This is a genomic window from Aeromonas sp. ASNIH1 (assembly GCF_002934285.1).
Classification (GTDB): Bacteria; Pseudomonadota; Gammaproteobacteria; order Enterobacterales; family Aeromonadaceae; genus Aeromonas; species Aeromonas caviae.
Genome location: NZ_CP026228.1, coordinates 228649 through 284255 on the forward strand (window position 1 = coordinate 228649; position 55607 = coordinate 284255).

Consider the following 55607-nt stretch of genomic DNA (forward strand, 5'->3'; position numbering starts at 1 on the left):
CAAGCACGAAGCAGAGCATTTCGCGGATCGGTGCCTCGTCCTCGACCACCAGAATTCGCTTAGCCATATCCCTTCTCTCTCCTCTGTGAAGATGGGTGCGCCAATTATTAGAACTTTCTGTGACACTTTTATGACTTTATGACGGGCGGGATGATAAACGTTTTCAGATTCAGTTGGCAGCAGCGAGTTGCAGCAGGTCCCAGCGATTGCCACTGATGTCCTCGAACACCACCACGGTGCCGTAAGGTTCGAGGCGCGGCTGTTCACAAAAATGAACGCCATAGGCCTGCATCCGCTCGTAATCGCCCCAGAAGTCGTCGGTCTCAAGGAACAGGAAGACTCGACCGCCCCCCTGGCGACCGATGGCGGCGCGCTGCTCCTCGTTGGCCGCGCGGGCCAGCAGCAGGGCGGAACCGGGAGCCCCCTTGGGAGCGACCCGCACCCAGCGTTTGCCCGGTTTGCCCGGCTCGTCGAGGGGGGTATCCTCCAATAGCTCGAAGCCCATTCCCCGGGTGAAGAAGGCGATGGCCTCGTCGTAATCCGCCACCAGCAGCGTCAGGGCGCCAATGTGTTGTGCCATGGCATCTCTCCTCGGATGGATGATGGGGCGCATGATAGCCCCGCCCGGCCATGGGCTCCAGCGCCGGTTCAGTCGGGCGCCACCTCCACCCGGTTGCGACCATTCTGCTTGGCCTGATAGAGCGCCTCGTCGGCCCGCTTGAGCGCCTGCTCCAGGCTATCCTTGCGCCGCTCGGCCACCCCGAAGGAGGCGGTGATCCTGAGCCCGAGGGGCCAGCCTCTGTACGCCTCGAGCGCCGCTCTCAGCCGCTCCGCCAGGGCGGCGGCCCGTCCCTCGTCGTAATGGAGACAGACCAGCACGAACTCCTCCCCGCCCCAGCGCACCAGGCGGCACAGGCTGTCACAATGGCGCAGCAGCTCGCTCACCATGTGCTTGAGCACCTCGTCCCCCATGGGGTGGCCGTGGGTGTCGTTGACCCCCTTGAAGTGATCGATGTCGATATAGATGAAGGAGAGCGGCATCTCGCCGAGCTCGCTCAAGAGCTTCTCCCCCCCGAGCCGGTTGAGGGCCCCGGTCAGGGGATCGTAGCGGGCCTCCTCCTCGGTGCGGCGGTTCTGCTCGCTCAGGCTCTGGCTGAGGGCCTCCGCCGCCAGCCGCGCCTCACGGGCCTTGCGCAGCCGATCCCCCATCCACAGGTACTGGATCAGGAACAGCAATATCCCGTAAATCAGCCAGCCCAGCAGCAGCTGGCGGTAGAAGTCTCCCGGCTTGCCCCAGCGGCCATAAAACTCCATCGTCTCCAGGATCAGCCGGTAGTCCCCGGGTTGCATCTTGTCGTCGGTGGCAAGCTCGATGGCATAGACATGGTGCAGATCCGGGCCCTGCTGCGCCAGCGGGATCCGGTACTGCTGCACCCACCAGGAGCTGGGGGCGAACACCTTGAGGGGAACGTCCTGGATGCGGCCGTAATCGTCGGGGCGAAAGAGCACCTCGTTGAACTTGTGGGAGATCTCGTCCCCGGCGATGGAGTAGGCGGGATCATAGTTGCGCAGATAGAGGCGCCAGCTCTGCGACCCCTCCCCTTCCACCCGCAACTTGACCCGCACGCCATCGAAATGGGAGAGATCCATGCCCCGCTCCGGCGCAGAGAGGGTCAGGATCAGCTCGCAGAAGGGGGAGGCGTAGCCCGCACGCAGCCGGCAGTCGATGGCCGGCTTGTCGCCATCGGCCATCAGCGTGGTGACCGAGTGGCCCCCCTGGCTGCGATCATCCTGGGCCCTGGCGGCGATGCCGGCCTGGCTCAGGATGTCCAGCCGCCGCTCGGGGCCGAACTCGAACGCCAGTATGGCCAGCAGGCTGCTGAGCAGCAGGCTCCAGAACAACAGATTGGTCATGCGGGAATAGGATGGGGTCATGGCAATCACACCTGAAAAAGAGCTTTTACTCTACACCTTGTGATTCCGCACCGTGCTGATCCAGATCCAAGGTTATTACACGCGCCCTCATGGGCGCAGGGGCATGGGTCGGCTCAGTCGCCTACCATCTGCCGGGTTGATTCCTGTCGGCATTGCACCGCAAGAGGCGGACGCCAGCTCCGGGGGAAGCGGCTTCCCGATGTCATCATTCCTTTCACCACTGAGCACCACATGCCATTGAAAAATAAAGAAAAATCATCGCAGTGCCCCAGTCTACACAAGCGCTGGACGGCGCGACACCCTTCACCCCTCCTCCCGCAGTGCCCGATAGAGGGTAGTGCGACTGATGCCAAGACGGCGCGCCGCCTCGCTCACGTTGCCGCCGCACTCTGCCAGGGTCTGCTGCACCCGCTGCCGACTCTGCTCGCGCAGGGTACTCCCTCCCAAAGGTGAGCTCTGCCCCCCCTCCACGGCGGGCAGATGCAGATGGGCAGGTTCAATCCAGCCCTGCCCCTCTGCCAGTACACAGGCCACCTCCAGCGCCTGTTTGAGCTGGCGCACGTTGCCGGGCAGAGGGTGAGCCAGCAACCGCTGCTCCGCCTCCCGGCTCAGTTGTAGCGCCGGGTCCATCTGGGCGAGCAGGTTCAGGATCAACCCCTGACGCTCGGGCACCGACCAGGCCCGCAGGGGTGCCAGTTGCTGGCGCCAGCCGCAGATGCGGTAGTAGAGATCTTCGCGAAAGGTGCCGGCCGCCACCATGGCCGCCAGATCCCGATGGCTGGCGCTGACCAGCCAGAAATCCACCGCCTCGGGTCTGTGGCTGCCTACCGGGGTGACGACGCGCTCCTGCAACACCCGCAGCAGCCGGGTCTGGGCCTGGAGCGGCAGCTCGCCAATTTCATCCAGCATCAGGATGCCGCCGTGGGCGGCGCGCAGATAGCCCTGGCTGCCCTGGCTGCGGGCACCGCTGAAGGCCCCCCCCACGTAGCCGAACAGCTCGGCCTCCACCAGCTCCGCCGGCAGGGCGCCGCAGTTGACGCACACCAGAGGGCGCTCCCGACGGCTCGATCTGGCGTGCAGGGTGCGCACCAGGTGCTCCTTGCCGCTGCCGGTCTCCCCCTCGATGAGCAATGAGATGCCCCGCTCCAGCATCTTGAGCGGCACCTGCTGCGCCTGCGATCCCCCCTCCTCAACCGCGCTCGGCAGGGGGAGCCTGGCGGCGCGCTCCCCCGCCTCCGGCACCAGCCGCAGGCCGCGGCGCTCGCGCAGCAACTGCTGACCGTCGAAGGGGTGCTGGCCGAGCCAGAGCCGACCTGCCCGGTTGGCCCCGAGCAGCTCGCCCCCTTCCCCCAGCAGCAGGCGGGCAGACCAGAGACTCTGGGGATCGAGATCCACCAGCCAGCCCGGCTGGCGGGCCAGCAGGGCGTTTTCCAGGGTCATGGCCAGGAGGCGCACGGTGCCCAGCATGTCGCCGCCGTGGTGGGCCGCATCGGTGGAGATGTCGAGCACGCCGAGCAGTTGCCCGTCCGGCCCGAGCAGGGGGCAGGCGCTGCAACTGAGAAAGCTGTGCTGGGCGAAGAAGTGCTGCGCCCCCAGCACCTGCACCTCGCTCTGCTCGGCCAGCGCGGTGCCGATGGCGTTGGTGCCCTTGCTCGCCTCCCCCCAGCGGGCGCCGCTGCGCAAAAAAATGCGCTCGGCATGGCGGGCAAACCGGTCGTCTCCGCTCACCGCGAGGATGGCCCCCTCGCCGTCACACAACAGCAGACGACAGGGTCTCCCCGCCAGCAACTGGCCAAAGAGCGGCAGCACGAAGCGCTGGAAGCAGGCGATGAGCGTCCTGTGCTGCTCCTGGCGAGCCGACAGCTCCCCCTGGGGCAGCAAGTCCAGCTCGGCGCTCTGCTGGCGGCTCAGCCCCTGATGCAGGCAGCGCTCCCAGGAGCGCTGGATTGGGCTGGCACCGGATTGAGGCAACTCGCTCATCACACCTCCTTCTACACACTCGCGAATAGGGCCGCCTTGGGGGAGCGCCTTCATCACGTCTCCTGTTCACAAACGGCACAGTGTCACACCCGATGTTCAGAAACGGCACAGTTCGGGGGCCGCCCTGGGGGGCACTGGTTAACCAAGATACCCCTTGGCACCCCGTTTGATAACGTTTTTGCAACCTTTTTGTGTAGAGCGCCGCCCGCTGGCACGCCCCTTGCGATGACAGGAAGCAACCGGACTGCCCGCCAGGCCGGTCAGGACCACACACACATAAGGATGATGAGATGATTTATACCGCTCCCGGTCAGGCAGGTGCCCTGGTCAGCTTCAAATCCCGTTATGACAACTTCATCGGTGGCGACTGGGTGGCGCCGCGCGCCGGCCGCTATTTCGAGAACATCTCGCCGGTGGATGGCCGGGTGTTCTGCGAGGTGGCCCGCTCCGACGCCGCCGACATCGAGCTCGCCCTGGACGCGGCCCACAAGGCGTTCGCCAGCTGGAGCAAGACCAGCGTCACCGAGCGCAGCAACCTGCTGCTGCGCATCGCCGATCGCCTCGAACAGAACATTGAGCGGCTTGCCGTCGCCGAGACCTGGGAGAACGGCAAGGCGGTGCGCGAGACCCTGGCCGCCGACCTGCCCCTGGTGGTGGATCACTTCCGCTACTTCGCCGGCTGCATCCGCGCCCAGGAGGGCTCCGCCGCCGAGCTGGACCAGAACACCGTCAGCTACCACTTCAAGGAGCCCATCGGCGTGGTCGGCCAGATCATCCCGTGGAACTTCCCCCTGCTGATGGCCGCCTGGAAGCTGGCCCCGGTACTGGCGGCCGGCTGCTGCAGCGTGCTCAAGCCCGCCGAGCAGACCCCGGTCACCATCATGCTGATGATGGATCTCATCAAGGACATCCTGCCCCCCGGCGTGGTCAACGTGGTCAACGGCTTCGGCGCCGAGGCGGGCCAGGCGCTCGCCACCAGCAACCGGATCCAGAAGCTGGCGTTTACCGGCTCCACCGAGGTGGGCGCCCATATCCTGCGCTGCGCCGCCGACAAGCTGATCCCCTCCACCGTGGAACTCGGTGGCAAGTCCCCCAACATCTACTTCGCCGACGTGATGCAGCACGAGAGCAGCTACATCGACAAGGCGGTGGAAGGGATGCTGATGACCTTCTTCAACCAGGGGGAGGTGTGTACCTGCCCCTCCCGCGCCCTGGTGCAGGCCAGCATCTATGACGACTTCATGGACCGGGTGCTGGCCCGCGCCCGCACCATAGTGCAGGGCAACCCTCTCGACACTGCCACCCAGGTGGGGGCCCAGGCGTCCCGCGAGCAGTTCGACAAGATCCTGAGCTACATGGAGATCGGCCGCGGCGAAGGGGCAAAAATGCTGCTGGGCGGCGGCCCGGCCAAGGTGAGCGGGCTGGAGGGGGGCTTCTACATCCAGCCCACCATCTTCTCGGGCCAGAACAAGATGCGGGTGTTCCAGGAGGAGATCTTCGGGCCGGCGCTCGGGGTCACTACCTTCAAGGACGAGGCGGATGCGCTGGCCATTGCCAACGACACCCAGTACGGGCTGGGGGCCGGCCTGTGGACCCGGGACAGCAATCTGGCCTGGCGCATGGGGCGCGGCATCCAGGCCGGCCGGGTCTGGGTCAACTGCTACCACGCCTACCCGGCCCATGCGGCCTTTGGCGGCTACAAGAAGTCGGGGATCGGTCGCGAGACCCACAAGATGATGCTGGACCACTACCAGAACACCAAGAACCTGCTGGTGAGCCACGACATCAACCCCCTCGGCTTCTTCTAAGCCCATCCCGTGATCCACAAGGGCGCCTGCGGGCGCCCTTTTTCATGCGGTTCAGGCCACGGGTTGGCCCAGTTGCTGGCGATAGCGCTGGGGGGCGCAACCCTGTTCCCGCTGAAACATGGCGATGAAAGCCGAGGTGGAGGCGTAACCGAGACGCCAGGCGATCTCCTGCACCGGCATCTCGCCCCGCAGCCAGTCCAGCGCCTTCACCAGCCGCAGCCGGGTGCGCCACTGGCCGAGGCTCATGCCAAGCTCCTTCTGGCAGCGCCGCGCCAGGGTGCGCTCCGTGGTGTGCAGCGCCCTGGCCCACTCCACCAGCGTGCGGTTGTCCTCCGGCGCCGCCTGCAGCGCCGCCAGCAGGGGGGCGAGCAGGCGATCCCGGCTCTGGGGCAGGTAGCTCGGCTGGCAACGGGTGCGGGCCAGCTTCTCGATGAAGAGCTCACCCTGACGGGCATCCCACTCATCCTCCATGTGCCCGACCCGGCGCTGGGTGAAGTCCTCCAGCAGGGCCCGCAGCAAGGGGGTGAGGGCCAGCAGCTGGGGGGCTCGTGGCAGGCGCGGTGCCAGGGCGTGGCTCACGTAGATGGAGGTGTAATCCAGGGTCTGCTCGTTGAAGGCGGTGTGGGGAAGGTCCGCCGGCACCCAGATGAGGTAGTCCGGAGGCGCCACCAGCCGCTCTCCCCCCACCTCCACCACCATGACCCCCAGGCTGATGAGGCTGAGCTGACCCCAGGGGTGGGCGTGCTCGGCGCAGGCGTTGCCCCCCTGGATCTGGCTGTAGCGAAAGTAGAGGGGGTTGGGGTCGGCCAGCAGGCGATCCTGCTCGGCCAGGGTGAGGGTGCCCATGCAGATTGTCCCAAAGCGGTTATGACATGTCTTATTTACGCTACTTACCTCGTTCAAGACAAGGCTAGACTCTCCCCATCGTACCAAGGAGTGCCTATGCCTTTTCTCTTCCCCCTGCTCGCCATCCTGATCTGGGCCGCCAATACCGTGGTCTCCAAGGCCGCCGCCGGCGTGCTGGATCCCGCTGCCATCTCCTTCTATCGCTGGGTGATCGCCGCCCTCGCGCTCTCCCCCTTCTGCCTGCCGCAGCTCTGGCGCAGCCGGGCCGACATCCGCCCCTGGCTCGGCAAGCTGCTGGTGCTCTCCCTGCTCGGCATGGTGCTCTACCAGTGCCTCGCCTACTACGCCGCCCACAGCACCTCGGCCACCAACATGGGGGTCATCGGCTCCCTGCTGCCCCTGCTCACCCTGCTCATCGGGGCCTGCTGCTTTGGCCAGAAGCCGGGCAAGCAGGCGCTGCTCGGCATGAGCCTCTCCCTGTTCGGGGTGCTCTGGCTGCTGGGTCAGGGCAACCCCCTGGCACTGCTGCACAGCGGCATCAACCCGGGCGATGGCATGATGCTGCTGGGGGCGGCCAGCTATGCCCTCTATGGCCTCTTGATCCGCCGCTGGCAACTGCCGTTCGGCCCCTGGCTCAACCTCTACCTGCAGATCCTGCTGGCGGTGCTGCTGCTCATCCCGGTGGCCCTCTCTGCCGACTCCCTGGCCATTCCCGCCCAGGGCTGGAGCATGGTACTGTTCGCCGGCCTCGCCTCCTCCATCTTCGCCGCCTACTGCTGGATGCGCGGCCTCGCCACCCTGGGGGCGGAGCGCACCTCGGTCTTCATGAACCTGATGCCCCTGTGCACGGCCCTCATCGCCGTCATCACCCTGGGGGAGCCCATCCACGGCTATCACCTGCTGGGGGGCGGCCTCATCCTGACCGGGGTCATGCTCTCCCAGCTCAAGCCGAGGGTACGCCGTCCTCTGCCGGAAGGTGCTTGAGCCGGCCAGCACCATGAAAGAAGGGAGCCTCGGCTCCCTTCTTGCTGCCCTCGTCAGGGCACACCTGACCTTTTCGTCAGGGTGGCGTCTCCTCCTTAATCCCTGCCCCCCCGCCCCTTGTCATGGGCGGCGAAGGCGCTGCGGGCCGCACTGATGCCATTCATGCAGGCGGGCACTCCGGCATAGACGGCGACCTGGAGCAGGATCTCGATGATGGTCTCCCGGCTGACCCCCACATTGAGGGCGGCCCGGATATGGAACTCGAGCTGTCCGGGCGACGTGCCCATTCCCATCAGGGTCGCCACCGTGAGCATCTCGCGGGTGCAGAGATCGATGCCGGGACGGGCGAGCACATCGGCAAAGGCAAACCCCAGCACCAGCTCGGCAAGCTCGGGTGACAGGGCATCTAGGCTGGCGGCGACCCGCGTGGGCGCCAGGGGATCGAGCCGGGCCAGCAGCGCGAACGCCCGTTCACGGCGATCCGTGTGCGAGCCGCTCATGCGTTCACCCCCTTCATCCCCTCGGCGGTATAGCGCTCCCCCGCCACCGGCAGGGTCCGGATGGCCTGTCCCAGGGCCCCGAGCTCCGCTGGGGAGAGGCGCACCGAGAGGGCGCCGAGGTTATCCTCAAGGTGGGTCAGGCGCCGGGTGCCGGGGATGGGCACTATCCCCTCCCACTGCGCCAGCAGCCAGGCCAGGGCTATCTGCGCCGCCGAGCATCCCTTCTGCTGCGCCAGGGCCATGACCGCCTGCACCAGGGTGCGGTTGGTGGCGAGGTTGTCCTCCTGAAACCGCGGCAGACCGGCCCGAAAATCCCCCTCCTCGAACACCGCCTCCTGCTGGTAGCGCCCGGTCAGAAACCCGCGCCCCAGGGGGGAGTAGGCCACCAGACCAATCCCCAACTCCCGGCAGGCGGGCAGCACCGCCGCCTCCACCTCCCGCGTCCAGAGGGAGTATTCGGTCTGCACCGCCGCCACCGGGTGCACGGCATGGGCGCGCCTCAGGGTGGCCTCGCTCACCTCGCACAGACCGATGCGGGCTATCTTGCCCTCCTGCACCAGCTGCGCCAGCCCGGCCATGGTCTCCTCGACGGGATGGGCCGGATCGAGGCGGTGTACATAGTAGAGATCGATCTGCTCGATGCCGAGGCGGCGCAGGGAGCCCTCGCAGCTCTGGCGCGCATAGCGGGCACTGTTGTCGAGGGTACGCCTGTACTCCCCGTGCTGGCGCACGATGCCAAACTTGGTGGCGACCTTCACCTGCCCCCGCCGGGTCGCGAGAAAACGCCCGATCAGCGCCTCGTTGTGGTGGGGGCCGTACATGTCGGCGGTGTCGAGCAGGTCGATGCCCCGCTCCACCGCCTCCGCCAGCACCCGCAAGGACGTCTCATCGTCCCGCGGCCCGTAGAATTCGCTCATCCCCATGCAGCCCAGCCCCAGGGCAGAGACCTGCAGATTGGCTCCCAGTGTTCGTCGTTGCATCGCATTTTCTCCCTGACAAGTTGCAGGGGAGTATGGTCTTCCGAAAATGAATGAGATATAGAGATAACTGGCAATCTATCTTCCGATTATGGAAACACTATGCACGATCCCCTGCTCTGGGACGACGCCCGCGTCTTCCTGGCCATCGCCCGCAGCGGCACCCTGAGCGGTGCCGCCCACGCCCTTCGCATGGGGGTGGCCACCGTCTCCCGGCGCCTGGACCGGCTGGAGGCGGCCCTCGGCCTGCCCCTGTTCAGCCGCCACCAGCAGGGCTATCGCCTGACCGACGACGGGGAGGCCCTGCTTGAGCGAGCCGAAGCGCTGGAACATGCGGGGCTGGCCTTTGGCGAGGCGGGGCAGTTGCAGGGACAGGTGGCCGGCACCGTGCGCCTCGCCACCGCCGAGAACCTGGCCAATCCCCTCATCATCCCCTCCCTGCCGACGCTCTTTGCCCAGCACCCCGAGCTGAGGGTGGAGCTGGTCACCGGGGTGCAGACGGTGAACCTGCACCGGCGCGATGCCGATCTCGCGGTGCGCATGGTCAAGCCCGATGCCGGCCACCTCACCCTGCGGCGCCTGGGCACCCTGGGCTTTGGCCTCTACGGGACCGGCGCCTACCTGGATGCCCGCAGCCCCGGGGTGGATGCCGCCAGCTTCGATCAGGATGACTTCATCGGCTGGAACGAAACCCAGAGCCACCTGCCCGCCGCCAGATGGATGACCCGCATGCTGCGCGGCCGCCCCTGCCGAGTGGAGACCAGCACCCTGGCGGCCCAGCTCGCCGCCGCCCAGGCCGGTCTGGGGCTCGCGGTGCTGCCCCACTACCTGGCCCGCCAGACGGATCTGGTCTGCCTGCTGCCGGAGCTCGGGGTGGATCAGCCCATCTGGCTGGTGCTCCACAGCGATCTCGCCCACTCCCGGCGGGTGCGGGCCGTGGCGGATCACCTCATCGCCCTGTTCGAGCGCGCCCGCACCGCCCTGCACCCCTTCTCGGGCGACCCCAGATAAAGCGGACCGGGTCGCATCGGGGCAAAACAAAAGGGAGTTCAACGGCTCCCTTTTATCTGCGCAGCATGGTGTGCGCGGCCTCTTCGGCGTTGTGCCCGCGGCGGGGTCACGACTCCCGGCGCCAGTGGTAGCGCCGCTCCGGGCGACCACGCTGGCCGTAGTTGAGCTCCACGTCCAGCCGATCTTCTGACTCCAGAAACTCCAGGTAGCGGCGGGCCGTGGTGCGACTCAGGGAGAGGCGCAGGGCCACGGTGTCGGTGGAGAAGGTGTTGTCCGGCTCCCCCGCCAGCAGGTCCAGCACCTGGCGCAGGGTGATGGCGTCGATCCCCTTGGGGGTTTCCCGCGCCTCCCGCCCCTGGTTGCGCGCCTTGCCCATCAGGCGGTCCAGGTCGCTCTGGGCCAGCTCCCCCGGCTCGCACAGGCGGCGATGGAGGACCAGGATCTCCTCCAGGCTCTGCTGGATGCGAAACAGCCGCAGCGGCTTGATGACGTAGTCCTGCACGCCCAGGTTGAGGGCCTGCTGTATGGTCTCCACGTCGCAGGAGGCGGTCACCATCATCACCATCACCTCCCGGTTGTAGCTGCGCAGCCGGCTCACCCACTCCAGGCCCGAGCCATCGGGCAGGGAGATGTCGACCATCAGCAAGCGGGGCTCGCTCCCCGCCATCAGGCGATCCGCCTCGGCCAGGGTGCCGGCCCGCCCCATCAGGGAGAACCCGGCCGTGGAGGAGACCAGCTCCCCCAACATGGCGCCTATCCGCTCGTCATCCTCGATAATCAGCGTGAAGATTGGCTTCATGACTTACACCAATTGGTTTTTATTCAAATAGATACCGAACAGGGTCGTCTGCTCGGCGGTGCGGCGCCATTCTATCACGCCCCCCCGCCTGGCCACCGTCTTCTTGACCAGGAAGAGGCCGACCCCGTGATCCCCGGTCTGGCGGCTGACACCGTAGTCGAACAGGTGATCCGCCAGCGCCTCGTCCACCCCCTCGCCACTGTCCTCCACCTCGATCACCAGCCGCCGCCCCAGATCATCGAGGGAGAGCAGCACCCTGGGCGCGGCGTGCTCGCGGTTCCCCCAGGCGGCGCGAATGCCGTTGTCCAGCAGGTTGCCGATGCAGGTGATGAGATCCGCCGACACCTCGGCCGGATACTCCCCGAGGGCCGACCCCGCATCCAACACCAGCTCCACCCCCAGCTCCCGCGCCCGGCTGAACTTGCCGAGGATGAGCCCGGCCACCGGCTTGTTCTCGATGACCCGCAGCAGATCCTGCAACATGTTCTGGCAAGCTTCGTTCTCCTGCTGGATGAGGTCTACCGCCTGATCCACGTGGCCGAGCTGGAGCAGACCGGAGAGGCTGCTGAGCTTGTTGGCGAATTCATGGGTCTGGATGCGCAGCATCTCGCCGTACTGGCGCAGGTGGGTCACCTGCATGCCCAGGCTGCCGGTGCCGTCTGGCCGGCTGAAGATGAGCATGCGCCCCGGCTCGCGACCGCTGAGCTCCTGCCAGTGGCCGACGAAGTCATCCCCCTGCACGGTGAACCTGACCGCCCCCCCTTGCTGCAACGTGGGCACGAGGCCAGGGGCCAGCTCCGCCAGGGAGCGGCCCAGCAGGGCGTGGCGCCCGGTGCCGGGCAGTCGCAACTGATAGAAGGCGGCGCTGTTGAGCATGGTGATCCTGTGCTGGTTGTCCAGGGACACTATCCCCTCCGAGATCCCCTCCAGCACCAGATCCTGCTGGGCGAAGCGATTGGCAATGGTCTCCGGCTCCAGATCCAGCAGGGTGCGGCGCAGCAGGTGCTGCACCCAGAGCGCCAGCAGCAGGCCGCACCCCAGCACCGCTGCGATGGCGCCGACCAGCAGGGCGATCCGCTCCTGATAGGTGCCCTCCACGGTGCGCATCAGATAACCCACCGCCACCGCACCAATGGCCTGGCCATCGGGCCCCACCACGGGAGCGAAGCAGCGGATGGCGGGGCCCAAGGTGCCCACGTCCCGGGAGCAGTAGCTCTCGCGCGATTGGAGTGCAGGCCAGATGTCCTCCCCCCGGAAGGTCTGGCCCACCAGCTCGGGTGAGGGGTGGCTCAGGCGCCTGGCATGTTCGTCGGTCACCACCATGTAGGCGGCGTCGGTGCGGCTGCAGATCCCCTGCACATAATCCCGCAGCCCGGGATCGCTCCCCTTCTCCAGGGCCTGGACCACCCGGCTGTCCGCAGCCAGCACCCGGGCCAGATCGCTCCCCTTCTCCTTCAGGTTGTTCTCCAGCAGGTGGCGCATGAAGAGGGCGAGCAGACAGCCCAGGATCAGGATCAGCAGCAGTGACAAGCCAAGCGAGAGGGTGACTAGCTGGTGGCGCAGTTTCATCGTTCAACCTTGCAGCGGACAGGAAAGCCCAGGGTGAGGGTGTCCCCCGGCCGGGTCAATGGCCAGCCTGGCGCACCTCAAAGGTGGCCACTCTAGCGCCTCCCCCGGCCGTTGTCGGTTAGCTGGCCCGCAAAGCCATATAAAAACTTAAACACCACGGCCCGGGCAAAAAACCTGAACGTGAGCTGTATCACACTATTTACTTAGCCTGCGAAATAAATATAATGCTTCGCAAGCTAAGTAATTGAGGTGCCCGTCATGAAAAAGGATCTGGAGATGTTGCGAGAACTCTCCCTCGCCGAGCAGCTGGGGCGATTGCACCGGCTCTGGCGCACCGTGGCCGATCTCGAGCTGGCACCTCTGGGGCTCACCCATCCCCGCTGGACCGCCCTGTGGAAACTCAGCCGCCTCGGCGGCCACCTCAGCCAGAAGACCCTGGCCGAGGCCCTGGAGATAGAGCTCCCCTCCCTGATGCGGACCCTGGGTCAGCTCGAGGAGCAGGGGCTGATCGAGCGCCATTGTTGCAGCCAGGACAAGCGGGCCCGCATCGTCACCCTGACCCCGGCGGGCAAGGCGCTGCTCGATCAGATCGAGGGCCGCATCATCGCCGTGCGCCGGGAGCTGCTCACCGGCATCAGCCAGCAGGAGCTGGCCCAGTTTGAAGACATTGTGCACCGCATCTCCGCCAACGCCCTCGGCAAGATAGCCGCACAGCATGAAGAGAGAGAATAAGATGACACCGGATCAACAATTCAAGCGCTGGATAAAGTGGGCCATCGTCTGCTTCGTCCTGGTGTTTGGCTACTTTCTGCTGGCCGACATCAAGATGCCCCTGACCCCCCAGGCCATGGCCACCCGGGTCGTCACCCGGATGGCCCCCCAGGTCAGCGGCAAGGTGGTCGAAGTCGCCATCGCCAACAACCAGCACGTCAAGCAGGGGGATCTGCTCTTCGCCCTCGACCCGGAACCCTTCCAGCTCGCCGTGGATCAGGCCAGGCTCGCCCTGGATCAGGCCAGGCAGCAGAACCGCCAGCTGGACGCGACCCTGACCGCCTACGAGGCGGAGTACAGCTCGCTGCGCACCCAGGCCGACCAGAAACAGCGGGAAGCGGCGCGCATCGACGCCCTTTACCGCCGTCACATGGTCTCTGAACAGCAGAAAGATGACGCCGACAGCGCCGCCCGCACCGCCCGTGCCAACCTGCTCGGCAGCCAGGCCCGGGTAGGGGAGCCCGCAGAATTCGGAAAAAATCGTACGCTAAGGTTTTCCGGGCAACCGTAGCGGCCTGAACTTCCCGTCCTCCAGCCTGCGGCTCTGCCGCCAGACGTAATCGCCGGTCAGGTTGATGTGTTCCCAGCCCAGCGGCGACAGGTATTGCAGCAACTCACCGTTCACCGGCTTGCCGACCTCGACCAACCCCTGAGTGGCGCGCTCCAGGTACACCGTGTTCCACAACACAATGGCGGCCGTCACCAGGTTCAGGCCGCTGGCCCGGTAGCGCTGCTGCTCGAAGCTCCGATCCCTGATCTCGCCGAGGCGGTTAAAGAACACCGCCCTGGCCAGGGAGTTGCGCGCTTCACCCTTGTTCAGTCCAGCATGCACGCGGCGGCGCAGTTCGACGCTTTGCAGCCAGTCGAGGATGAACAGGGTGCGTTCGATCCGGCCCAGCTCGCGCAGGGCCACGGCAAGGCCATTCTGGCGTGGATAGCTGCCGAGCTTTCGCAGCATCAGCGAGGCAGTGACGGTGCCCTGCTTGATCGAGCTGGCGAGGCGCAGGATGTCGTCCCAATGGGCGCGGACGTGCTTGATGTTCAGGGTGCCACCAACCATTGGGCGCAATGTCGGGTAGTCCTGGACGCTATTCGGCACATACAGCTTGGTTTCGCCGAGGTCGCGGATGCGCGGTGCGAAGCGGAAGCCCAGCAGGTGCATCAGGGCGAAGACGTGATCGGTGAAACCGGCCGTGTCGGTGTAGTGCTCCTCGATCCGCAAGTCGGACTCGTGGTACAGCAGGCCGTCGAGCACATAGGTGGAGTCACGCACGCCGACATTCACCACGCGGGTGCTGAACGGTGCGTACTGGTCGGAGATATGGGTGTAGAACAGTCGCCCCGGCTCGCTGCCGTACTTCGGGTTGACGTGCCCGGTGCTTTCGCCCCGGCCGCCCGCCCGGAAGCGCTGGCCATCGGAGGATGAGGTGGTGCCGTCGCCCCAGTGGGCGGCGAAGGCATGGCGGTACTGGTGGTTGACCAGCTCGGCCAGGGCCGCCGAATAGGTTTCGTCGCGGATGTGCCAGGCTTGCAGCCAGGACAGCTTGGCGTAGGTCAGGCCGGGGCTCGACTCGGCCATCTTGGTCAGCCCGAGGTTAATCGCATCGCCCAGGATTGCTGACAGCAGCAATGTCCTGTCTTTGGCCTCGGCACCGTCCTTCAGGTGGGTGAAGTGGCGGCTGAAACCCGTCCAGTCGTCCACATCCATCAGCAGTTCGGTGATCTTGATGCGCGGCAACAGCTGACTGGTCTGGTCGATCAGCGCCTGCGCGGTATTGGGCACCGCAGAATCCAGCGGGGTGATCTTCAGCCCGGACTCGGTGAGGATGGCATCGGGCAGCTCGTTGTCCTTGGCCAGCCGGGTTACGGTGGCCAACTGCTCGTCCAGCAGCTGTAAGCGCTCTTCCAGGTACTGGTCGCTGTTCGGGTTGATCGCCAGGGGCAGGGCCTGTTCCCGCTTGAGCGCGGCGAACTTCTCTGCCGGCAGCAGGTAGTCGTCGAAGTCGCGGAACTGCCGTGAACCCTTGACCCAGATGTCACCGGAGCGCAGGGCGTTCTTCAGCTCGGACAGCGCGCAGATTTCGTAGAAGCGTCGGTCGTGGCCTTCCGGGGTGATCACCAGCGGCTTCCAGCGCGGCTTGATGAAGGCGGTAGGGGCATCCGCCGGCACCTTGCGCAGGTTGTCGGCGTTCATCTCGCGCAGGGTCTGCACGGCCGCCAGCACGCCTTGCGCGGCCGGTGCAGCGCGCAGTTCCAGCACCTCCAGCAGGGCCGGCGTGTAACGGCGCAGGGTGGCGAAGTTCTCGCCGACCAGGTGTAGGTGGTCGAAGCCCTCCGGCCGGGCCAGCAGCTCGGCCTCGCTGACGCTCTCGGTGAATTCGTCCCAGGGAATCACCGCCTCGATGGCGGCGTACGGATCGCTGCCGTTTTCCTTTGCCTCCAGCAGAGCCTGGCCGATCTTCGAGTACAGGCGCACCTTGTCATTGATCGCCTTGCCCTGCTTCTGGAACTGCTGCTGATGCTTGTGCTTCGCGCCGCTGAACAGCTTGACCAGGATGCGGTCGTGCAGATCGACCAACTCATCAATCACAGTCGCGGTGCTCTCCAGCACTACGGCGGCCAGGGTCGCGTAGCGCCGCTGCGGCTCGAACTTGCCAAGGTCTTTGGGCGTCATCTGCCCCCCTTCGCGGGCCAGCTTGAGCAGGCGGTTCTGGTGGATGTGCCGGCCCAGCCCTTCGGGCAAGTCCACCAGCTGAAATGTCTTCAGCCGCTCGATGTGCTTAAGCATGTGCCGAGAGTTGGGTTTCAGCGGTGCCTGGCGCAGCCAGGTCAACCAGGTGATGCTGCTGCCGGCCTTGAGCTTCAGCAGTTCGTCCAGCTTGGCACGGTGCGAGTCCGTGAGTGGTTCGACCAGGGCGCGGTAGACCCGCCGATTAGCCCGCGCAATGGCCTCCGAGCAGGCCCGATCAATTACGCTCAGCGCCGGCAGGATGCGCCGCTTCTGCCGCAGGCTCTCCAGAGCCTGGCTGGCCAGCAGCAAGCCCTTGTCGGTCTGCTGGGCCAACTCGGTCAGCTCGCGCACGAGGTTGCGGAAGTCGGACAGGCCAAACGGGGCCAGTTGCAGGTAGGTGCGCAGTTCATGGGCGTGCTCGCGGCGGGTCACGTCGCGTTCGCCGTACTTCGCCCAACTCGCCGGGTCGGCCTGAACCTGCTTGGCCACCCACAGGATGACCGGCTCGGGCGGCTCGCTGTCGGTGCCCAACGCATAGCCGGGGTAGCGCAGCAGGCTGAGCTGCACCGCGAAGCCTAGGCGGTTGGCGTCGCCGCGCCGCTGGCGGATCAGCGACAGGTCGGAGTCGTTGAAGGTGTAGTAGCGGATCATGTCATCCTGGCTTTCTGGCAACGCAAGCAGGGTGTCCCGCTCCGTGGCCGAGAGGATCAAGCGACGCGGCATGTATCAGTCGTCCGTGCGGAGGTACTGGTAGAGGGTTTCCCGGCTGATGTTGAACTCGCGGGCAAGCTGCGCCTTGGGCTCGCCGGCCGTCGCTCGCTGCCGCAGGGTAGCAGCCTGCTCATCGGACAGGGCTTTCTTGCGGCCTCGGTACGCGCCACGCTGCTTGGCCAAGGCGATACCCTCACGCTGCCGCTCGCGGATCAGGGCGCGCTCGAACTCGGCGAAGGCACCCATCACCGACAGCATGAGGTTGGCCATCGGCGAGTCCTCGCCGGTGAAGACTAGGCCCTCTTTCAGGAATTCGATACGCACGCCGCGCTGGGTCAGCTTCTGCACAAGGCGGCGCAGGTCATCGAGGTTGCGCGCCAGGCGATCCATGCTGTGCACTACCACGGTGTCACCTTCGCGGACGAAGCTCAGCAGCGCTTCGAGCTGGGGGCGCTGAGTGTCCTTGCCCGAGGCCTTGTCGGTGAACACCTTGCTCACCTCGGTCTCCTCCAGCTGGCGTTCCGGGTTCTGGTCGAAGCTGCTGACCCGGACGTAGCCAATGCGATGTCCCTGCACGCCTACTGCTCCGCCGAGAAATGGCGCTCGGGCCAACGCCAACGGCGGATGCGCTCCCACAACACTTTGCCGCCAATCCCAACATCGTTCTTGTCGGGATCGAGATTGAGTAACAATGCCAGTCGAGCGATCGCGCTCTGCATCGGGTACATGTTCCCGTAGCCAGCGATCTTTCGCAGGATTTCATTCTCGCTCTTCTCTAACTCTTCGGGAGTATTGAAGGTGGTGGCATAGTCAGTGATCACTGCTGAAGCGGCATCCAAGGCGCTGTAGGTTTCTCGAAGCACTTCGAGCACTTCATGAGTGAGTGCCCCCAGCTCGACTTGGGTTCCATCCGGCAAGGTGGCGATCCCCTTCTCGAAAAAGATCACCCCGTCACGTAGATAAAGTGCCTGGAGGGCATCTACCCCAACGAACGACGGCGCGTCCTGGTCTACCGCAGGCCTGCCGAGAATGTGGCAATGCAAATGCAGGCTCGCGGCTCGAAGCAAACGCCGCGCCTCGGGAGTTGGTGGATTTATCCAAGGGTCTGCCTGCTCCCGCCGCCAGACAACCGTTCCCCACCACAGCCCGGCGACTACCAACCCTAATCCAACCCATAGAAAGGTCATCAGAACAACTCCGCGTTGAAGGTGAGCAAGGGGGCTAAGTGCACTTTCTGTTCCGTTGCGCCTCAAGCCCTGCTTTTGTCAGGCTGAAATCTATGACCTTTGCGGGCATGTGTCAAAGAATGCGAAAGAAGACTCTATTCTGACGGAGCTGCGCGGTTCTGCCTGACATCCAGTTAGGGTATAGCCTAGATTGACATGCGCGATGCAACCCTTAACTTGCTTGCACCTATCGTTTCCATGCTAGCTTTATCGTAACGCTCAAGAAATTGGGCTTAATGCCGAAAACAATAAAATAAAACAGCCAACCCTTGAGGTTCTTATGCGCCAGAATTTACCAGTGACGGGTCGAAACTTAGAACTCCCAAAAGATGCCAATATTCTTTCGACTACCTCCCCTCAAAGCCATATCACGTACGTTAATCCTGACTTCATTAAAATCAGTGGTTTCACTGAGGAAGAACTATTAGGCCAGCCTCACAACATCGTAAGACACCCAGATATGCCGCCTGCTGCATTTGAGCATATGTGGAGTACATTAAAATCTGGCCGCTCATGGATGGGGCTAGTAAAAAATCGCTGTAAAAATGGCGACCACTATTGGGTAAGTGCTTATGTAACGCCAATAGCTAAGAATGGTTCGATTGTTGAATACCAGTCTGTAAGGACCAAGCCTGAACCTGAGCAGGTTTTGGCTGCGGAAAAATTATATGCTCAATTGAGAAGCGGGAAGGCCGCGAGGCCGAAATTGGCTGCTAGCTTTTCCGTGAAAATACTCTTGCTCATATGGGGTAGTATTATATCAAGCGCAATGGCTGCCGGCATGCTTACTGATACATCAATAAGCAGCTTATTGTTAGCCACTTTAATGTCAGGAAGCTTAAGCTCTGTTAGTGTTTTGGCTATTCTCTCTCCTCTTGGAAGACTGGTTGAAAGAGCCAGGAATATTTCCAATAACCCATTAAGTCAATCCCTCTACACTGGGCGCACCGATGAGTTTGGCCAAATAGAGTTTGCTTTACGAATGATGCAAGCTGAAACAGGCGCCATAGTAGGTCGCATAGGTGATGCATCAAATCGGCTTAGCGAACACACCCGAGGCCTACTAAAGGATATTGAGTCAAGCAATGTACTTACAGTTGAGCAGCAGGCAGAGACAGATCAAATAGCAACGGCAGTAAACCAAATGGTGGCAAGCATTCAAGAGGTTGCGAGCAATGCACAGCATGCTGCAGATGCGGCCGGAAGAGCAGACACTGAGACGGCATCTGGCCAGCGTCTGGTAGCCTACACAAGCCAGTCAATCACTGCCCTTGAAGGTGAAATTAGGCAAGCCGCTCAGGTTATTCATGAGCTTGAAGGTCAAAGTAACGAGATATCAAAAGTTCTTGACGTTATACGAGGGATCGCCGAGCAAACGAATTTGTTGGCACTCAACGCAGCAATTGAGGCCGCACGTGCTGGTGAGCAGGGGCGTGGTTTTGCTGTTGTCGCCGATGAGGTTCGCAGTCTTGCTGCTCGCACACAGCAATCGACAACGGATATTCAAAGCATGATCAGCGCTCTACAAGAGCGAGCGCAATCCGCTGTTACAGTCATGGAGCAAAGTAGTCGGCAAGCGCACACGAGTGTAGCTCACGCAGAGGAAGCAGCTACAGCTCTTGATGGAATTGGCCAACGCGTTAACGAAATTACCGACATGAACGCGCAAATAGCGACTGCGGTCGAGCAGCAGGGAGCAGTAAGTGAAGACATAAACCGCAGTATTATCAATATACGCGATGCTGCTGATACCAATGTACAGACCGGGCAGAATAATTTGCAAAGTGCGAAATCTGTCGCTCAGTTAACTAGCGCTCTGAGCGAACTGGCAAAACAGTTTTGGGAAAAACGAGGATAACGCTTTTCAGTATCTCGACAGGGATAACTTACTTTACCATCGGTTATCCCTTTTAGCCGCACAAATTTTAGCCATGGCTTTTCAGGAAGTCAGGGCTATCAGAATGGCCTTAGAAAGCCTAAATAGCTGTTCCGAATAGTAGATCACCGGAGGAAGGGAACTCAGTCCAGTTTGTGCGATCTGATTAGTCGCTAAACAAAACAAGCCACACCCAAAGGACTGAGTTGATGCCTATCCTACCACCTCTGCCACGACCACAACGGCGCCGCATTCACAAAATCATCCATGCCACCCGTGATAAAGGACATGCTCGTCGCTTGATGGCCATCTTGCTGTTACATGAAGGACGCACGATCACCGATGTTCATCACCTTACCGGCGCTGCGCGCTCGACCATCGGTCGTTGGCTTCGGTGGTATCGAGATGAAGGCATAGATGCGCTAGAAGCCTTACCGGCTGGCCGTGCCCCAGTCTTACCTATCGCCAAGATTGTCACCCTACTGGTGCTGCTCATGCAGTTTTCTCCGCAAGATTTTGGTTATCAGCGCAGCCGTTGGTGTACTGAACTATTGGCTATAAAAATCAATCGGTTAACAGGGCTCAATGTGGCAGCCTCCACGCTCCGCCGATGGTTACCTCGTATGGGCATTGTCTGGCGCAGGCCCGTGCCGACCTTGCGGATAAAAGACCCAGCCTATCAGGAAAAAATGGCGAATATCGACGCCGCGCTGGCCCGCTGTGATGCCGATAATCCGGTGTTTTATGAGGATGAAGTCGATATAGACCTCAATCCCAAATTAGGAGCCGACTGGATGTTCAGAGCGCAGCAAAAGCGGGTTGTCACACCGGGGCAGAATGCCAAGCATTATCTGGCAGGCGTTCTCCACGCAGGCAACGGAAGGGTACTTTACGTCAGCGGGATCAAGAAAAACTCATCGCTGTTTATTGCCATGCTGGAAAAGCTGCGCCACCACTACCGACGAGCCAAAACCATCACGTTGATCCTCGATAACTACATCATTCACAAAAGCAAACAGACCGAGCGATGGTTGAAGAAGAATCCCAAGTTCTGCCTGGTGTTCCAGCCAGTTTACAGCCCTTGGGTTAATCACATAGAACGGCTATGGCACAAGTTACATGAAACCATCACGCGCAATCATCAATGCAGAGGGATGGCAAACCTGCTGGCCCGAGTGAAACACTTCATGGATACCGTGTCTCCTTTCCCGGGGAATGGCTATGGCACAGCGAAGGTGTAGCACTATTGGGATCAGTTATTTAGTCAAAGAGCTGTCACGAGAACACCGTTAGCTTAGCGTACGATTTTTTCCGAATTCTGCGGTTCCCCCGGGTAGAGCAGGCCCGCGTCAACCGCGGCTTGCCAGGGGAAGACAACCTGCTGCTGCGCCAGGCCCGCAACCGCCTCGCCCAGGCCGAGCTCAACCTCGCCTACAGCCGGGTTCATGCGAGCCAGGACGGCATCATCACCAACCTGCAGCTCAAGCCTGGCAGCGTGGCCAATGCGGGCTCCCCCCTGCTGGCCCTGGTCTCCGAGCAGGTGGACGTGATCGCCGATTTTCGCGAGAAGAGCCTGCGCCACGTCAGCGCCGGCAGTCAGGCCCTCGTCGCCTTCGACGGCGAGCCCGGTCGTCTCTATCCTGCCCGCGTCGCCAGCCTGGATGCCGGGGTCAGCGCCGGCCAGTTTGACGCCAACGGCCAGCTTGCAAACCCCGTCGAGTCCGATCGCTGGGTGCGCGATGCCCAGCGCCTGCGCCTGCACCTGACCCTGGAGCAACTGCCCGCCCACCTGCCGGCCGGGGCTCGCGCCACGGTGCAGCTGCTGCCGGACAACACCCTGACCGGGCTGCTGGCCCGCGGCCAGATCCGTCTGCTCAGCCTGCTGCACTACATCTATTGAGATGATGACCATGAACCTGTGGCACAGACCCCTCACCCCCAACGAACTGCGCCAGTGTCTGCGCATCGCCTTTGGCTGCACCCTGGGGTTTGTGCTGTGCAAAATCTTCGGCTGGAGCAACGGGGTCTTCTTCACCGTCACCCCGGTGCTGCTGCTCGGCCTGGTGCCGGTGATGAACGGTCACGCCGCCCGCCAGCTCATCGCCTCCGCCGCCATGTGCGGTCTGGAAGTGGGGCTGCTCGGCGGCCTGTTTGGCGGCCACCCGGGGCTCATGACCCCCCTGGTCTTTTTGCTCTTCCTCTACCGTTTCGCCGCCATGTCCCGGGGCAGCCTGTTCCTGTTCGGTGCCAACGGGGTGCTCAGCCTCAGCATCATGCTGCACTTTGCCAGCTACCCCGGGATTGATCTGAACGACCTCATCTTCAGCAACCTCTGGGCCAGCGTCCTGTCGGTGCTCATCGCCTATCTGATGACGGCCCTCATTCCGGACGTGGAGGAGTGCCCCAGGCCGGCCCCCTCCCCCAAGGCGCCGCACCGGATGCGCCACGAGGCCCTGCTGGGGGCAAGCATCGCCACCCTGTCGTTTCTGGTGTTCCAGATCTTCGATCTGCGCGACTCCATGTCGGCCCAGGCCACCACCTTGCTGCTGCTCTTCCCCATGCACTGGAACGGCGCCCTGGGCTATGCCCGCAAGCGGGCCATGGGCACCCTGCTCGGGGTCAGCTTCGGCCTGGTCGGCCAGCTGGTGCTCTACGACTGGTCAGGGCAACTGCTGCTCGTCACCCCGCTGCTCTGGCTCGGGGCAATGCTGTTCAGCCATGCCCACGTGAAGGAGGCGAGCGGCTCCGGCGTCGGCTTCGGCGCCCTCACCACCCTCGGCATCCTGTTCGGCCAGTACCTGACGCCGGGCAATGATCTGGTGTTCAGCGCCCTCTACCGGGTGAGCAGCATCCTCTTTGCCATCGTCGTCACCCTGCTGGCCTGCTACCTCCTCCATCGCCTGCTCAACCACTTCGAGGCGACCCGCTTCGGCCATTGACCCTTTTCTGCAGCCAAAGGACGGCTCCCTTTCGCCCCGCTTGCCTGCCGGGGCGTTTTTTTGTTTGACGATGACTCCAGCCCGGTACTTCGCTGGACTGCGCCGTAGCTCGATGAAGCAGGTTTATCAAGGACTTACGCGCGTCCATCATATGCCGGTGCTTTCTGAAACTTGACCCGGTTTTCCCTCGCGCCGCTCCTATCTGGCTCTTGGAATTCGGGTCGTTCCAAGGAGTCATCATGGCGAAGATCAAGCTCACCAAGACCGCCGTAGAGTCGGCGCAACCCCAGGCCAAGGACATCGAACTACGGGATACCGTGGTGCCGGGTTTCCTCTGCAAGATTACCCCGAAGGGCCGTCGGGTGTTCATGCTCCAGTACCGCACGAACTCCGGGCAGCCCCGCAAGCCCTCGCTGGGCCTGTTCGGGGAACTGACCGTGGAGCAGGCCCGCGTCATGGCGCAGGACTGGCTGGCCGAGGTTCGCCGAGGCGGCGACCCCGGCGGCGCCAAGGCCGAGGCGCGCAAGGCGCCCACGGTCGAAGCGCTGTGCAAGAAGTTCATGGAGGACTACTCCAAGAAGCGCAACAAGCCGAGCACGCAGCGCGGCTATCAGGCCGTCATCGACCGCTGCATCGTCCCGCTGATCGGCCGCAAGAAGGTGCAGGACGTGAAGCGGCCCGACATTGCCGGGCTGATGGAGAAACTGGCCTACAAGCCCGCCGAGGCGAACAACGCCTTCGGCGTGCTGCGCAAGATGTTCAACCTGGCCGAAGTGTGGGGCTACCGCCCGGACGGCACGAACCCGTGCCGCCACGTCCCGATGTACCCGCCCGGCGAGGAAACCCGGCTCATCGTGGACGACGAACTGGCGCTGATCTTCCGCCAGTTGGAGAAGCTGGAGGCGGAAGGACTGGAGAACTACGTCATCCCGCTGGCGATTCGCCTGCAATTCGAGTTCGCCGGCCGCCGCTCCGAAATCTGCATGCTTGAATGGGATTGGGTCGATCTGGAGAACCGGCGCGTGGTCTGGCCCGACAGCAAGACCGGCGGCCTCTCCAAGCCCATGAGCGCGGAAGCCTATCGACTGTTCTCGACGGCACCGCGCCGAGAAGGTTGCCCCTACGTCCTGCCTTCGCCCAACGACCCGACCAAGCACCTGACCTTTGGCGAGCACTATGGCGGATGGTGCCGGGTGCTCAAGGCAGCCGGCGTCCCACACGTCGGCACGCACGGCATCCGCCACCGCTCCACGACCGACATTGCCAATTCGGGAGTGCCGACCAAGGTAGGCATGAAGCTGACGGGCCACAAGACCGTGGCGATGTTCATGCACTACGTCCACACCGAGGACAAGCCGGTGCGGGATGCTGCCGAACTGGTGGCGAGTCGGCGGCAGGCCATCACGGGCGCGCGGCGCCCTGCGGAGGCCACGGCATGAGCAAGAGGACGCTTTCGGTGGCGCCCCCCGCTGCCTTGGCGGCCGACTATCCCCGTTCCGCAATTTCCGAGACAGTGTCTGGGAAATTCGGCCTCGCCGAGCTGGCCAAGGTCTTCACGCTGCCGTGGTCGGCCTATGCGCTGCTGATTTCGGTCAAGGATGCCCGCGGATCGGTGGCCGGCATCCCGTCCAGTCGGCTCCGATTGTCGTGCCGGCGTCACGACAATCGGGCGGGCCATCCCTTCTATCTAGGTGCTACACCGGAGACTGGAAAAGTATGCCCGTTTCGGGTATAGTTTGGAGGTCGAAATGACGGTCATCCTCAAGCGCAAGGACTTTGCACGCTGGCAGTCGGGCGAGAAGCTGTCCGATGCCGCGTTGTGCAAGGCGGTTCAGGAGATGGAAAGCGGTCTGATCGACGCGGACTTGGGCGGCTCCCTCTACAAGAAGCGGGTGGCCCGCCCCGGTGGTGGTAAAAGCGGCGGCTACCGCACACTGGTATCGGCCAGGATCGGCAGCCGCTACGTGTTCCTGCATGGGTTCCCGAAGAACGACAAGGCGAACATCACGCAGGACGAGAAGAAGGCGCTGCAATTCGCCGGCAAAGCGTTCTTGCAACTGTCCGGGGAAACGTTATCGAAGGCGTTGCAGTCGGGCGTGTTATTGGAGGTGCATTGTGAGCAAGATCATTGAATCCCTGCGTGACGACCTGGCCACGCTTCATGAAGTGGGTGCGATCAGCAAGGTGACGATGCGCGAGTTCGACGCGATCTGCCCGCCGCCAGTGCGGGAGTTTGGCGCCGAGGACATTAGGCGCCTACGGGAGACGCTGAAATTCAGCCAGCCGGTGTTCGCGCATCACCTGCACACCTCGGCCTCGACCGTGCGCAAGTGGGAGCAAGGTGAAACCCGACCCGCTGGCCCGGCGCTGAAGCTGCTCAACATCATCGCCGACAAGGGGCTCCGGGCGATCCTTTGATTGATCTGCGTTTTCTGCCATAACCACCTAATTTCAGTTACGATCTTTTACGCTATCAAAACGTCGATGGAGGTGACAGATGGCAGAGAAAAGGAACGTGTTTATCAGCCATGTCCATAAGGACGATCATGGGCTCCAAAAGCTCAAAGATCTGCTGGCTCCGAAAGGGATGGATGTAAGGGACTCCTCCATCCATACAGGAAAGTTCAACAACGCCACGGATGAGCATTACATCAAGACGCAGATTCTGGCCCCAGCGATAAACTGGGCGGGCGTATTTATTTGCTACGTCTCACCCCAGACGAAAGATAGCGACTGGGTGACCTGGGAAATCGAATATGCAGCCAAGCAAGGCAAACGTATTGTTGGCATCTGGGAGCATGGTGAGAAGGAATGCGACATTCCTGAGGCACTGAAAGAATACGCCGATGCCTTGGTCGGCTGGAATGGTGACTCAATCATTGATGCGATCAACGGAAAAGATACATGGGAAAAACCCGACGGTGGCGCCTGTGATCCGGTTCCTCTGAAAAGGCATCCCTGCTGATGGCACGTGTCCACTCCTACGTGGTGCGGTACGACAGTGGTTTCGCACCCAATCCCTTTTACGAATACTGCACGCTTGCAACCTGCAAGCCAAATATCCGCAAGGGCGCTGACATCGGTGATTGGGTGGTAGGCAGTGGCAGCAATGATCGAAGTGTTCGGCGAGGCGGGTATCTGGTTTATGCGATGCAAGTCACCGAAACGATGACATTTGATGAATATGGGGCAGATCCACGGTTTGAATCTAAAAAGCCCTATCGCAACGGTAGTCGGAAGCAAAGTTGCGGGGACAATATCTACTTCAGAGCCGCACCAGCGGCCGTCTGGCAGCAACGAGATTCCTTTCACTCTCGCCCCGATGGTTCACTTAATCCTGATCACGTCACTCGCGACACGGGTGTAAACAGGGTTCTCATCAGCAATGACTTCGTGTACTTCGGAGGAGAGGGGCCGGAGTTCCCGGAAGAGCTAAAAGACCAGCAAGGCCGGTCTCTATGCAAAACAGGAATAGGTCTAACTACTTTTGACGATCCAAAACTGATTGCGAACCTAGAGCAATGGGTTCGTAGCTTTGGGCTGAATGGATATCAGGGCGCTCCATTCGAATGGCTGACGCTTCGGAGGTAACCGATGCACAAGGAAGGTTCTCTGCTGCTTTCGGACTACGCTTCGGAAATTGCAGCTACGGATGTACTCAGTCCAACCGATTTCAATCCTGTCCTTCAAGGGCTTTATGGGGAAGTCGGTGGAATAATGTCTACTGTCAAAAAACATGTCCGGGAAAAATCTGCGTACCCTGGTTTCAGAAGGGCGGCGGAAGAAGAATTCGGTGATACGCTTTGGTATTTGGCTGCGATCTGCCGGCGCATGCAAGCTCCACTTGAAGATATCTTTGCCGAGGCGGCGAATCACGGGAACTTCAAGAACATAGGGGCAGCAAGCGACATAGCCGAAGGTGCATTCGCTTACATCGCCATGCCTGTGGCGGCCCCTGCGTCGTTGGACATTACCTTGGTACGCTTGGGGCAGGCGGCCGCAGCTCTGCTGGGAAGTGGGCCTGCGCGCAATGACGTGGTCACCTTCGCGCGAGCCTATCTCGATGCAATCCATGCCGCAGAGTTGGCGTTCTCGGACGTAGCGCGGGGGAACCTCCGGAAAGCTAGGGGTGCATTCTTGGAGCCACAGGCGGTTGACCTGATTGGCCTTGATTTCGATAGCGAGTTTGGAATAGAAGAGCAGCTCCCTAGAGAGTTCAAGATCCGAGTCAATCAACGCGGTAGCGGCAAAAGCTATCTCCAATGGAATGGCGTATTCATAGGTGATCCCCTGACCGACAACATCGCTGACCGAGATGGCTACCGATTTCATGATGTTTTCCATTTTGCATATGCAGCCATCTTGCATTGGTCACCTGTAATACGGGCATTGATCAAGCACAAGCGAAAGAGCCAGTCCAAATATGATGAAGAGCAAGACAGCGGCCGGGCAATCGTCGTTGAGGAAGGGCTTACGGCATGGATTTTCTCTAGAGCCAAGGAATTAAACTATTTTGAGAATCAAGAAAAGGTTTCCCTTGGGATTCTCAAAACCATTGAAGAGTTTGTGAGTGGCTATGAGGTTGAGAAGTGCCCGCTAAAGCTTTGGGAAAAAGCCATCATGGACGGATATTCCGTATTCCGTCAAATCAAGAAAAATCAAGGCGGCTGGATCATCGGCAACCGAAAAGAACGCACCCTACAATATATGCCGCTTGAGTCTTAAGAATGAAAATCCACCCCTTTGTTGAATCAGTTTCCTCGCTGCAATTTGAGGACTGCTTCAATCCTTATTCTGATCGCTGTGAAGTTCATGATCGTCGAGACGCGCCCCGCCGCCGCGCCGCCGCACTTTCCGCATTATTGCGTCGCGCTTCAGAGGAGCCTGTAGATGCGATTTGGATCGGTCGAGATTTGGGGTATCGCGGAGGCCGCCGAACTGGGTTGGCCCTGACTGACGATGTTCACATGAGCCAACATGCCAAACGTTGGAATGTCGATCTGGCTCCAGAACGGCCCACAGTCGGCAATGCCGTAGCCGAGCGAACCGCTGCGGTTATATGGGGAATGCTAGAGCACATTGATGCTCGCATCTTTCTCTGGAATGTTTTCCCACTTCACCCTCATGAATCAGGGGATCCGTTCACCAACCGGCAACACAACGCCCGTGAAAGGCGAGCCGGCGAAGAGCTACTACAACAGCTCATCGTTCTGCTTCGTCCCTCGCGCATCGTCGCCATCGGCAACGATGCTGCCGCAGCCGCTCATCGAATCACGGATAGCGTGCCTGTTATCTGCGTGAGGCATCCGAGCTATGGCGGACAGACGCAGTTTCAAGGGCAAATCTCTGAACTGTATGGACATCCAATGAAGACTGGATCGCTGTTCTGACGAATTGCTCCAGCATTTTAGCGAGCGGATACCGCCCCTTCTATCCAACTCGCCAGGTTTTCACTGATGCAGCGACTGAAAGAGGCTCTGACGCTGGTGGAGGTGCGCACACTGGATCACGTCGTTGTGGCCGGGCAGGAAACAACTTCATTTGCAGAGCGAGGGCTATTGTGAACCGAGGGGGCTGCACAGGCGGCCCCATTTTTTTATTCGCTCCATCAAGCTTACTGAACGCAGTTACTGCAAAATTTCCCGGCTAATCCACAGGCAGAAGCTTTCGACGAAATAAGCTGGAATAGGTTCGGTCGCGTGAAAAAATTGGATCATATTCTCCCTGTTGATAAATTATTTTGGCGGCGGCCCCTGTTGTTGAAAGCGGGAGCACTGTAGCTTTGGGATGGTGTTCGACGAACAATTTATGCTCCTCATAGATCCCCTCCATGCCGCCGACGAACACCGCTGCGCTGAAACGGCGGCTTTCGATCATTGCTTGCCTCATGGCCGTCAAACTGGCTTCTCTGTTGCCATCAACCGCTGGCACCATATGCACGTCGACGAACTCCGCTAGCTCAGGAGGCAATCGACCCTCAAAAAGCTTACTTTGGTAAATCGCCACCCTGTTGCGGTCAAGGTTTGCCTCGCGGGAAAAGAGAGCCAATAGCGGCGTTATCGCCGGATGGCCGCCGCACGTGATTCGTCCAATCGGCAACACTACTTCAACCAAAGCCTTGATTGCTTCCCGTATAGCAAGAACATCGGCGGTGTCGAAAAATACCCGATTGCGATCAGGCAAAGGCACGCTGGCAGATAGAAATATATCTATCATGCGGTGAGCTCCTTCAGAAGTTGTGGCGCCTTCGACATTTGCACGGCCCGGATCGGCAAATACGAGTCAAGCCAATCTAGGTGAGAGAGCCACGTTCTCAGTACACCTCTATTGTCGTAAATCACCCATATTTCTCTCGTCTCAACAGTGGGGTTGGTAATGGCTTCGAACACTTCGTTGATGCGATCAGCGGTTGGTATTCCCACTGCCGGTACGATCGCCAGCGTTCGATTGGACTCGGTTTTGAGAGAAATCCAGCCTTCAATCTGAACACTTGGATCAAGTCCCTCGTCGCGGGCGGCGTCGCAAAAGTTATCGACCAAATATCGGTGGCGGGCGGCAATTGCTGGTGCGCGTAGCCGTTCGACCTCGTCGCAAATTCTCGTCACCAATCCCTTCGTGGCCCAACGCCCCCGCATTGGAATAAATCCAAAGAAGTCCCGACGCCTAAGCTTCATGAAGTGGCTGAAGGACGATGCAGGGTCTTCCTTTTGCCCCGGCCATAGTAGGTGCAAGATTTGCACATTGGTCGCGTTTGCGCGCGCCAATTCTTCAGCCGTCCAACGACCTTCTCTGAAGCCAGGTGTGTCGATCAGCACCACGACATCGGAATCCGACATCCTGTGCCAGAGTTGTGATTGGAAATCTGCGGCTGGAGGCACTGACCTCACGTCGATGAAAACGTCAAAGCCACGAGCATCGAGCGCATCGTACAACCGATCGGCCAGCGGCTGAGACCCTGTTCGTTTGTAACTGATGAAAAGTCGTCGCTCACGTCGCAACAGCCTAAATGTCTCAAGGACTAGCGTAACGAGGCGGGTGATGCCTTCATCGTTGGTGCCCAATACAATAGCATTGACATGTCTGAGCTGCGGCGGAATTTCTGCATGAACCTGGGACAAATCCGAAACGACCGGAGCGATAACGATCGAGTCATCAATCAACTCCGTCACAAGTGCGGTATCGGCAGTGCTTTCCGACGAGCCGAAAAATACTGCCATTACCGGCGATTTTAAGCTGCGGTTAGAGGCGTTGGCATCGCTGAGAAACGTAATTGCGTTGCTCGGAATCCCGAGCCCCTGAAGCGCCAGATCAACGCTACGGCGGAGGCGAGTGTCATGCCCATGGACCGCACCCAGCAGGATAAGCTGGTAGGGTGATCTCATGCTTGAGTTCTCGCTCATCGGCCAGCCATTCCCGCAGCAGTTTCAATCCATCCGCCAATATTTTTCCTGCCATCCTGGCCTATGAAATCGTAACTCAGGCAGTGATTTGACAGTTGGACTACGCTATTCGTTTTTGGTGCTGTGAACCACAGATCACCCTCAGGAATCGCAAGCGTGTAATCTGCGTAGGCCACCCACTTTCCGTCCTTCCACTCGGCGAGATATATGCCGCGATCGGTTCTATAAAGTCCCATCTGCGCCAATGGATCAGCACCCTTTGTAGATGTCGCTTTGTCTTTATTCTGGACACCGTGAATGAAAACGGTTAGCAAGCCGTTTCCCTTGATAACACTGCGAGCAATTTCGTAGCGCACCCATCGCCGTGACCATGTATGGGTTCCAGCAAGGACACAAGTTACCGAAGTATTCTCCAACCCCTTGCGGAGAAAAGTCTTTAGTGCATCGTCACTCTCTTTTTTCGATGCCTCAAACACGCTGCTGTCAAAGAAGCCCCGGCTTTCCTCATCGGATTCCTTCACAACCCAACTGTTGCGGACATTCCAGGCGCGCCATACATCAGGCTCATAGTGAAAAGAAAAGAATGTTCTGCGTGGCATTTTGACTCCATCTATTACACTAAACCCAGGCAAATTTGGATGTAGGTGACCCGCATCCTCCACAGCAAACGACACCTCGCAGGATGCAATTCAGATATTGCCGGTTCATCGTGCCTTTATAGCGTCGCTGACCCAAGTTTCAATATTCGACTTGATGTAGTCATACACATTGGTGCTGGTGGTGTATGGCGGATCGTAGACTTTACCCGTGACAGCTTCTCCATCAACGGTGAGGCCTGTAAACGGATTAGATCCTTTCGACGACTGATTTCCGTCTGAGTCTTTCAGATTGTGGACATGGATGGCGAGTACACCCAGCCCGTCCTTCCAGGCTTTCTTTATCTCGTGTTTGACCCAGCGGCGGCTGGCAGTCTTCTCGCCCACAAGTACGACAAGGCATTCTTTGCCTTTCATGTTGTCGGCGATCCATTTTTTGATGGCATCATCGCCTGCTTTCTTGATTTCTTCCCATTTGTTCGAATCCAGTAGAGGCTGTTTTTCGATAGCTCCGATTTGCCGAACTTGCGACACGCGCCAACTATCCTGTTTATAGTGAAAGCTCAGAAAGCATTTATTCGCCATGACTTATCTCCATTTGTCGTTGGTGCTTCGATGAAGCAAATCTCGAATTGAGGATTGCGATAGTTATTTAACTGAAGTCGTAATTAATCGCTGGCTTGAAATACTTTCTTGTAAATTTCCTTACAAATGATAGCTGAAAGTGTGCGCCTGCGTCTCCGCTTCGCGGACCGCGCTGCTCCAGGTTCGCTATTCGCTCATCCCTGACGGGACTGGCATTCGCCAGCCTTCCACATCCCTGACGCCTCCGGCCCGGCTTCCAGCTTCGGGCCTGCGCGCTTCGCTTGCGTGCGGTCAGCACAAAGGGATGGCCGTTGCCTTGTCCAGCCGTCTCCCCTGACTTCATCACCTTACCCGCGACCGTAGCCCGCTCCCGTGTGCCGTCAAGGCGCGCAGGGCCGTGTCCTCGGCTGCGCCTGCGGGCCGCACCAACCCTGCGCTTGTCTCCTTGACGGCCCCCGTCCGCGCGCTCCTTTGGCCGCGGGCGATGAACTCAGGAAAGACGGTGGCAACAGGGCCAACCGGGTTCCTCGTGCCGACCGCACCGAACAGCCGAAAGGCTGGGCTCCGAATCTAGGAATCCGGTGTGCGGTTTGAACAGCAAACCCTTTTCGTCAGGAGAAATGCAATGCAACTCGCATCCCGATTCGCTTCCCGTTCCCCGTCGCTGCGCAGCGATTACCCGCTGTCCGATGACCAAATCCGCCGTGTGGCCCCGTCCATCTTCGCGGACGCGCCGCACGAAAGCCGTTCCGAACGGTACGCCTATATCCCCACCGCCGCCGTGCTGGCGGAACTACGCAAGGAAGGGTTTGAACCCTTCATGGCAGCGCAAACCCGCGTGCGCCACGACGACCGCCGCGACTACACCAAACACATGCTGCGCCTGCGCCACGCCAGCCAGATCAACGGCGCGGAGGCTAACGAAATCGTGCTGCTGAACTCGCATGACGGCACGAGCAGCTATCAGATGCTGGCCGGAATGTTCCGGTTCGTGTGCAGCAATGGCCTTGTCTGCGGCGACACGGTGGCGGACGTGCGCGTGCCCCACAAAGGCGACGTGGCCGGTTCCGTCATCGAAGGCGCTTACGAAGTCTTGCGCGGCTTCGACCGCGTGCAGGAATCCCGCGATTCCATGCGCGCCATCACCTTGAACGATGGCGAATCCGAAGTGTTCGCCCGCGCCGCGCTGGCCCTCAAGTACGACGACCCCGACAAGCCCGCGCCCATCACGGAATCGCAAATCCTGATGCCGCGCCGCTTTGATGACCGCCGCCCGGACTTGTGGAGCGTGTTCAACCGCACGCAAGAGAACCTGACCCAAGGCGGCCTGCGCGGGCGCAGCGCCAACGGACGCCGCCAGCAAACCCGCCCGGTACAGGGCATCGACCAGAACATCCGCCTCAACCGTGCGCTTTGGCTGCTGGCCGATGGCATGCGCCAGTTGAAAGCCTGAACCCCCACGCGGCAGGGGCAGGCAGCAGCCCTTGCCGCTTCTCTCGCTGCTGCATCCCTAACCGCAAGGAGTTATCACCATGAACGCCGTTACCCAAACCGAAACCCGCGCCATCGAAACTGCCGCGCCGCTGGAAGTGGCCGACCCGAGCAAGAACCTGATTTTGGTTCCACTCTCGCAGTTGCTGCCGCGCCGCTCCAAGCGCAACGCACGCAAGACCCCGCGCCTGTCCATTCCCGAACTGGCCGCGAGCATCGCCCGCATCGGCCTGCTGCAAAATCTCGTCGTCATCCTCGCCGCCGATGGCGAGCAGTACGAAGTGGTGGCCGGCGACCGCCGACTGACCGCGTTGAAGCTGCTGGCGAAGAAGAAGCGCATCCCTGCCGACTACGAAGTGGCGTGCCTGCTGGTGCCCGATGCTTCGGCCCGTACCGTCAGCCTCGCGGAAAACCTGCTGCGCGAGCAGATGCACCCGGCCGACCAGTTCGAGGCGTTCGCCGCACTGGTCAAGGAAGGCCGCCCCATCGAAGACATTGCCGCCGACTTCGGCGTGACCCCGCTGGTGGTGCAGCGCCGTCTCAAACTCGCCAACGTCTCGCCGCGCCTGCTGGCCGACTACCGCGCCGGAGCCGTCACCCTGGAACAGTTGATGGCCCTGACCATCACCGACGACCACGCCGCGCAGGAAAGCGCGTTCTACGGTGCGCCAGAATGGCAGCGTGGCGCGTCCGCGCTGCGCGAACGCCTGACCGAACGCGAAATCGACGCCACGCATCCGCTGGTGCGCTTCGCCGGGCTGGACGCCTACACGGCGGCGGGCGGCGGCATCCGCCGCGACCTGTTCGCGGAAGGCGATGCCGGAACCTACCTGACCGACGCCACGCTGCTGGAAACGCTGGTGCGCGGCAAGCTGGATGCGCTGGCTGGGGACGTGCGCGCCGAGGGTTGGGCGTGGGTCGAAGCCGTGCCGCACATGAGCTACGCCGAGCGGCAGGCGTTCCAGAACGCACCGCGCCAGCGCCGCGAACCGAGCGCCCGCGAAGCCCGCCGCATCGCCTCGCTGCAAACCCGCCTCGACAAGATCGACACCGAACTGGAAGAAGCCTACGACGCCGAGGACGAGGACAAGACCGAAGCGCTGGAACCGCGCCGCGAACAGGTTGCCGGGGAACTGCAAGCCGTGGAGGAAGCCTTGCAGGGCTACGCCCCGGATGTGCGCGCCGTGGCCGGCGCCATCGTCACCCTCGACCGCAGCGGCGAAGCCGTGATTCATCGCGGGCTGCTGCGCGAGGCAGAAGCCAAGGCGCTGCGCACGCTGGAACGCTTGCGGCAGGGTTTCGGCAGCGCGGAAGGCGAGGCCGGGAACGACGACGAAGGCGAGGACACCGAGCAGCCCAAGGCCGCGAGCCTGTCCGACCGGCTGGCGCAGCGGTTGAGCGCGCACCGCACCGCCGCGCTGCAAATCGAAGTCGCCCGGCATCCGCAAGTCGCGCTGGCCGCGCTGGTGCATGGCATGGTGCAGAGCGTCTTGCAGGACAACCACTACGGCCACGACTTGCCGCTGGGCGTGAGCCTGAAAGTGCAAGACCGGCTGGAAGGCATGGCCCCCGACTGGCCCGAGTCGCCCGCCGCCGTCGCCCAGCGCGAGTTGCAGCAGGTCGCGGGCGAAGCGCTGCCGCAGGACAGCGCCGAACTGTTCGTCGCGCTGCTGGCGATGGAGCAAGGCGAACTGGTGCGGCTGCTGGCGGTATGCGTAGCGGCGACCGTGGACGTGGTGACGCCTCGCGCCACTGCGCACCAGCCGGGCGCGGAACTGGCGCAGGCTGTGGGGCTGGACATGGCCGCATGGTGGCAGCCCACCGCAGACGGGTATTTCCAGCATGTGCCGAAGGCCGCGATTCTGGAAGCCGTGGGCGAGTTCGCACCGTCGCACGCTGCACGGCTGGCGAAGTTGAAGAAGGCCGACATTGCCAGCGAAGCGGAACGGCTGGCCGATGGTACGGGCTGGATGCCCGCCATCTTCCGCACCGAAAGCCCGCAACAGGACGCGCAGGCCGTGGCAGTGGATGCGGGCGCCGAAGCGCCGGAGGAAGTCGCCGCCGTGGCGGATGAGCTGCCGCAGGCCGAGGCACTGGCCGCGTGATCCTGCACCGCAGATAGCGCCCCGGTTCCGGCCGGGGCGCTTCACGCCAAGGATTCCTATCATGAGCCGCAACACCACGGACCGCCCGCGCATGGCGGCGATCTATGCCCCCGGTACGGTACGCGCCCGCCGCTGGCACGGCGATGGCGACGTGCGCGGCTACCGTCCGCCGCGTGGCTGGACGGCCCGCGCCGACCTGACCGACCTACATCCCATTACCGGCCACACCTTGCCGCGTGCCGCGTGGTGGATTGTCGAAACCAAGGAATAACGAGCAGCACCGGCCCCAAGCCGTTCCGCCTTGGGGCCGGTGGTCAAAAATCCGGGGCGTCGGTGGCCGCGCCCGGTTCCAACGTCGAAGTCAAAATCGCCCCGTTGCCGCCTTCGTCCAGGCGGCAACGGGGCGGACGTGCAAGTGCCTTGCACGCGACACGTCCATCGGTGCCCGCTGGCGCGGGCAAGGTTTCGATGGCGCCCCGCCGCAATGGGCGGGGCTTGTAGGGCTACGCCCCGGCTTGCTGCGGCAGGTTGTGCGATAGCGTGCCGTCCCCGACGCTGGCGATTCGCGCCTGTACGTCACGAAGGGCGATTCACCGACACGCCACCCGGCCTCGCTATGGAGCATCCACACCACGCCTCAAGCATGTGGTCGCGCGCTGCGGCAGGGGCGCTCTGGCCTTGTCGTCGGGGCTTTGACCTGGTTCGCGTCAGGGCGCAAGCCGGTGCAGCCGTCACGCGGGGATGCCGAGTCGGCCATGTCTCCTTTCGGGGGCGGGCGGCCCGTGCGTCCTTGGCTTGTCGTGAATCCTGGCGAGGGAACGGCTACGCCTTGGGCTTCATGGCCGCAACCTTCCAGCGAAAACAATTTCCCCGCCGCTGCGCGGCTTCCTCGCGCGGCAAATTCTTTTCGCTTCCAGGTTCTCCACGGTGTTGCGACCGCTGCGCGGTGCGGCCAGCCCATCCCCCGCCGGCCGGATCACAACAAGGACGCACTGGCGCGACCTTGTTCAACCCGAAAGGAGAAACATCATGGCTAACATCGGCACCTTCACCGCAGAGAAAGACGGCTTCACCGGCCAGCTCCGCACCCTGACCCTGAACGTCAAGGTCAAGCTGGTTCCCAACGACAAGGGCGACAGCGAGAACGCCCCCGACTTCCACCTTCAGGCGGCCGGCCACGAGATCGGCGCGGCGTGGAAGAAGACCAGTGAGGCCGGGCGCGAGTACCTGTCCGTGAGCATCGACGACCCTTCGTTCCCGGCGACGGTCTATGCCCGCCTGATCGAGAACGAGGACGGCACGCACGACCTGATCTGGTCGCGCAGCAAGCCCAAGGCAGCCTGACGGCCGCCCACCGCGCCCCGTCCATTGCGGCGGGGCGCCGTGCTGCTGGCGCAGCACGTCACGCACGCGCCTACGGCGTGTCGCGTTCCTTCAACACCGCCTCCAGCTCCTGGCGCACCTGCGCCAGAAGCTGATCGGCCCTGCGCGTGCTGTCGCCGGCATAGGCCAGCGTCAGCAACGTGAGCGGATGCACGTCCATGACCTCGCACAGCTCGGTCAGCTTGTGCATGGTCGGGCTCTTCAGGTCGCGCTCCAGCAAACTCAGGTAGGTACGGCTGGACACGTCGGAGAACGCTTCCTGGCTCAAGCCGCGCGCTTTCCTGACCGTCCGTATTGCTGTCGCCAATGAGTCTTTCGCCGCCACCTATGGTTTTCCTTAGAAAACCAAGATGACAGCCGATTGCGCACTATAGGGCTACAAACTATAGTGCGCATTTGGTGTCGTTGATTTCCGTATTCGTGCCTTTGCAGAAATCCGCATGGGCGGATTCCGACAGAATCTGGGAACCGCATCTGTGTCTTTCCTGGCCTGCGCAATTCCGCTTCCGCGTTTCCGTGCATGTACGGATTCGATGGCTTGCGCCTTCGTGCTTTCCCGCCAAAGCACGCATCCGCTTCGGCGGTTCCGCGCTTCGGTGGAAAATCGTATCCGTGCATCCTCGGATGCGTGGGGATTCGGGCCATGACCCAGCCGCTCGTCACCGCTGAACAGCGGGCGCAACTGCTCGCCGTCGGCGCGGCACGCGCCGCTGGCCGAAGCATCGACCCAATGCCGGCGGTGCGACTGTTCACCCCCGACGCGCACGCCACCTGGCTGCTGGCCGCGCTCGACCCGGCCGATGGCGATACGGCATGGGGGCTGATCGACCTGGGAATAGGCATGCCCGGCCTGGGCCATGTGAAGCTGTCCGATCTGGCGTCCATCGTCGGGCCGCACAAGCAACCTGTGATGCGCGATCGCTACTTCCAGCCCGTGCGGCGGCTGTCGGAGTACCTGCGGCTGGCCGAGGAAAACGGTTCGATCACCGACTGAGCAGTCCCAGCCAACGACGGCGCATTCTGACTATTTCAGTCTTACCCAAGACCTGATTGGTCTGAATCCGCACTCTTGCACCGAAGCGGTGCGCTTCTGATGCAAACAGTCATGATCTATGGCGCGGGCTGCTGCACGGTGCTCCATGCTGCGCACCATTTTTGTGGCGCGCAACCGTCGCATTCAGACGATTTCCGCAATGCCCTGGAGCCAATCGGTCTTGACACCGCAGTTACAGAGTACCCCGATTTCGATGACGACTTGATGGCGACTCGATAGCTCCCGCACAGCGGAATCCGTGGCGACGTTCCTGCTGAATGACAGGAGGCTGCGTCATGGCTGACCCGAGCGCCGAACACTGGTATCCGACCGCCGCGTATCTCTACATGCTGCACCTCGACGGCCCCGCGCTGGCGTGGGAATACCTGCGTCGCCACCCCGACTACCGCCGCGACTGGCTGCGCCGCCGCCGCCGGCCAGAGGCCGCCGCGCGCTGGGGACTGCGCCTGCTGGAAGATCCCGCCCTGGATGCGCGCGACGCGCACCCGGCCTGGTTCCCCGATCACGATGCGGTAGTGCAGCTCTACCCGGACGCCGACCCGCCGCCCGACGCGGTGGCTTTCGCGTTCTGGTGCCTTCCCGGCCAGAAGCACCTGATCCACGACGGCAAGCGCCTGGTGCTGCTGACACGCTGGCTGGGCTGCTGCCTGCGGCTGGTGATCGCTCCCGGCCTGGCCGACGGCATGGCTTACGCCTATGCCATTCGCGCCTGCGCCGCATCCTGCGGACGCTATCAGGCGCTGGCGGCCGAACTGGACAAGCTGGCCGCCGCTGGCGATGCAGCGCCAGCGGGAACGGTGCGGTCGCGGCCGGCACCCGCTGCGTTGCTGGAGTTGAACACGCTCCAGGCGCTCGACGGCACCCTCGCGGGCGCGTCTCTGCGCGACGTGGCCGAAGGGCTGTTCGGCGTCGATGCCGTCGCCGACGACTGGTACGCCGACAGCGCCTTGCGCGCCCGCGTTCGCCGGCTGGTACGGCGGGGCGATGCACTGATGCGCGGCGGCTATCGTCGCCTTGCACAGCTTCCGCCGCTCAGGGAGGGACGTTCTGTATCCCCTGCAAAACGTCCCTGAGCAGGAAGCCTTGCTTTCTTGAAAGTGCCTCTATCCGGCCGCGTGGTGTGGCCGGGCTTGATGGAGGTACATCCCATGCGACCCGCTCCCTTGCGGCCTGCCGCCGCTGCTGTCGCTGCGCCCGTGCAGCCCCAACGCTACCTGACCAACGACGAAGCCGCCGAATACCTGCGCCTGTCGCCGCGCACGCTGGAGAAACAGCGCGTGATCGGCGGCGGGCCAAAGTTTCGCAAGTTCGGCCGCCGCGTCATGTACGCGGTGGCCGACCTCGATGCCTGGGCCGACCAGCGCAGCTACGAGGCCACGTCCGACCCGGAATACGCCGAGCGCCATGCAGGCGACTATCGCGATGGCCGCTGATCGTCGGCTCGCCGGTGGCCATCGTCATGTCCAGCCCATCGCTGCCATCGGGGCAGCGATCGCAGCAGCGGGAACAGCTCGACCTGTTCCGCGCGCTGCCGGGCGACGGCATGGCGCCGCGCGACAGCCAGGACTTGATGGCCTTTCCGTTCTTCTCGCTAGCGAAGTCGCGGCGCACGGCGCCGATCGACTTCCGCAGCGGGAACATCACCATCCGCGTGGAAGGCACGGCCGAGCATGGAATCGCCACGATATGGGACGCCGACGTTTTGATTTGGGCGGCCTCGCAGATCGTGGAAGCGCGCGACGCAGGCATTCGCCCGTCGCGCTTGATACACGCCACCCCATACGAAATCCTGCGCTTCATCGGGCGCGGCACGTCCCTCAACGACTACCAGCGCCTGAAAGCCGCGCTCGACCGGCTGCAATCGACCAGCGTGGCGACTTCCATCCGCGAAACCACCGGGCGGCGCTTGCACCGCTTTTCGTGGGTGAACGAATGGCGCGAGCTGGCCGACGCCAGCGGCACGCCGCTGGGCATCGAGCTGATCCTGCCCGACTGGTTCTATGCCGGCGTGCTCGATGCCGCTCTGGTGCTGACCATCGACCCGGCCTATTTCCGCTTGAAGGGCGGCATCGAGCGCTGGCTGTACCGCCTGGTGCGCAAGCACGGCGGGCGGCAGGAACACGGCTGGCAATTCGACTTCCGGCACCTGCACCGCAAGTCCGGCAGCGCGGCGCGCTTCTCGGACTTCGCCTACGACCTGCGCGTGCTGGTCGCGCGCCAGTCGCTGCCCGGCTACGTCCTGGGCATCGAGCCGATGCCGGGCGAACGACTGGAACTGCTGACCTTCCGGCCCGTGCCGTCCACGGCACGGGGATAACTGCGGGAAAAGGTGTGGACGGCCTCGTGCTATCGGGAGTACGGGGTATCGTGCTATCGGGAGTACGCCTATCGTGCTATCAGGAGTACGAAAACGCCGCAAAGCCAGTAACGGCGCGGGTTTGCGTCCCCTCTAACTTACCTAACTATAAATCTCTAACTTTTAGTAGAAGCGCGCCGTTTCGGTGGACAACCACAAAACGACACGGCCAGGCCGGCTTTCCAGCAGGGAGGGCCACGCCATGATCGTCGCGTTTCTCAACCAAAAAGGGGGCGTCGGCAAAACCACGCTCGCCACCCACATCGCCGGCGAACTGGCGCTGCGCGGCCAGCACGTCATCCTGCTGGATGCCGACCCGCAGGGTTCCTCGCTGGACTGGACGCAGCGCAGAAGTCAGCAGGGCTTGCCACGGTTGTTCAGCGCCGTGGGGCTCGCCCGCGAAACGCTGCATCAGGAAGCGCCGGAGCTGGCCCGCCGCGCCGATCACGTCATCATCGACGGCCCGCCGCGCATCGCCGCCCTGGCGCGCTCCGCGCTGCTGGCGGCCGAGCGCGTGCTGATTCCCGTGCAGCCCAGCCCGTATGACCTTTGGGCCAGCGCCGAGATGGTGGCGCTGATCCGCGAGGCACAGGTGTTCCGGCCTGCGCTGCGCGCGGCCTTCGTCATCAATCGGCGCGTCAGTACCACCATCATCGGCAGGGAAGCACGGCAATCGCTGGCCGAACAGCCGCTGCCGGCGCTGCACAGCGAAGTGCGCCAGCGCATCGTCTTCGCCGACAGCGTGGCCGCTGGCCGGCTCGCCCGCGAAACCGCGCCCGACAGCGCCGCCGCACGCGAGATTGCCGTGCTCACCGATGAACTGCTGCGGTGGCCGACATGAGCAGCCCGCGCAGCAAGCGCGTCGGCATCGGCGCACGTCCGCCCGCGAATCCGCACGCCGAGGCGTGGATTCGCCAGGGCGATGCCGATGCACTCAACAAAGGCGACCTCTACACCGCACGCCTGACGCTCGACGTGACGCCTGCGCTGCGCGCGCGCATCAAGATCGCCGCCTTCGGCCAGGGCGTGACCGTGGCCGAACTGCTGCGCGGCCTGCTGGAGCGGGAGTTTCCCGACAAGCGCCCGGAGAACCTGCCATGAACGGATCCGCCTTGCCTGCCGCTCATGCGGCGACGGCTGCACCGGCTGCTGCGCCGCCGCCTTCGCTTTCGACGCTCGCCGACCAAGCTGGCAGCGTGCCGCTGACTCGCGTATCGCTCGCCTACATCGAACCGCGCTTCAAGCTCTACCTGCGCTTCGGCGAGCCGGCGCGCACGCTGCGGCTCGACCGCTGGCGGCGCTGCGCGGTGTTCCTGCCGCGTGCAATGTTCTGCCGCGTGCGCTGGGAAGCAAACGACTACGGCACGATCCGCTGGCAACTCATGGTGATGCAAGCCGCCACGCCGCTGGACGACATGCAGCGCATCCCCGGCGTGCGGCCGGGCGCACGCCTGCTGCTGCACGCCGAAGGCGAAAACGCGGTGCCTGCCGTGCTGGAACGCATCGACGGCATCGAAGGGCAAGGCATCGCCGCCATCGACGTGTCGCCCGCGTACTGGCGCACGCTGGGCAACCGTCTGGCGGCCCGCCTGGCGCTGCCCGAATACACCGCCGAGCGGCACGCCGCCTGGCTGGCCGGAAAGGCGCTGCCATGACGACCCAATCCAACACCACATGCACGCACGAAGCCGCGCCGCATCCTCGCTCGCGCCTGCGCGTTCGCATCGTGCTGGCGGGCTTCGCTGCCGTCGGCCTCGCTGCGCTGGCCTGGGCGGCTTTCGTGTCGCCGCTGCCGCGTCTGACCTACAACCCGTCCGACAGCGTGGCGGTCGGCTGGTATCGCATCGAACCGTTCGACCCGCGCACCGCCTCGCTGCCACGTCCGTTGTCCGTGGACAGCATCGTGCTGGTGCCGCTGCCCGACAGGGCCGCCATGCTGGCTGCGCAGCGCGGCTACCTGCCGACCCGCGTTCCGCTGCTCAAACGTGTGGGCGCGGTCGCGCCGCAACACGTTTGCATGGTCGCCGGGCAGGTACGCATCGACGGCGTGCCTGCGGCCGCCTCGCTGCCTGCCGACCGGCTGGGCCGGCCGCTGCCATCCTTGCAGCTTTGCCGCCGCCTCGAACCGGGCGAGCTGTTCCTGTTGAGCGTGACCAATCCGGCATCGTTCGACAGCCGCTATTTCGGCCCGGTCAGCGCATCCGCCGTGATCGGCGTCGCGCACCCGGTCTGGCTGGAGACACGCCCATGATGGCCGTCGATTCGCTGCACGTTGCCGTGCCTCTCGTCGTGCCATCGAGCATGTCGTTCCAGTGGCTGCCGCCGTGTCGTCGCGCGTGCAGCGCGGGCGCATCCGCGCCGCGCCTCGCGCAACATCCGGCGCAGCCGTCCAACGTGCAGGCGTCTTGCCTCGAACGCGCCCGGCCTGCAGCCATTGGCGCGTTCGCCGGCGGGCGGGTTGCAAGCAGCGCAGCGCCGCCGGGCCGCCGACGCCCGGAGCGACAGCGAAGGGCAAAGGCGGAAGGCAAGACAAAAGGACGCGGCACCGGGCCGCGTCGAAAGCCTGTCTGTACATGGGGGTTGCGCGGCACGCAGCGGCTTCGCTGCCGTGCCGCTTGTGGCGCGAGGCCCGCGCCAATGCAGGCATGTCCGCGTGCTTCGCACGACCGGACACGCCGGAGCTTGCAGGGAGCGCAGCCATGACCGACCGCCGCGATGATGATTTCCGGGTGCGCCCCAGCGCCCCGAAGAACCGGGGTAGGGGCCAGGGCCAGAGCTTCGTTTCCAAGGTGCTCAAGCAGGCCGGCAAAGCCACCAGCGGCAAGTCGGCGGTGCGCCGTCCTGGGGCGGCTGGCACCGGCCAGCGGCCCGGCTCGCGCCTGGGGCGCGGCCACACGGCAGCGCGCTTCGCCGGGGCGACGTTGACGCCCATGTCGCGGCGCGTGACCATCAAGACGCTGCTGGTCAATCACCAACGGGCCAGTCCGCAGTCGCTCGCCAAGCACCTGCGCTACATCGAGCGCGACGGCGCGGGCCGCGATGGCGAACCGGGCCGGGCCTATGGGCCGCAGACAGACGAAGCCGACCTTGACGCCTTCAAGGAGCGGGCCGACGACGACAGGCACCATTTCCGCTTCATCATCTCCCCGGAGGACGGGGCCGAGCTGGACGACTTTCGCACCTACACCCGGCATCTGGTGAACCGCATGGAAGCCGACCTGGGCACCCGGCTGGATTGGGTGGCGGTCGATCACTGGAACACCGATAACCCGCACACCCACCTGATCGTGCGCGGGCGTGACGATACCGGCAAAGACCTCATCATCGCCGGCGACTACATCGCCCACGGCTTTCGCCACCGGGCCGCCGAGCTGGCGACGGAATGGCTGGGGCCGCGCACCGAACTGGAGATCCAGCAGACCTTGGGGCACGAGGTGGAACAGGAGCGGTGGACGAGCCTCGACCGGACGTTGCAACGCGAAGCCGGCGACGACGGCCGGGTGCAGATCGAACAGTTCAACGCACCGGCGCTGCAACGTCAGCGCCTATTGCTGATCGGCCGTCTGCAACGCTTACAACGGCTGGGCCTGGCCGACGAAATGCAGCCCGGCACCTGGGCCATTCATGCCGACGCAGAGAAGACCTTGCGCGCCCTGGGCGAGCGTGGCGACATCATCCGCACCATGCAGCGCGCCATGAGTGGCCAGCCGCGCGAGCTGGCGGTGTTCGAGCCGGGCCAGAATGACGATGTAAGTGGCCGCAGCATCCTCGGCCGCGTGGCTGCGAAGGGGCTGGCCGACGAGCTGCACGACCGGGGCTATCTGGTCATCGACGGCGTGGACAGCAAGGCCCACTACGTCGCGCTGAACGCCCGCGACGAGCTGGCGAACTACCCTACGGGCGCGGTAGTGGAGGTGAAGGGTTCGGCCGACGTGCGTGCGGCCGACAAGAACATTACTGCGCTGGCGAGCGATGGCCTGTACCGCGCCGATCATCACTTGGCCATTGAACAGGGCCGGGCCAAACCCGGACGCGACCCGCAGGAGGTTGTCGCCGCCCACGTTCGGCGGCTGGAAGCCCTGCGTCGGGCGGGCATTGTGGAGCGCGTGGCCGAAGGACTATGGAAGGTGCCGGACGACCTAGCCGAGCGTGGCCGCCAGTACGACGCGCAGCGCCTAGGTGGCGTGGCCGTGGAAATGAAGTCCCATCTTCCCATCGAGCGGCAGGCCCGCGTGATCGGCGCGACCTGGCTTGACCAGCAACTGATCGGCGGCGGCCGTGGGCTGGGCGACCTGGGCTTTGGCGGCGATGCGAAGCAGGCCATGCAGCAGCGCGCCGACTTCCTCGAAGAACAGGGGCTGGCGCAGCGGCGCGGGCAGCGCGTGATCCTTGCCCGCAATCTGCTCAGCACGCTGCGTAACCGGGAACTGGCACAGGCCGCCAAGGACATTGCCGCCGAAACCGGCCTGGAGCATCGCCCGGTGGCCGACGGGCAGCGCGTGGTCGGCATCTACCGGCGCTCGGTCATGCTGGCGAGTGGGCGCTACGCGATGCTGGACGACGGCAAGGGATTCAGCCTGGTGCCGTGGCGGCCGGTCATCGAGCAGCGGTTGGGGCAGCAGATCGCTGCGACGGTGCGCGGCGGTAGCATATCGTGGGAGCTTGGAAGGCAGCGTAGCCTAGGAATTTCATAGCTGGCGGATTTCATAGCGTCACATCGTTGCATCTTTCTTATGGCGCTCCTGCGCCCATTCCAATCACATCAGCAATCTGAGGCATCACCAGCTTGGTAGCAAATTCTCCTTGTTCAATTGCTACGGCTGCGTGGTCGAAGTCCATGGCACCAATCCCTGCGAGCCGAGGACGGATCACCACATCTGCGGGATCGCCCGCCAGGCGGCTCTGCGTGATGCGCACCTGCATGATGTTGAGGCTGGTGGTGAGCACGCTCAGCATCGAACGATTGACTGTTTGATCGGTCCGAACCACCGTCGGTGATACGCTGCGCTCTCCTGCGAACCACCCGCCGAAAAAACCCGTCTTGGCTGGCGGTTCGGCATGCAGGTCCATCGACTCGTTGAGGCGCGATGGCGATGCGCTGGCGCGCCGGCCAATCAGGTCCCAGTTCAAGTCCACGGCAATCACTACATCGGCGCCCATGGCGCGGCATAGTGAAACCGGAACCGGATTCACCAGGCCACCATCGACCAGCACGTGACCTTCGTACTGAGCAGGCGTGAACAGACCTGGCAGCGCAATCGAGGCGCGCACTGCGTCAATCACAGAACCCTCGTTCAACCACACCTCACGGCCTGTCTGGAGTTCGGTTGCCACGCATGCAAACGGCATGGACAGCTTTTCGATACCCTCGTCGTTGAAGCGCTGGCGAAAGAAGTCCACCAAGCGCCGACCTTCAAGCAGCCCGCCGGAAATATTGAAATCCATCAGGGTCAGAATGCCCTGCCAGTCGAGCTTGCGCACCCAGGCTTCCAGCCAGTCCAGGTGGCCTGCCGCATGCACAGCCCCGACCAGGGCACCTATTGAGGTGCCGCAAATGATGTCCGGCTTGTAGCCCGCAGCTTGCAAGGCGCGGATGACGCCGATGTGGCTCCAGCCACGTGCCGAGCCACTGCCCAGGGCAAGGCCGACTTTGGGACGGCTGTGCGGCAGCATGTCAGAGCCATCCAATCTTTTTGAAGCGCACAAAAAGTGCTGCGCACGCCACGACCATCACTGCCAGCACCCCCAGGTAGCCATACTCGACGTCGGTCCCGGGCATCCGGATGAAGTTCATGCCAAAAATACCTGACAGCGCGGTCGGCACGGCCACAATGGAGGCCCACGCCGCAAGTTTCCGACTGGCACTCCCTTGGCGCTGCTGCTCCATCAGGTTGCTCATCTCGGCGACGGACGTGACGACCTGCCACAGTCCCTCTACCCGGCTCTCAATTCGATGCAGGCCATCCTGCGCGCCTCGGAAGTCGGGTGACTCGGCACCGGCCAAGCGCGGATTCATCTGCCTGAGCCGCGCGACCACCTTGGACACAGGACCCAGCACGCGCTGCAACAGGATGAGTTGCCGGCGCAGACGAAATAGCACCGAAATCTGCTCATCGGGCAGAAGTGCTTCGAACAGCTGCTCCTCCATGGCCAGCACCTGATCCTCGGCGGACTCCACCAGTGGCAGGTAGCTTTCGGCGAAACTGTCCAGGAGTTGGGCCAGCACTGCCCACGGCCCCGGCTTTTCTGGACCGTCACCATCCACCCATTCCCGGCGCACGGATGCACCGATACCGCTGTCGCCTGACTCCACCGTCGTGACACCTTTCGCGGTGATCACGATCAAGAGGCTCGAATATTGGATCTGCGTGCCGATCAGGCGCGCGGTGCGCGTTGCCAGTTGCAGCAGCGCATCCGAGTCCGTGGTGACGAAGGAGGCATCGGCGCGGGCCGCGTGTTGGAGCAACTCCAACTCGATACCGAGTTGCGGCCCGAGTTCTTGCGCCTGGCTTGTGTCAAAGCCCGTGACCTCGGTCCAGACCATGGGCTGGACGCCACTGGCCATATCTAGCTCCGCCCAGCCCGACGCCTTGGGGCCGTATCGCCGAATCTTCATGACATCCCTGTTCGCGTCTAGCTCACCAACAGCCCGAAGGAGGCCAGAATGGCGGCCGCTTGGGCTTGCGAGATGACAGCCTTGGAAAAAGCCTTGGCATCCAACATCTTCAAGCCGCCAAGATCGGTGCCGCGCAGGTCGGCGCTGCCGAAGTTGGCCTGCGGAATGTGCGCGTTGCGCAGGCTGCCGCCCACGAAGACCGCTTCCCGGAAGTCGCACCCGGACAAATCCGCGTCTGAGAAATCCAGTTCCTCCAAGCGCTGCTTGCGAAAAGACATGCCCGACAACGCAGCGCCGACCAGGAGGCTTTCGGAAAAGTCCAGCCCGAGCGCTGCCACCCCCTCGAAGTTGGCGCCGGTCAGCTTGCATCCCCGGAAAGCCGCCGAAGCCAGCTTGGCGTGGCGCCAACGGGTGTTGTTCAGGTCGCAGCCTTCGAAGCTGCTGTCAGTCAGCTTGGCTCGCTCGAAACTCGCCAGGCCTGCCCGGCACTGCAGCCACTGGGTGTCCTCCAGGTTGGCTGCGGACCAGGACGTTTCGACCAGCATGCACCGCCTGAACACAAAGCCGCTCAGATCGAGCCTGGAGAAGTCTCCTTTCAGCTCGCAGTCCTCCAGCAGCCACTTGGCGCTGGTGTTGGTGCCAAGCCGCTCCATCGCCGAACGATCCAGTGTTTGCTCCTGAATGGTCTGCTCCGGCGAGAACTGGGTGAGATCCCGATTCATACGGTCTCTCCCTTGACTGCCACTTCGGCCAAGGCTGCACCAGCAGGGATGGACACGGGCTCCACCGCCCCCCGCAGGAAAGTTTTATCCACCAGCGATTCCATGCCGACAGTGGCAGTTTCCCCGCGGTGAGCTGACTCCACCGCGGCGTAAAGCAGAAAGTCATAGGCTTTGACCAGCCATTTCGCCGGCAGGTCGATACGGAACACGCCGGCCTTTTGCCCGCGAAGGAAAAACTCCTCCAGCGCCTCGCCATAAAAAGACGGGATGGGAAGTTCATCGGGGGCGTGCTCTTGGTCGTCCATGATCTCCACCCACTGCGCCGTGTTCCAGAACATGAAGAAGGCGCGGCCCTGCATCACGTTGGCAGTTAGCCGGCCCAGGGCTTCAGCAAACGGTGGCGTGGCGAGATCGGCCTTGGCCAGCGCCTCCTGGAGATGGGTGGTGGCCCGCTCCATCAGCATCGCGATCACGGCCTTGCGTGTCGGCGCAATTCGATTGAGGGTCGCCTTGCTGATCCCGGCGCTCCTGGCGATCTGTTGCAGGTTGGCCCGAGGCCTCTGCGAAATGGCCAATGCAAGGGCACCGGCGAGCTTGTCGTCGAGAGCATTCGACATCTATCCACCTTCCAAATGATATTTCAGTGACTCATTCGAGCCATCTTAGAGCATTTTGACTCGAAACGAATAGCTAGAAGCGTCAATGATCGACAAGAGTCTTGCTAGAATTTACTGAATCATAGTTGACTTATACGGGCTTAGTCAATATCATCTTGTCCATTGTCGCCTCGCGGTGGGGCGTCGCTTTGGATTTCAGAGGACCGTATGACCATGCTGCGAGCCAGTTCGCTGGCGCTCTCCCTTCTTTTCCTTTCGGGCTGCAACGACGCCGGCACCGAGGCCGCCTCCCAGGAGCAAGGACAGCCGGTTCCCGTGGAGGCGCTGGTGATCGCGCCGCGTGCGCAGATGCTCACGACCGATCTGCCGGGCCGGATCGCCCCCATCCGCGTGGCCGAGGTGCGCGCGCGGGTGGCCGGCATCGTCCAGAAGCGCCACTTCACCGAAGGTGCGGTGGTCAAAGAAGGCGATCTGCTGTTCACCGTCGAGCCCGCTCCCTTGCAGGCGGCTCTGGAGCGCAATCGCGGCGCGCTGGCCCGCGCACAGGCCCAGGTCAAGCAGGCCGAATCCCTGGTGCACCGCTACGAACCACTGGTGAAGGTGGAGGCCGTCAGTCGCCAGGAGTACGACGACGCGCTTGCCGCACTGCAAACCGCGCGCGCCAACGCGGTGTCTGCCCAGGCAGACGTGCGCACCGCGCAGCTCGACCTGGGCTACGCCACGGTGCGCGCTCCCATTGGTGGACGCATAGGCAAGAGCTTGGTCAGCGAAGGCAGTTTGGTCGGCCAGGGCGAGACCACGCCCATGGCGCTGATACAGCAGATGGACCCCATCTATGCCGACTTCACCCAACCCGCCAACACAGTCCTGCGGATGCGCGAGGCCATAGCGGATGGCAAGCTCTCGCGCGACGGCAACGCCCCTCAGGCGGTGAACATTCGAGTTGATGGCACGCGCTACACCGCTCAGGGCCAATTGAAGTTTTCCGACGTGTCCGTCGATCCCGGCACGGGGCAGGTCACCCTGCGCGGCGAGTTTCCTAATCCAGACGGCGTTCTGCTGCCGGGCATGTATGTGCGCGTCAACCTGGAGATGGGAAGAGACCAGCAAGCCATCTTCGTGCCGCAACGTGCCATTCAGCGCGGCACCGACGGCATGGCGCACGTCATGACGATCTCAGCAGAAGGGATGGCCGAAGAACGCTTGGTGCAGACCGGCGCCATGCAAGGCAATGAATGGCAGATCACCGACGGGCTCAAGCCAGGCGACAAGGTGATCGTGAAGGGAGTGGACAAGATCCCGGCGGGCACACCCGTCACGCTGGCCGCGCCTTCCTCGCAAGAGGAAAAAACACCATGAGTTTCGCTTCTATCCAGCGGCCTACATCCCCCAATCACAAGCCCCTGGGCTGACGCTAGACGGACCAGATCATGCCGAATTTCTTTATTCATCGGCCCAACTTCGCTTGGGTCGTCGCAATTTTCATCAGCTTGGCGGGTTTGCTCGCCATATTCTCGCTGCCGGTGGCGCAGTACCCAAATGTGGCTCCACCACAGATTCTGATCGCGGCAACTTATCCTGGCGCCTCCGCCGAAGTCATCAACGACAGCGTCACCAGCCTGATCGAAGAAGAACTCAACGGCGCGAAGGGTCTTCTTTACTACGAATCCAACAGCAGCAGCTCGGGCGTGGCCGAAGTCAACGCCATTTTCGAGCCGGGCACCAATCCTGACTTGGCACAGGTGGACGTCCAAAACCGCATCAAGCGCGTGGAGTCGCGCCTGCCACAGGCTGTAACGCGGCAGGGTTTGCAGGTCGAGCAAGCCAATTCAGGATTTCTCATGATCTTCGCCTTGACCTACGACACCGAAGGCAAGGACGAGGTGGGACTGGCCGACTTCGCCGCGCGCAACGTGAACAATGAAATCCGCCGGGTGCCCGGCGTAGGGCGTGTGCAGATGTTCGCTGCCGAGCGTGCGCTACGCATATGGGTTGATCCGGCCAAGCTAGTGGGCTATGGAATGTCGGTCGCCGACGTAGATCGCGCCATCGCCGCTCAGAACGCCCAGGTGTCTGGCGGAAGCATCGGTGAGCAACCTAGCCCCGAGGGCCAGGAGATCAGCGCATCCATCATGGTGCAAGGCCAGCTGGCTTCGGTGGCGGAGTTTTCGCGCATCGTATTGCGTGCCAATGCCGACGGTTCTACCGTGCGGCTGTCGGACGTCGCTCGTGTCGAGATGGGCCGCGCTGACTACCGGATGTCCTCGCGTCTGAACGGCAAGCCGGCCGCCGGTGTCGCGGTACAGCTTGCCCCGGGCGCGAACGCGCTGAAAACTGCCGAGGGTGTCAAAGCACGGTTGAAGGAGCTATCTGCAAGCTTTCCAAGCGGCATCAGCTACAGCGTGCCCTACGACACGTCCAAGTTCGTGCAGGTTGCGATCAAGAAGGTTCTGCTCACGCTGGGCGAGGCGATGGTGCTGGTGTTCCTGGTGATGCTGCTGTTCCTGCAGAACTTCCGCTACACGCTGATCCCGACCATCGTGGTACCGGTCTGCCTATTGGGCACACTGGCCGTGATGTTGCCGCTGGGCTTCTCCGTCAACATGATGACCATGTTCGGCATGGTGCTGGCCATCGGCATCCTTGTAGACGACGCCATCGTGGTCGTGGAGAACGTCGAACGCCTGATGGCACAGGAAGGACTGTCTCCCCAGGAGGCGACCGTCAAAGCCATGAAGCAGATCAGTGGCGCCATCGTCGGTATCACGCTCGTTCTGGCGGCAGTGTTCCTGCCGTTGGCTTTTATGAGCGGCTCGGTCGGTGTGATTTACCGACAGTTTTCAGTGTCGTTGGCGATCTCCATTTTGTTCTCCGGCTTCCTGGCGCTGACCATGACACCGGCGCTGTGCGCCACGCTGCTCAAGCCTATTCCAAAGGGTCACCATGTCGAGCGCAAAGGCTTGTACGGCTGGTTCAATCGACACTTCGGTCGGCTCACGAGTGGCTACTCGGCGATGAACACTCGGCTGATCGCGAGCGCTGGTCGCATGATGCTGGCATTCGTCGTGATCGTGGTGGTACTGGGCTTCACCTATACGCGCCTGCCGTCGGCGTTCCTGCCTACCGAAGACCAAGGCTATGTAATGACTGACATCCAGTTGCCGCCTGGCGCCACGTACCAGCGCACACTGGCCACCACGCAGCAGATGGAGAACTACTACTTAGAACGATCCGCCGTAGCCGACATCATGTCGCTGCAGGGCTTCAGCTTTTCCGGCCAGGGTCAGAACGCCGGCCTGGCGTTCGTGATGTTCAAGGACTGGGGCGAGCGTTCGCCCGACGAGTCGGCCATGGCCGAGGCGGAGCTGTCCAACGGCGCGTTCCAGAGCTTCGAGGATGGCACACTGTTTTCCGTGGTGCCGCCACCGATTGAAGGGCTGGGTACCTCCGGCGGCTTCGCCCTGCGTCTACAGGATCGCGGTGGTTTGGGCCGCGAGGCCCTGCTGGCCGCCAATGAGCAACTCATGGCCAAAGTGTTTGAGAACCCGATGTTCGCTTACATCATGGTCGAAGGCCTGAAGGACGCGCCGCAACTGGACGTTCGCGTGGACCGCGACAAGGCTGAGGCGCTGGGCGTCTCGTTCGATGCGGTCAACGCCGCGCTTTCCACGGCCTACGGCTCCGCTCTCGTCAACGAGTTCCCGAACCAGGGCCGTATGCAGCGCGTGATTGTGCAGGTGCAGCCAGACAGCCGCGCCACACCCGAGTCGCTTGGCAAGCTGCATGTTCCGAACCGGGATGGCAAGCTGGTCGCGCTGGAAGCCTTCACCAATGTCGGCTGGAAGAACGGGCCGGTACAGGTGGTTCGCTACAACGGCTATCCAAGCATCAAGCTGATTGGTGACGTTGCGCCCGGTGGCAGCACTGGCGACGCCATGGCCGAGATCGAGCGAATGATGGGTGAGATGCCGGTCGGCATCGGCTTCGAATGGACCGGCCTATCCTATCAGGAGAAACAGGCCGGTTCGCAGGCGCCCATGTTGCTTGCACTGGCACTCGTCGTCGTGTTTTTGGTGCTGGTCGCGCTGTATGAGAGTTGGTCTATCCCGCTCTCAGTACTGCTGATCGTACCGATCGGCGCGCTCGGTGCGGTCGCGGCCGTGATGTTGGCGGGCATGCCAAATGACGTGTACTTCAAAGTGGGCTTGGTCACCGTCATCGGCCTAGCAGCTAAGAACGCGATCCTGATCATTGAGTTCGCCAAGGACCTGCACGCTGAGGGCAAACCACTGGTGGAAGCGGCCATCCAGGCTGCGCGCCTGCGGTTTCGGCCAATCGTGATGACCTCGCTCGCCTTCATTCTGGGCGTGGTGCCGCTGGCGCTCGCAACCGGCGCGGGCGCAACCAGCCAGCGCGCCATTGGTACGGGCGTGCTCGGCGGGATGTTAAGTGCCACCCTACTCGGCGTGCTGTTCGTACCAGTGTTCTACGTCTGGGTCATGTCCAGATTCAAACGGAAGAAAGCTGATATCCAAGAGAGCCTCCCTGCGCAGATTGAGGGAGAAGAAAAGTGAAATCAGTGACAACCCCCATGCGCCGCTTTACGGTGCACCTTCTCGCGGCCAGCGTGATCGCGCTTAGCGGGTGCTCGATGGCGCCCGTCTACGAACGTCCCGCAGCCCCCATTCCTACGGCATGGAGCAAGGTCGGAGAGGCCGCCGACATGGATGCGCAGCCTTCTTCGGCGGCAAAACTGGATTGGCAGTCCTTCATCGCGGATGAGTCGCTGCGTAAGCTTGTCGAGCTAGCGTTGTCGAACAACCGTGATCTGCGACAGACGCTGCTCAATGTGGAGGCCGCTCGCGCGCAGTACCGCGTGCAGCGGGCTGATCGCCTGCCCGGCATTGATGCGCAAGGCAGCGGCAGCCGCCAGCGCATGCCGGCGGACCTCAACCCTTCAGGTCAGGCAGGCGTGCAGAGCACGTGGCAGGCCGGCGTCGGAATGGCGGCTTTCGAGCTGGATCTGTTCGGCCGGGTGCGCAACCTGTCGCAGGCGGCGCTCGAAGAGTATCTGGCGACGGAAGGCGCCGCCCGTGCGGCGCATGTCAGCCTCGTGGGTGAAGTCATCCAGGCTTATCTGACGCGCCACGGTGCGCAGCAGCGCTACACCCTGACGGCACAGACCTTGGAAACGCGGGAGGCTTCGCTGAAGCTGATCGCCCAGCGCCGTGCATCAGGCGTTTCCACCGCACTCGACTACCAGGAGGCGCGTGGCCTGACCGAACAGGCCAAGGCTGACCTGGAGCGCATTGACCGCGAGTTTCGCCAGGCGGGCAATGCCTTGAGCCTGCTGGTTGGCGTGAGCGATGTCGGTGGCTATCTGCCCGCTTACCCCAGCGAGGACGTGCTGCTGGTGCAGGAGATCGCACCGGGTACGCCCTCCGAGCTGCTGGCGCATCGGCCTGACATTCAGGCGGCCGAGCATCGGCTTCGTGCCCGCAATGCGGACATCGGTGCGGCCCGCGCGGCGTTCTTTCCGCGCATTTCGTTGACCGGGATGTTCGGCAGTTCCAGCGCGGATCTCTCGAACCTGTTTGATTCTGGCCAGCGCGCATGGTCCTTCGCACCGCAGATCAGCGTGCCCATCTTTTCTGGCGGTCGCAATCGGGCGAATTTGGACTTGGCCGAAGTGCGCAAGGACATGGCTGTGGCCGGCTACGAAAAGACCATCCAGACCGCGTTCCGCGAGGTCGCCGATGCGCTGGCGGCGACCGACACGCTGCGCCGCGAGGAACTGGCGCAGCGCGCCCTGGCAGACAGCAGCCAGGAAGCGATGCGACTGGCCGAGGCGCGCTATCGCGGTGGCGTCGATGGCTACCTCCGTTACCTGGACGCGCAGCGACATGCATTTGCTAACCAAGTTGCGGCAATCGAGGTCAGCACACAGCGGCAGATAGCTCTGGCGAGCCTGTTTGGGGCTCTGGGTGGCGGATGGCGAGACGTCGAATTGCAGCCGGTGCATGCCGGTCGTACCGGCACGCCATCAGCGCCGTGAAATCCATCGCTGCGTACTGCTGAACCGTGCGCAGCGATACCCAACACATGAATTGAAGAGGTAATTGCGTGTTATCCCCACAACCCAACAGATGGGTCGTATTGCTGGTCGTCATGCTGGCGTTTCTTCCCATCGTTCTGGATTTAACGATCCTGCATGTCGCCATCCCGTCCTTGACCTTGGCACTTGAGGCCACGGGCACCGAGGTGTTGTGGATCATCGACATCTATCCCTTGTTGATGGCGAGCCTGCTGATTCCGATGGGCACGCTGGCCGACCGTATCGGGCATCGCCGCCTGCTCTTCATCGGGCTGTCTGTCTTTGGCGTCGGATCGGCGCTGGCGGCGATGTCGCCAACCGCACAGGCACTGATCGGTGCTCGGGCGCTGATGGCCGTGGGCGCGGCCATGGTCATGCCTTGCACCCTCGCGATCATCCGTCAGACGTTCAAGGACGATACGGAGCGCGCCACAGCCCTGGGGATCTGGGGGGCTGTGGCATCAGCCGGTGCCGCACTGGGGCCGCTCGCCGGCGGCGCACTACTGGAGCACTTCTGGTGGGGCTCGGTCTTCCTGGTGAACGTGCCGGTTCTGATGCTCGCTATTCCTCTAGTCTTTTTCCTGGCGCCACGTCATGCCGTGCTCGCCGAAGGCGCCTGGAAGCCAGCGCAGGCATTGCTCCTGATGGCGGGGCTGATGGCCACGGTGTACGCCATCAAAACGGGACTCAAGAGTGACGGCGCATGGTGGCTGAGCCTCGTCATAGGTTGCATCGGAACGGCGATGCTGGCCTGGTTTGTCCGCATCCAGCTTCGATCCACACACGCGATGCTGGACATGAGCTTGTTCTCCAAGCCCGCGATTCGCATGGGCGTGGTGATGGCGTTGGTGGTGATGGGTTCGCTGGCCGGGGTGGAACTGTTGCTTGCGCAGGAACTCCAGTTCGTCACGGGACGGAGCCCGCTGGAGGCAGGACTTTTCATGCTACCGCTCATGGCGGCATCGGCGGTGGGTGGACCGCTTGCAGGTCTCATTCTCCGAGCGGTTGGACTGCGGCTGGTCGCAACGGGATCTCTGGCGCTTGCCACGATCAGCATCGCTGGGTTGGCGTACAGCGATTTCAACAATGCCGGCTTCGGCGTGGCCGTTCTGATGGTGGGTCTTGGCCTTGCATTGGGCGTTGGGCTGACGGCTTCTTCGGTGGCCATCATGAGCAGCGCGCCGGAGGAGAAAGCGGGCTCGGCTGGCGCCCTGGAGGCGACAAGCTATGACCTGGGCACCGGATTGGGGATCGCCGGGTTCGGGTTGGTGATGGCATCGAGCTATCAAAGGGCAATTCACCTGCCCGAGGGCATAGCGCCAGAAGTAGCGGCAATCGCTGCTCGATCTGTCGGAGAAACCATGTTGGCTGCTCAAAGCGTAGGCGGGCCATCTGGGCAAGCGATCGCAGAGGCTGGCCGGCAGGCCTTCAGCACGTCACACAGCATGGTGCTTCTTTCCGCCGCGGTATTGATCGGCCTCCTTAGCATCATGATTTTTTCAGTATTCCGGCAGCAAGCCAACGAACACGTTGGCGCCGGTACTCACTAGATTCGAGAGGGTGGAATGGAGTTACGTCATTTGCGCTGTTTCCTTGCGGTAGCTGAAGAACTCCATTTTGCAAAGGCGGCAGAGAGGCTGCATATTGAACAATCGCCGCTGTCTCGAACTATCAAGGAACTTGAGGAAGACCTCGGTGAACAACTGTTTATCCGAACCAGCCGCAGCACGCGCTTGACGAGAGCCGGAAAGCTATTTTTGGAACACGTGCCGCGAGTGTTTTCTGCTTTGCAACAGGCACGTGACAGCGTGAAGGCGGCAGCCAATGGCTTCCACGGCCAATTGCGCATCGCATTGTCCGACGGAATCACTCCTTCACGCCTGCCAGCCTTGCTGGCAATGTGCAGGCAGGAGGAGCCCGAGGTA

General features: G+C 62.7%; 54 protein-coding genes and 2 pseudogenes (2 of these 56 only partly in view). 35 read left to right on the forward strand and 21 right to left on the reverse strand.

Annotated elements, in window-relative coordinates:
* The 4 genes from phoB to C2U37_RS01025 all read right to left on the reverse strand — a co-directional run.
* Positions 1-67: the 5' portion of a phosphate regulon transcriptional regulator PhoB gene (phoB, locus tag C2U37_RS01010; protein ID WP_010673471.1), read on the reverse strand. It extends 623 nt beyond the left edge of the window; 67 of the gene's 690 nt are visible here — the first part of the coding sequence; its start codon is at positions 65-67; the stop codon falls past the left edge of the window.
* A gap of 102 nt (positions 68-169) precedes the next feature.
* The gene (locus C2U37_RS01015) at positions 170-580 is read right to left on the reverse strand and encodes a VOC family protein (RefSeq protein WP_010673470.1); all 411 of its coding nucleotides are present in this window, start codon (positions 578-580) and stop codon (positions 170-172) included.
* 68 nt (positions 581-648) lie between these two features.
* The gene (locus C2U37_RS01020) at positions 649-1935 is read right to left on the reverse strand and encodes a GGDEF domain-containing protein (RefSeq protein WP_043152359.1); all 1287 of its coding nucleotides are present in this window, start codon (positions 1933-1935) and stop codon (positions 649-651) included.
* Positions 1936-2238: 303 nt separating this feature from the next.
* Positions 2239-3915 carry a sigma-54-dependent Fis family transcriptional regulator gene (locus C2U37_RS01025; protein ID WP_043152357.1) on the reverse strand — a complete coding sequence of 559 codons (1677 nt, stop codon included), beginning with the start codon at positions 3913-3915 and terminating at the stop codon, positions 2239-2241.
* 290 nt (positions 3916-4205) lie between these two features.
* On the opposite strand from C2U37_RS01025, the gene exaC reads away from it, so the two are divergent.
* On the forward strand, positions 4206-5723 hold the full coding sequence (gene exaC, locus C2U37_RS01030; protein ID WP_104451727.1) for an acetaldehyde dehydrogenase ExaC: 1518 nt from the start codon (positions 4206-4208) through the stop codon (positions 5721-5723).
* A gap of 51 nt (positions 5724-5774) precedes the next feature.
* Here the strand turns inward: exaC and C2U37_RS01035 are convergent, their stop codons facing one another.
* Positions 5775-6569, reverse strand: a complete 795-nt coding sequence (locus C2U37_RS01035) for an AraC family transcriptional regulator (RefSeq protein ID WP_102948795.1) — start codon at positions 6567-6569, stop codon at positions 5775-5777.
* Positions 6570-6665: 96 nt separating this feature from the next.
* Here C2U37_RS01035 and C2U37_RS01040 point away from each other — a divergent pair, with 96 nt between their 5' ends.
* Entirely contained in the window at positions 6666-7553 is an 888-nt protein-coding gene (locus C2U37_RS01040) for a DMT family transporter (RefSeq protein ID WP_102948796.1), read from the forward strand.
* 95 nt (positions 7554-7648) lie between these two features.
* Here C2U37_RS01040 and C2U37_RS01045 read toward each other — a convergent pair whose 3' ends face one another.
* A complete protein-coding gene (locus tag C2U37_RS01045; RefSeq protein WP_104451728.1) occupies positions 7649-8053 on the reverse strand; it encodes a carboxymuconolactone decarboxylase family protein in 405 nt (134 codons plus the stop codon).
* Complete coding sequence (locus C2U37_RS01050) at positions 8050-9033, reverse strand: aldo/keto reductase (protein WP_104451729.1); 984 nt, start codon at positions 9031-9033, stop codon at positions 8050-8052. The genes C2U37_RS01045 and C2U37_RS01050 overlap by 4 nt, the downstream gene beginning before the upstream one ends.
* Before the next feature lie 99 nt (positions 9034-9132).
* Here C2U37_RS01050 and C2U37_RS01055 point away from each other — a divergent pair, with 99 nt between their 5' ends.
* On the forward strand, positions 9133-10041 hold the full coding sequence (locus tag C2U37_RS01055) for a LysR family transcriptional regulator (protein WP_104451730.1): 909 nt from the start codon (positions 9133-9135) through the stop codon (positions 10039-10041).
* Positions 10042-10147: 106 nt separating this feature from the next.
* Here the strand turns inward: C2U37_RS01055 and C2U37_RS01060 are convergent, their stop codons facing one another.
* Together C2U37_RS01060 and C2U37_RS01065 are read right to left on the reverse strand one after the other, a co-directional pair.
* Complete coding sequence (locus tag C2U37_RS01060; RefSeq protein WP_010673461.1) at positions 10148-10840, reverse strand: response regulator; 693 nt, start codon at positions 10838-10840, stop codon at positions 10148-10150.
* 3 nt (positions 10841-10843) lie between these two features.
* The gene (locus C2U37_RS01065; protein ID WP_104451731.1) at positions 10844-12409 is read right to left on the reverse strand and encodes an ATP-binding protein; all 1566 of its coding nucleotides are present in this window, start codon (positions 12407-12409) and stop codon (positions 10844-10846) included.
* Positions 12410-12667: 258 nt separating this feature from the next.
* Here C2U37_RS01065 and slyA point away from each other — a divergent pair, with 258 nt between their 5' ends.
* Both slyA and C2U37_RS01075 read left to right on the forward strand, forming a co-directional pair.
* Positions 12668-13141, forward strand: a complete 474-nt coding sequence (gene slyA, locus C2U37_RS01070) for a transcriptional regulator SlyA (protein WP_010673459.1) — start codon at positions 12668-12670, stop codon at positions 13139-13141.
* 1 nt (position 13142) lies between these two features.
* Positions 13143-13634 (forward strand): annotated as a pseudogene (locus C2U37_RS01075) (HlyD family secretion protein); the annotation flags it as partial.
* Between the two features lie 33 nt (positions 13635-13667).
* Here the strand turns inward: C2U37_RS01075 and C2U37_RS01080 are convergent.
* From C2U37_RS01080 to C2U37_RS01090, 3 genes are read right to left on the reverse strand one after another with little or no spacing between them, the layout of a single operon-like run.
* A complete protein-coding gene (locus C2U37_RS01080; protein ID WP_011005944.1) occupies positions 13668-16634 on the reverse strand; it encodes a Tn3 family transposase in 2967 nt (988 codons plus the stop codon).
* Positions 16635-16637: 3 nt separating this feature from the next.
* The gene (locus tag C2U37_RS01085; RefSeq protein ID WP_014003957.1) at positions 16638-17198 is read right to left on the reverse strand and encodes a recombinase family protein; all 561 of its coding nucleotides are present in this window, start codon (positions 17196-17198) and stop codon (positions 16638-16640) included.
* 2 nt (positions 17199-17200) lie between these two features.
* Complete coding sequence (locus C2U37_RS01090; protein WP_014003956.1) at positions 17201-17809, reverse strand: hypothetical protein; 609 nt, start codon at positions 17807-17809, stop codon at positions 17201-17203.
* Between the two features lie 319 nt (positions 17810-18128).
* Between C2U37_RS01090 and C2U37_RS01095 the strand changes: the two genes are divergently transcribed.
* The 12 genes and pseudogenes from C2U37_RS01095 to C2U37_RS01150 all read left to right on the forward strand — a co-directional run bounded on the left by C2U37_RS01095 (position 18129) and on the right by C2U37_RS01150 (position 28227).
* Positions 18129-19706: a methyl-accepting chemotaxis protein gene (locus C2U37_RS01095; RefSeq protein ID WP_103243957.1), complete on the forward strand. Its 1578-nt coding sequence runs from the start codon at positions 18129-18131 to the stop codon at positions 19704-19706.
* A 227-nt stretch (positions 19707-19933) separates the two neighbouring features.
* The gene (locus tag C2U37_RS01100) at positions 19934-20965 is read left to right on the forward strand and encodes an IS630-like element ISAhy2 family transposase (RefSeq protein WP_001809438.1); all 1032 of its coding nucleotides are present in this window, start codon (positions 19934-19936) and stop codon (positions 20963-20965) included.
* An 89-nt stretch (positions 20966-21054) separates the two neighbouring features.
* Positions 21055-21624, forward strand: a pseudogene (locus C2U37_RS01105) (HlyD family secretion protein); the annotation flags it as partial.
* Between the two features lie 10 nt (positions 21625-21634).
* Positions 21635-22663: a DUF2955 domain-containing protein gene (locus C2U37_RS01110; RefSeq protein WP_043152455.1), complete on the forward strand. Its 1029-nt coding sequence runs from the start codon at positions 21635-21637 to the stop codon at positions 22661-22663.
* A 239-nt stretch (positions 22664-22902) separates the two neighbouring features.
* Complete coding sequence (locus tag C2U37_RS01115) at positions 22903-24102, forward strand: tyrosine-type recombinase/integrase (RefSeq protein WP_028240170.1); 1200 nt, start codon at positions 22903-22905, stop codon at positions 24100-24102.
* A 309-nt stretch (positions 24103-24411) separates the two neighbouring features.
* The gene (locus C2U37_RS01120; protein ID WP_028240169.1) at positions 24412-24795 is read left to right on the forward strand and encodes a type II toxin-antitoxin system RelE/ParE family toxin; all 384 of its coding nucleotides are present in this window, start codon (positions 24412-24414) and stop codon (positions 24793-24795) included.
* Positions 24779-25081, forward strand: a complete 303-nt coding sequence (locus C2U37_RS01125; protein ID WP_028240168.1) for a helix-turn-helix domain-containing protein — start codon at positions 24779-24781, stop codon at positions 25079-25081. Before C2U37_RS01120 ends, C2U37_RS01125 begins: the two co-directional genes overlap by 17 nt.
* A gap of 79 nt (positions 25082-25160) precedes the next feature.
* Positions 25161-25628, forward strand: coding sequence for a TIR domain-containing protein (locus C2U37_RS01130; protein ID WP_028240167.1), 468 nt, complete (start codon positions 25161-25163; stop codon positions 25626-25628).
* A complete protein-coding gene (locus C2U37_RS01135; RefSeq protein WP_033045760.1) occupies positions 25628-26254 on the forward strand; it encodes a hypothetical protein in 627 nt (208 codons plus the stop codon). The genes C2U37_RS01130 and C2U37_RS01135 overlap by 1 nt, the downstream gene beginning before the upstream one ends.
* A gap of 3 nt (positions 26255-26257) precedes the next feature.
* Entirely contained in the window at positions 26258-27388 is a 1131-nt protein-coding gene (locus C2U37_RS01140; protein ID WP_028240166.1) for a nucleoside triphosphate pyrophosphohydrolase family protein, read from the forward strand.
* Between the two features lie 2 nt (positions 27389-27390).
* Positions 27391-28053 (forward strand): uracil-DNA glycosylase, encoded by a 663-nt coding sequence (locus tag C2U37_RS01145; protein ID WP_071534888.1) that lies wholly within the window; start codon positions 27391-27393, stop codon positions 28051-28053.
* Between the two features lie 66 nt (positions 28054-28119).
* On the forward strand, positions 28120-28227 hold the full coding sequence (locus C2U37_RS01150) for a JAB domain-containing protein (protein ID WP_199770497.1): 108 nt from the start codon (positions 28120-28122) through the stop codon (positions 28225-28227).
* A gap of 82 nt (positions 28228-28309) precedes the next feature.
* Here the strand turns inward: C2U37_RS01150 and C2U37_RS01155 are convergent, their stop codons facing one another.
* From C2U37_RS01155 to C2U37_RS01170, 4 genes are all read right to left on the reverse strand, one after another.
* Positions 28310-28879, reverse strand: a complete 570-nt coding sequence (locus C2U37_RS01155) for an SLOG domain-containing protein (RefSeq protein WP_033041349.1) — start codon at positions 28877-28879, stop codon at positions 28310-28312.
* Complete coding sequence (locus C2U37_RS01160; protein WP_033041350.1) at positions 28876-30063, reverse strand: toll/interleukin-1 receptor domain-containing protein; 1188 nt, start codon at positions 30061-30063, stop codon at positions 28876-28878. Before C2U37_RS01160 ends, C2U37_RS01155 begins: the two co-directional genes overlap by 4 nt.
* Positions 30060-30662 (reverse strand): TIR domain-containing protein, encoded by a 603-nt coding sequence (locus C2U37_RS01165; RefSeq protein WP_033041352.1) that lies wholly within the window; start codon positions 30660-30662, stop codon positions 30060-30062. The genes C2U37_RS01160 and C2U37_RS01165 overlap by 4 nt, the downstream gene beginning before the upstream one ends.
* Positions 30663-30767: 105 nt before the next feature.
* Entirely contained in the window at positions 30768-31244 is a 477-nt protein-coding gene (locus C2U37_RS01170; RefSeq protein ID WP_033041353.1) for a TIR domain-containing protein, read from the reverse strand.
* A gap of 625 nt (positions 31245-31869) precedes the next feature.
* Here C2U37_RS01170 and C2U37_RS01175 point away from each other — a divergent pair.
* From C2U37_RS01175 to C2U37_RS01195, 4 genes are all read left to right on the forward strand, one after another.
* The gene (locus C2U37_RS01175) at positions 31870-32697 is read left to right on the forward strand and encodes a DUF932 domain-containing protein (RefSeq protein WP_028240164.1); all 828 of its coding nucleotides are present in this window, start codon (positions 31870-31872) and stop codon (positions 32695-32697) included.
* A gap of 79 nt (positions 32698-32776) precedes the next feature.
* Entirely contained in the window at positions 32777-34840 is a 2064-nt protein-coding gene (locus tag C2U37_RS01180) for a ParB/RepB/Spo0J family partition protein (RefSeq protein ID WP_028240163.1), read from the forward strand.
* Positions 34841-34901: 61 nt separating this feature from the next.
* Positions 34902-35111, forward strand: coding sequence for a hypothetical protein (locus C2U37_RS01185; protein ID WP_028240162.1), 210 nt, complete (start codon positions 34902-34904; stop codon positions 35109-35111).
* A 758-nt stretch (positions 35112-35869) separates the two neighbouring features.
* Entirely contained in the window at positions 35870-36184 is a 315-nt protein-coding gene (locus C2U37_RS01195; RefSeq protein WP_014646114.1) for a DUF736 domain-containing protein, read from the forward strand.
* 70 nt (positions 36185-36254) lie between these two features.
* Here the strand turns inward: C2U37_RS01195 and C2U37_RS01200 are convergent, their stop codons facing one another.
* On the reverse strand, positions 36255-36491 hold the full coding sequence (locus tag C2U37_RS01200) for a helix-turn-helix domain-containing protein (protein ID WP_028240161.1): 237 nt from the start codon (positions 36489-36491) through the stop codon (positions 36255-36257).
* Between the two features lie 375 nt (positions 36492-36866).
* Between C2U37_RS01200 and C2U37_RS01210 the strand changes: the two genes are divergently transcribed.
* The 9 genes from C2U37_RS01210 (at position 36867) to C2U37_RS01260 (ending at position 44327) form a co-directional block, all read left to right on the forward strand.
* Positions 36867-37217 carry a DUF2958 domain-containing protein gene (locus tag C2U37_RS01210; protein ID WP_015476702.1) on the forward strand — a complete coding sequence of 117 codons (351 nt, stop codon included), beginning with the start codon at positions 36867-36869 and terminating at the stop codon, positions 37215-37217.
* A gap of 335 nt (positions 37218-37552) precedes the next feature.
* Positions 37553-38350, forward strand: a complete 798-nt coding sequence (locus tag C2U37_RS01215; RefSeq protein ID WP_104451732.1) for a DUF2285 domain-containing protein — start codon at positions 37553-37555, stop codon at positions 38348-38350.
* A 75-nt stretch (positions 38351-38425) separates the two neighbouring features.
* Positions 38426-38710, forward strand: coding sequence for a helix-turn-helix transcriptional regulator (locus C2U37_RS01220; protein WP_026069907.1), 285 nt, complete (start codon positions 38426-38428; stop codon positions 38708-38710).
* Positions 38711-38736: 26 nt separating this feature from the next.
* A complete protein-coding gene (locus tag C2U37_RS01225; RefSeq protein ID WP_180275877.1) occupies positions 38737-39594 on the forward strand; it encodes a replication initiator protein A in 858 nt (285 codons plus the stop codon).
* A gap of 241 nt (positions 39595-39835) precedes the next feature.
* Positions 39836-40474 (forward strand): ParA family partition ATPase, encoded by a 639-nt coding sequence (gene parA, locus C2U37_RS01235; protein ID WP_104451733.1) that lies wholly within the window; start codon positions 39836-39838, stop codon positions 40472-40474.
* Complete coding sequence (locus tag C2U37_RS01240; RefSeq protein ID WP_023094609.1) at positions 40471-40734, forward strand: hypothetical protein; 264 nt, start codon at positions 40471-40473, stop codon at positions 40732-40734. Before parA ends, C2U37_RS01240 begins: the two co-directional genes overlap by 4 nt.
* Positions 40731-41288 (forward strand): DUF2840 domain-containing protein, encoded by a 558-nt coding sequence (locus C2U37_RS01245; protein ID WP_015476696.1) that lies wholly within the window; start codon positions 40731-40733, stop codon positions 41286-41288. The genes C2U37_RS01240 and C2U37_RS01245 overlap by 4 nt, the downstream gene beginning before the upstream one ends.
* On the forward strand, positions 41285-41884 hold the full coding sequence (locus tag C2U37_RS01250) for a S26 family signal peptidase (RefSeq protein WP_028240158.1): 600 nt from the start codon (positions 41285-41287) through the stop codon (positions 41882-41884). Before C2U37_RS01245 ends, C2U37_RS01250 begins: the two co-directional genes overlap by 4 nt.
* A gap of 448 nt (positions 41885-42332) precedes the next feature.
* Entirely contained in the window at positions 42333-44327 is a 1995-nt protein-coding gene (locus tag C2U37_RS01260; protein WP_023123539.1) for a relaxase/mobilization nuclease domain-containing protein, read from the forward strand.
* 37 nt (positions 44328-44364) lie between these two features.
* Here C2U37_RS01260 and C2U37_RS01265 read toward each other — a convergent pair whose 3' ends face one another.
* Genes C2U37_RS01265 through C2U37_RS01280 form a run of 4 tightly spaced genes read right to left on the reverse strand, consistent with a single transcriptional unit; the run spans position 44365 to position 47588 of the window.
* Positions 44365-45306 carry a patatin-like phospholipase family protein gene (locus C2U37_RS01265; RefSeq protein WP_023123538.1) on the reverse strand — a complete coding sequence of 314 codons (942 nt, stop codon included), beginning with the start codon at positions 45304-45306 and terminating at the stop codon, positions 44365-44367.
* Position 45307: 1 nt separating this feature from the next.
* The gene (locus tag C2U37_RS01270; RefSeq protein WP_060434313.1) at positions 45308-46249 is read right to left on the reverse strand and encodes a CorA family divalent cation transporter; all 942 of its coding nucleotides are present in this window, start codon (positions 46247-46249) and stop codon (positions 45308-45310) included.
* A gap of 17 nt (positions 46250-46266) precedes the next feature.
* Positions 46267-46971, reverse strand: a complete 705-nt coding sequence (locus C2U37_RS01275) for a pentapeptide repeat-containing protein (protein ID WP_045353486.1) — start codon at positions 46969-46971, stop codon at positions 46267-46269.
* Positions 46968-47588, reverse strand: a complete 621-nt coding sequence (locus C2U37_RS01280) for a transcriptional regulator (protein WP_199770498.1) — start codon at positions 47586-47588, stop codon at positions 46968-46970. The genes C2U37_RS01275 and C2U37_RS01280 overlap by 4 nt, the downstream gene beginning before the upstream one ends.
* A 207-nt stretch (positions 47589-47795) precedes the next feature.
* Between C2U37_RS01280 and C2U37_RS01285 the strand changes: the two genes are divergently transcribed.
* From C2U37_RS01285 to C2U37_RS01305, 5 genes are all read left to right on the forward strand, one after another.
* On the forward strand, positions 47796-48947 hold the full coding sequence (locus C2U37_RS01285; protein WP_023123534.1) for an efflux RND transporter periplasmic adaptor subunit: 1152 nt from the start codon (positions 47796-47798) through the stop codon (positions 48945-48947).
* 71 nt (positions 48948-49018) lie between these two features.
* Positions 49019-52162, forward strand: a complete 3144-nt coding sequence (locus tag C2U37_RS01290; RefSeq protein ID WP_045353484.1) for an efflux RND transporter permease subunit — start codon at positions 49019-49021, stop codon at positions 52160-52162.
* Positions 52159-53643, forward strand: a complete 1485-nt coding sequence (locus C2U37_RS01295) for an efflux transporter outer membrane subunit (RefSeq protein ID WP_274532972.1) — start codon at positions 52159-52161, stop codon at positions 53641-53643. Before C2U37_RS01290 ends, C2U37_RS01295 begins: the two co-directional genes overlap by 4 nt.
* A 101-nt stretch (positions 53644-53744) precedes the next feature.
* Positions 53745-55232, forward strand: a complete 1488-nt coding sequence (locus C2U37_RS01300) for an MFS transporter (protein ID WP_199770499.1) — start codon at positions 53745-53747, stop codon at positions 55230-55232.
* A gap of 15 nt (positions 55233-55247) precedes the next feature.
* A protein-coding gene (locus tag C2U37_RS01305; protein WP_023123530.1) for a LysR family transcriptional regulator crosses the window boundary here: on the forward strand, positions 55248-55607 show its start. Its footprint extends 585 nt past the window's final position; only the first 360 of its 945 coding nucleotides appear in the window; it begins with the start codon at positions 55248-55250; the stop codon falls past the right edge of the window.

What these genes read in the sequence shown, in the direction of transcription:
- C2U37_RS01160 (WP_033041350.1), bottom strand. Translation starts at nt 30,063, where the DNA reads ATGAGCGAGAACTCAAGCATGAGATCACCCTACCAGCTTATCCTGCTG.
- C2U37_RS01185 (WP_028240162.1), top strand. Translation starts at nt 34,902, where the DNA reads ATGAGCCGCAACACCACGGACCGCCCGCGCATGGCGGCGATCTATGCC.
- parA (WP_104451733.1), top strand. Translation starts at nt 39,836, where the DNA reads ATGATCGTCGCGTTTCTCAACCAAAAAGGGGGCGTCGGCAAAACCACG.
- C2U37_RS01170 (WP_033041353.1), bottom strand. Translation starts at nt 31,244, where the DNA reads ATGGCGAATAAATGCTTTCTGAGCTTTCACTATAAACAGGATAGTTGG.
- C2U37_RS01195 (WP_014646114.1), top strand. Translation starts at nt 35,870, where the DNA reads ATGGCTAACATCGGCACCTTCACCGCAGAGAAAGACGGCTTCACCGGC.
- C2U37_RS01135 (WP_033045760.1), top strand. Translation starts at nt 25,628, where the DNA reads ATGGCACGTGTCCACTCCTACGTGGTGCGGTACGACAGTGGTTTCGCA.
- C2U37_RS01215 (WP_104451732.1), top strand. Translation starts at nt 37,553, where the DNA reads ATGGCTGACCCGAGCGCCGAACACTGGTATCCGACCGCCGCGTATCTC.
- C2U37_RS01130 (WP_028240167.1), top strand. Translation starts at nt 25,161, where the DNA reads ATGGCAGAGAAAAGGAACGTGTTTATCAGCCATGTCCATAAGGACGAT.
- C2U37_RS01165 (WP_033041352.1), bottom strand. Translation starts at nt 30,662, where the DNA reads ATGCCACGCAGAACATTCTTTTCTTTTCACTATGAGCCTGATGTATGG.
- C2U37_RS01040 (WP_102948796.1), top strand. Translation starts at nt 6,666, where the DNA reads ATGCCTTTTCTCTTCCCCCTGCTCGCCATCCTGATCTGGGCCGCCAAT.
- C2U37_RS01175 (WP_028240164.1), top strand. Translation starts at nt 31,870, where the DNA reads ATGCAACTCGCATCCCGATTCGCTTCCCGTTCCCCGTCGCTGCGCAGC.
- C2U37_RS01120 (WP_028240169.1), top strand. Translation starts at nt 24,412, where the DNA reads ATGACGGTCATCCTCAAGCGCAAGGACTTTGCACGCTGGCAGTCGGGC.
- C2U37_RS01270 (WP_060434313.1), bottom strand. Translation starts at nt 46,249, where the DNA reads ATGAAGATTCGGCGATACGGCCCCAAGGCGTCGGGCTGGGCGGAGCTA.
- exaC (WP_104451727.1), top strand. Translation starts at nt 4,206, where the DNA reads ATGATTTATACCGCTCCCGGTCAGGCAGGTGCCCTGGTCAGCTTCAAA.
- C2U37_RS01250 (WP_028240158.1), top strand. Translation starts at nt 41,285, where the DNA reads ATGACGACCCAATCCAACACCACATGCACGCACGAAGCCGCGCCGCAT.
- C2U37_RS01045 (WP_104451728.1), bottom strand. Translation starts at nt 8,053, where the DNA reads ATGAGCGGCTCGCACACGGATCGCCGTGAACGGGCGTTCGCGCTGCTG.
- slyA (WP_010673459.1), top strand. Translation starts at nt 12,668, where the DNA reads ATGAAAAAGGATCTGGAGATGTTGCGAGAACTCTCCCTCGCCGAGCAG.
- C2U37_RS01110 (WP_043152455.1), top strand. Translation starts at nt 21,635, where the DNA reads ATGAACCTGTGGCACAGACCCCTCACCCCCAACGAACTGCGCCAGTGT.
- C2U37_RS01090 (WP_014003956.1), bottom strand. Translation starts at nt 17,809, where the DNA reads ATGACCTTTCTATGGGTTGGATTAGGGTTGGTAGTCGCCGGGCTGTGG.
- C2U37_RS01225 (WP_180275877.1), top strand. Translation starts at nt 38,737, where the DNA reads ATGTCCAGCCCATCGCTGCCATCGGGGCAGCGATCGCAGCAGCGGGAA.
- C2U37_RS01265 (WP_023123538.1), bottom strand. Translation starts at nt 45,306, where the DNA reads ATGCTGCCGCACAGCCGTCCCAAAGTCGGCCTTGCCCTGGGCAGTGGC.
- C2U37_RS01020 (WP_043152359.1), bottom strand. Translation starts at nt 1,935, where the DNA reads ATGACCCCATCCTATTCCCGCATGACCAATCTGTTGTTCTGGAGCCTG.
- C2U37_RS01290 (WP_045353484.1), top strand. Translation starts at nt 49,019, where the DNA reads ATGCCGAATTTCTTTATTCATCGGCCCAACTTCGCTTGGGTCGTCGCA.
- C2U37_RS01100 (WP_001809438.1), top strand. Translation starts at nt 19,934, where the DNA reads ATGCCTATCCTACCACCTCTGCCACGACCACAACGGCGCCGCATTCAC.
- C2U37_RS01050 (WP_104451729.1), bottom strand. Translation starts at nt 9,033, where the DNA reads ATGCAACGACGAACACTGGGAGCCAATCTGCAGGTCTCTGCCCTGGGG.
- C2U37_RS01080 (WP_011005944.1), bottom strand. Translation starts at nt 16,634, where the DNA reads ATGCCGCGTCGCTTGATCCTCTCGGCCACGGAGCGGGACACCCTGCTT.
- C2U37_RS01035 (WP_102948795.1), bottom strand. Translation starts at nt 6,569, where the DNA reads ATGGGCACCCTCACCCTGGCCGAGCAGGATCGCCTGCTGGCCGACCCC.
- C2U37_RS01065 (WP_104451731.1), bottom strand. Translation starts at nt 12,409, where the DNA reads ATGAAACTGCGCCACCAGCTAGTCACCCTCTCGCTTGGCTTGTCACTG.
- C2U37_RS01095 (WP_103243957.1), top strand. Translation starts at nt 18,129, where the DNA reads ATGCGCCAGAATTTACCAGTGACGGGTCGAAACTTAGAACTCCCAAAA.
- C2U37_RS01280 (WP_199770498.1), bottom strand. Translation starts at nt 47,588, where the DNA reads ATGTCGAATGCTCTCGACGACAAGCTCGCCGGTGCCCTTGCATTGGCC.
- C2U37_RS01210 (WP_015476702.1), top strand. Translation starts at nt 36,867, where the DNA reads ATGACCCAGCCGCTCGTCACCGCTGAACAGCGGGCGCAACTGCTCGCC.
- C2U37_RS01115 (WP_028240170.1), top strand. Translation starts at nt 22,903, where the DNA reads ATGGCGAAGATCAAGCTCACCAAGACCGCCGTAGAGTCGGCGCAACCC.
- C2U37_RS01145 (WP_071534888.1), top strand. Translation starts at nt 27,391, where the DNA reads ATGAAAATCCACCCCTTTGTTGAATCAGTTTCCTCGCTGCAATTTGAG.
- C2U37_RS01155 (WP_033041349.1), bottom strand. Translation starts at nt 28,879, where the DNA reads ATGATAGATATATTTCTATCTGCCAGCGTGCCTTTGCCTGATCGCAAT.
- C2U37_RS01245 (WP_015476696.1), top strand. Translation starts at nt 40,731, where the DNA reads ATGAACGGATCCGCCTTGCCTGCCGCTCATGCGGCGACGGCTGCACCG.
- C2U37_RS01180 (WP_028240163.1), top strand. Translation starts at nt 32,777, where the DNA reads ATGAACGCCGTTACCCAAACCGAAACCCGCGCCATCGAAACTGCCGCG.
- C2U37_RS01060 (WP_010673461.1), bottom strand. Translation starts at nt 10,840, where the DNA reads ATGAAGCCAATCTTCACGCTGATTATCGAGGATGACGAGCGGATAGGC.
- C2U37_RS01025 (WP_043152357.1), bottom strand. Translation starts at nt 3,915, where the DNA reads ATGAGCGAGTTGCCTCAATCCGGTGCCAGCCCAATCCAGCGCTCCTGG.
- C2U37_RS01220 (WP_026069907.1), top strand. Translation starts at nt 38,426, where the DNA reads ATGCGACCCGCTCCCTTGCGGCCTGCCGCCGCTGCTGTCGCTGCGCCC.
- C2U37_RS01150 (WP_199770497.1), top strand. Translation starts at nt 28,120, where the DNA reads ATGCAGCGACTGAAAGAGGCTCTGACGCTGGTGGAGGTGCGCACACTG.
- C2U37_RS01240 (WP_023094609.1), top strand. Translation starts at nt 40,471, where the DNA reads ATGAGCAGCCCGCGCAGCAAGCGCGTCGGCATCGGCGCACGTCCGCCC.
- C2U37_RS01285 (WP_023123534.1), top strand. Translation starts at nt 47,796, where the DNA reads ATGACCATGCTGCGAGCCAGTTCGCTGGCGCTCTCCCTTCTTTTCCTT.
- C2U37_RS01055 (WP_104451730.1), top strand. Translation starts at nt 9,133, where the DNA reads ATGCACGATCCCCTGCTCTGGGACGACGCCCGCGTCTTCCTGGCCATC.
- C2U37_RS01140 (WP_028240166.1), top strand. Translation starts at nt 26,258, where the DNA reads ATGCACAAGGAAGGTTCTCTGCTGCTTTCGGACTACGCTTCGGAAATT.
- C2U37_RS01275 (WP_045353486.1), bottom strand. Translation starts at nt 46,971, where the DNA reads ATGAATCGGGATCTCACCCAGTTCTCGCCGGAGCAGACCATTCAGGAG.
- C2U37_RS01015 (WP_010673470.1), bottom strand. Translation starts at nt 580, where the DNA reads ATGGCACAACACATTGGCGCCCTGACGCTGCTGGTGGCGGATTACGAC.
- C2U37_RS01260 (WP_023123539.1), top strand. Translation starts at nt 42,333, where the DNA reads ATGACCGACCGCCGCGATGATGATTTCCGGGTGCGCCCCAGCGCCCCG.